General features: G+C 49.8%; 50 protein-coding genes (1 of these 50 running past the window's edge). 22 read left to right on the top strand and 28 right to left on the bottom strand.

The genetic code is table 11. The annotated features are described in order from the left end of the window. The 3 genes from secD to ACTHTJ_RS05595 all read left to right on the top strand — a co-directional run. Window positions 1–1,192 carry the 3' portion of a protein translocase subunit SecD gene (gene secD / locus ACTHTJ_RS05605; protein WP_070583607.1) on the top strand. It extends 662 nt beyond the left edge of the window, so only the last 1,192 of its 1,854 coding nucleotides appear in the window; the start codon falls outside the window, past its left edge; its stop codon occupies window positions 1,190–1,192. Between the two features lie 3 nt (window positions 1,193–1,195). Next, window positions 1,196–2,131: a protein translocase subunit SecF gene (gene secF, locus ACTHTJ_RS05600; protein ID WP_070583605.1), complete on the top strand. Its 936-nt coding sequence runs from the start codon at window positions 1,196–1,198 to the stop codon at window positions 2,129–2,131. A gap of 324 nt (window positions 2,132–2,455) precedes the next feature. Then, window positions 2,456–3,337, top strand: coding sequence for a carbohydrate kinase family protein (locus ACTHTJ_RS05595; RefSeq protein WP_070583604.1), 882 nt, complete (start codon window positions 2,456–2,458; stop codon window positions 3,335–3,337). Window positions 3,338–3,416: 79 nt separating this feature from the next. Here ACTHTJ_RS05595 and ACTHTJ_RS05590 read toward each other — a convergent pair whose 3' ends face one another. From ACTHTJ_RS05590 to rimP, 5 genes are all read right to left on the bottom strand, one after another. After that, entirely contained in the window at window positions 3,417–3,974 is a 558-nt protein-coding gene (locus ACTHTJ_RS05590; RefSeq protein ID WP_070583602.1) for a nitroreductase family protein, read from the bottom strand. Between the two features lie 110 nt (window positions 3,975–4,084). Next, entirely contained in the window at window positions 4,085–6,823 is a 2,739-nt protein-coding gene (locus ACTHTJ_RS05585; protein ID WP_070583600.1) for a calcium-binding protein, read from the bottom strand. 350 nt (window positions 6,824–7,173) lie between these two features. After that, window positions 7,174–10,068, bottom strand: a complete 2,895-nt coding sequence (gene infB, locus ACTHTJ_RS05580) for a translation initiation factor IF-2 (RefSeq protein ID WP_440360854.1) — start codon at window positions 10,066–10,068, stop codon at window positions 7,174–7,176. Window positions 10,069–10,079: 11 nt separating this feature from the next. Continuing rightward, entirely contained in the window at window positions 10,080–11,585 is a 1,506-nt protein-coding gene (nusA, locus tag ACTHTJ_RS05575) for a transcription termination factor NusA (protein WP_049330906.1), read from the bottom strand. A 27-nt stretch (window positions 11,586–11,612) separates the two neighbouring features. Further along, window positions 11,613–12,044, bottom strand: coding sequence for a ribosome maturation factor RimP (gene rimP, locus ACTHTJ_RS05570; RefSeq protein WP_003685973.1), 432 nt, complete (start codon window positions 12,042–12,044; stop codon window positions 11,613–11,615). Between the two features lie 342 nt (window positions 12,045–12,386). On the opposite strand from rimP, the gene serC reads away from it, so the two are divergent. Continuing rightward, the gene (gene serC / locus ACTHTJ_RS05565; RefSeq protein ID WP_440360855.1) at window positions 12,387–13,493 is read left to right on the top strand and encodes a phosphoserine transaminase; all 1,107 of its coding nucleotides are present in this window, start codon (window positions 12,387–12,389) and stop codon (window positions 13,491–13,493) included. Between the two features lie 62 nt (window positions 13,494–13,555). Here serC and ACTHTJ_RS05560 read toward each other — a convergent pair whose 3' ends face one another. The 4 genes from ACTHTJ_RS05560 to rnhA form a co-directional block, all read right to left on the bottom strand. Continuing rightward, window positions 13,556–14,749, bottom strand: a complete 1,194-nt coding sequence (locus ACTHTJ_RS05560; protein ID WP_070583596.1) for an LD-carboxypeptidase — start codon at window positions 14,747–14,749, stop codon at window positions 13,556–13,558. Window positions 14,750–14,822: 73 nt separating this feature from the next. Continuing rightward, the gene (locus tag ACTHTJ_RS05555) at window positions 14,823–15,221 is read right to left on the bottom strand and encodes an HIT family protein (protein ID WP_070583594.1); all 399 of its coding nucleotides are present in this window, start codon (window positions 15,219–15,221) and stop codon (window positions 14,823–14,825) included. A 141-nt stretch (window positions 15,222–15,362) separates the two neighbouring features. Further along, window positions 15,363–15,533 carry a hypothetical protein gene (locus tag ACTHTJ_RS05550; protein WP_283120561.1) on the bottom strand — a complete coding sequence of 57 codons (171 nt, stop codon included), beginning with the start codon at window positions 15,531–15,533 and terminating at the stop codon, window positions 15,363–15,365. 10 nt (window positions 15,534–15,543) lie between these two features. Beyond that, on the bottom strand, window positions 15,544–15,981 hold the full coding sequence (gene rnhA, locus ACTHTJ_RS05545) for a ribonuclease HI (RefSeq protein WP_070583592.1): 438 nt from the start codon (window positions 15,979–15,981) through the stop codon (window positions 15,544–15,546). A 141-nt stretch (window positions 15,982–16,122) separates the two neighbouring features. Between rnhA and ACTHTJ_RS05540 the strand changes: the two genes are divergently transcribed. Continuing rightward, window positions 16,123–16,512 carry a PH domain-containing protein gene (locus ACTHTJ_RS05540; RefSeq protein WP_049323867.1) on the top strand — a complete coding sequence of 130 codons (390 nt, stop codon included), beginning with the start codon at window positions 16,123–16,125 and terminating at the stop codon, window positions 16,510–16,512. 12 nt (window positions 16,513–16,524) lie between these two features. Beyond that, window positions 16,525–17,394, top strand: a complete 870-nt coding sequence (gene tehB / locus ACTHTJ_RS05535) for an SAM-dependent methyltransferase TehB (protein ID WP_070583591.1) — start codon at window positions 16,525–16,527, stop codon at window positions 17,392–17,394. A gap of 56 nt (window positions 17,395–17,450) precedes the next feature. Here the strand turns inward: tehB and ACTHTJ_RS05530 are convergent, their stop codons facing one another. Together ACTHTJ_RS05530 and ACTHTJ_RS05525 are read right to left on the bottom strand one after the other, a co-directional pair. Next, window positions 17,451–17,951, bottom strand: a complete 501-nt coding sequence (locus ACTHTJ_RS05530; protein ID WP_070583589.1) for a GNAT family N-acetyltransferase — start codon at window positions 17,949–17,951, stop codon at window positions 17,451–17,453. 13 nt (window positions 17,952–17,964) lie between these two features. Further along, complete coding sequence (locus tag ACTHTJ_RS05525; protein WP_070583587.1) at window positions 17,965–18,501, bottom strand: isochorismatase family protein; 537 nt, start codon at window positions 18,499–18,501, stop codon at window positions 17,965–17,967. 153 nt (window positions 18,502–18,654) lie between these two features. Here ACTHTJ_RS05525 and argS point away from each other — a divergent pair, with 153 nt between their 5' ends. Beyond that, complete coding sequence (gene argS / locus ACTHTJ_RS05520; protein WP_070583585.1) at window positions 18,655–20,373, top strand: arginine--tRNA ligase; 1,719 nt, start codon at window positions 18,655–18,657, stop codon at window positions 20,371–20,373. A 157-nt stretch (window positions 20,374–20,530) separates the two neighbouring features. Here argS and ACTHTJ_RS05515 read toward each other — a convergent pair whose 3' ends face one another. Further along, window positions 20,531–20,887: an STAS/SEC14 domain-containing protein gene (locus ACTHTJ_RS05515; RefSeq protein WP_003678720.1), complete on the bottom strand. Its 357-nt coding sequence runs from the start codon at window positions 20,885–20,887 to the stop codon at window positions 20,531–20,533. Window positions 20,888–20,905: 18 nt separating this feature from the next. Continuing rightward, entirely contained in the window at window positions 20,906–21,796 is an 891-nt protein-coding gene (locus ACTHTJ_RS05510; RefSeq protein WP_070583583.1) for a DMT family transporter, read from the bottom strand. A gap of 173 nt (window positions 21,797–21,969) precedes the next feature. Here ACTHTJ_RS05510 and ACTHTJ_RS05505 point away from each other — a divergent pair, with 173 nt between their 5' ends. Further along, on the top strand, window positions 21,970–22,317 hold the full coding sequence (locus ACTHTJ_RS05505) for a hypothetical protein (RefSeq protein ID WP_070583580.1): 348 nt from the start codon (window positions 21,970–21,972) through the stop codon (window positions 22,315–22,317). Window positions 22,318–22,390: 73 nt separating this feature from the next. Here the strand turns inward: ACTHTJ_RS05505 and ACTHTJ_RS05500 are convergent, their stop codons facing one another. After that, window positions 22,391–23,143 carry a CPBP family glutamic-type intramembrane protease gene (locus ACTHTJ_RS05500; protein WP_070583579.1) on the bottom strand — a complete coding sequence of 251 codons (753 nt, stop codon included), beginning with the start codon at window positions 23,141–23,143 and terminating at the stop codon, window positions 22,391–22,393. Between the two features lie 206 nt (window positions 23,144–23,349). On the opposite strand from ACTHTJ_RS05500, the gene ACTHTJ_RS05495 reads away from it, so the two are divergent. Beyond that, complete coding sequence (locus ACTHTJ_RS05495; RefSeq protein WP_210389033.1) at window positions 23,350–23,748, top strand: DUF350 domain-containing protein; 399 nt, start codon at window positions 23,350–23,352, stop codon at window positions 23,746–23,748. Window positions 23,749–23,949: 201 nt separating this feature from the next. Here ACTHTJ_RS05495 and ACTHTJ_RS05490 read toward each other — a convergent pair whose 3' ends face one another. Continuing rightward, window positions 23,950–24,792 (bottom strand): outer membrane beta-barrel protein, encoded by an 843-nt coding sequence (locus tag ACTHTJ_RS05490; RefSeq protein ID WP_070583578.1) that lies wholly within the window; start codon window positions 24,790–24,792, stop codon window positions 23,950–23,952. A gap of 406 nt (window positions 24,793–25,198) precedes the next feature. Between ACTHTJ_RS05490 and ACTHTJ_RS05485 the strand changes: the two genes are divergently transcribed. The 4 genes from ACTHTJ_RS05485 (at window position 25,199) to ACTHTJ_RS05470 (ending at window position 30,272) form a co-directional block, all read left to right on the top strand. Next, entirely contained in the window at window positions 25,199–26,212 is a 1,014-nt protein-coding gene (locus ACTHTJ_RS05485; protein WP_070583577.1) for an SPFH domain-containing protein, read from the top strand. A gap of 204 nt (window positions 26,213–26,416) precedes the next feature. Continuing rightward, window positions 26,417–28,111, top strand: a complete 1,695-nt coding sequence (locus ACTHTJ_RS05480) for a DUF4178 domain-containing protein (protein WP_070583572.1) — start codon at window positions 26,417–26,419, stop codon at window positions 28,109–28,111. Further along, window positions 28,108–28,470, top strand: a complete 363-nt coding sequence (gene speD, locus ACTHTJ_RS05475; protein WP_440360856.1) for an adenosylmethionine decarboxylase — start codon at window positions 28,108–28,110, stop codon at window positions 28,468–28,470. Before ACTHTJ_RS05480 ends, speD begins: the two co-directional genes overlap by 4 nt. A 197-nt stretch (window positions 28,471–28,667) precedes the next feature. Further along, window positions 28,668–30,272, top strand: a complete 1,605-nt coding sequence (locus tag ACTHTJ_RS05470) for an FAD-dependent oxidoreductase (RefSeq protein WP_070583568.1) — start codon at window positions 28,668–28,670, stop codon at window positions 30,270–30,272. Between the two features lie 65 nt (window positions 30,273–30,337). On the opposite strand, the gene ACTHTJ_RS05465 is transcribed toward ACTHTJ_RS05470, so the two are convergent. Both ACTHTJ_RS05465 and edd read right to left on the bottom strand, forming a co-directional pair. After that, window positions 30,338–30,976, bottom strand: a complete 639-nt coding sequence (locus ACTHTJ_RS05465) for a bifunctional 4-hydroxy-2-oxoglutarate aldolase/2-dehydro-3-deoxy-phosphogluconate aldolase (protein WP_003745733.1) — start codon at window positions 30,974–30,976, stop codon at window positions 30,338–30,340. Between the two features lie 90 nt (window positions 30,977–31,066). Then, window positions 31,067–32,902, bottom strand: coding sequence for a phosphogluconate dehydratase (gene edd / locus ACTHTJ_RS05460; RefSeq protein WP_070583567.1), 1,836 nt, complete (start codon window positions 32,900–32,902; stop codon window positions 31,067–31,069). A gap of 481 nt (window positions 32,903–33,383) precedes the next feature. Between edd and zwf the strand changes: the two genes are divergently transcribed. From zwf to pgi, 5 genes are all read left to right on the top strand, one after another. Then, window positions 33,384–34,829 (top strand): glucose-6-phosphate dehydrogenase, encoded by a 1,446-nt coding sequence (gene zwf, locus ACTHTJ_RS05455; RefSeq protein WP_070583566.1) that lies wholly within the window; start codon window positions 33,384–33,386, stop codon window positions 34,827–34,829. A gap of 63 nt (window positions 34,830–34,892) precedes the next feature. Beyond that, window positions 34,893–35,588: a 6-phosphogluconolactonase gene (gene pgl / locus ACTHTJ_RS05450; protein WP_049322098.1), complete on the top strand. Its 696-nt coding sequence runs from the start codon at window positions 34,893–34,895 to the stop codon at window positions 35,586–35,588. Then, window positions 35,569–36,549, top strand: a complete 981-nt coding sequence (locus tag ACTHTJ_RS05445; RefSeq protein ID WP_039861966.1) for a glucokinase — start codon at window positions 35,569–35,571, stop codon at window positions 36,547–36,549. Before pgl ends, ACTHTJ_RS05445 begins: the two co-directional genes overlap by 20 nt. Before the next feature lie 77 nt (window positions 36,550–36,626). Then, window positions 36,627–37,475, top strand: coding sequence for a DNA-binding transcriptional regulator HexR (gene hexR, locus ACTHTJ_RS05440; RefSeq protein WP_004519348.1), 849 nt, complete (start codon window positions 36,627–36,629; stop codon window positions 37,473–37,475). Window positions 37,476–37,618: 143 nt separating this feature from the next. Next, window positions 37,619–39,262: a glucose-6-phosphate isomerase gene (pgi, locus tag ACTHTJ_RS05435; RefSeq protein ID WP_070583565.1), complete on the top strand. Its 1,644-nt coding sequence runs from the start codon at window positions 37,619–37,621 to the stop codon at window positions 39,260–39,262. A gap of 52 nt (window positions 39,263–39,314) precedes the next feature. On the opposite strand, the gene ACTHTJ_RS05430 is transcribed toward pgi, so the two are convergent. The 7 genes from ACTHTJ_RS05430 to ACTHTJ_RS05400 form a co-directional block, all read right to left on the bottom strand. Beyond that, entirely contained in the window at window positions 39,315–40,415 is a 1,101-nt protein-coding gene (locus ACTHTJ_RS05430; protein ID WP_070583564.1) for an NnrS family protein, read from the bottom strand. A 295-nt stretch (window positions 40,416–40,710) separates the two neighbouring features. Further along, a complete protein-coding gene (locus tag ACTHTJ_RS05425; RefSeq protein ID WP_036491903.1) occupies window positions 40,711–41,325 on the bottom strand; it encodes a CadD family cadmium resistance transporter in 615 nt (204 codons plus the stop codon). A 312-nt stretch (window positions 41,326–41,637) separates the two neighbouring features. Continuing rightward, window positions 41,638–42,330, bottom strand: coding sequence for an ATP-binding cassette domain-containing protein (locus tag ACTHTJ_RS05420; RefSeq protein ID WP_210389034.1), 693 nt, complete (start codon window positions 42,328–42,330; stop codon window positions 41,638–41,640). Continuing rightward, window positions 42,330–43,127: an ABC transporter permease gene (locus ACTHTJ_RS05415; RefSeq protein WP_070583560.1), complete on the bottom strand. Its 798-nt coding sequence runs from the start codon at window positions 43,125–43,127 to the stop codon at window positions 42,330–42,332. The genes ACTHTJ_RS05420 and ACTHTJ_RS05415 overlap by 1 nt, the downstream gene beginning before the upstream one ends. A 189-nt stretch (window positions 43,128–43,316) precedes the next feature. Next, window positions 43,317–43,763: a hypothetical protein gene (locus tag ACTHTJ_RS05410; protein ID WP_070583558.1), complete on the bottom strand. Its 447-nt coding sequence runs from the start codon at window positions 43,761–43,763 to the stop codon at window positions 43,317–43,319. Window positions 43,764–44,452: 689 nt separating this feature from the next. Further along, complete coding sequence (locus ACTHTJ_RS05405) at window positions 44,453–45,430, bottom strand: ABC transporter substrate-binding protein (RefSeq protein ID WP_003675852.1); 978 nt, start codon at window positions 45,428–45,430, stop codon at window positions 44,453–44,455. 57 nt (window positions 45,431–45,487) lie between these two features. Next, window positions 45,488–47,407, bottom strand: a complete 1,920-nt coding sequence (locus ACTHTJ_RS05400; RefSeq protein WP_070583556.1) for a TonB-dependent receptor — start codon at window positions 47,405–47,407, stop codon at window positions 45,488–45,490. Between the two features lie 309 nt (window positions 47,408–47,716). Here ACTHTJ_RS05400 and fumC point away from each other — a divergent pair, with 309 nt between their 5' ends. Continuing rightward, window positions 47,717–49,105: a class II fumarate hydratase gene (gene fumC / locus ACTHTJ_RS05395; RefSeq protein ID WP_070583554.1), complete on the top strand. Its 1,389-nt coding sequence runs from the start codon at window positions 47,717–47,719 to the stop codon at window positions 49,103–49,105. A 50-nt stretch (window positions 49,106–49,155) separates the two neighbouring features. Here the strand turns inward: fumC and ACTHTJ_RS05390 are convergent, their stop codons facing one another. Together ACTHTJ_RS05390 and argH are read right to left on the bottom strand one after the other, a co-directional pair. Further along, the gene (locus ACTHTJ_RS05390; RefSeq protein ID WP_440360857.1) at window positions 49,156–49,680 is read right to left on the bottom strand and encodes a hypothetical protein; all 525 of its coding nucleotides are present in this window, start codon (window positions 49,678–49,680) and stop codon (window positions 49,156–49,158) included. A gap of 167 nt (window positions 49,681–49,847) precedes the next feature. Continuing rightward, a complete protein-coding gene (gene argH / locus ACTHTJ_RS05385; RefSeq protein ID WP_440360858.1) occupies window positions 49,848–51,227 on the bottom strand; it encodes an argininosuccinate lyase in 1,380 nt (459 codons plus the stop codon). Window positions 51,228–51,320: 93 nt separating this feature from the next. Between argH and ACTHTJ_RS05380 the strand changes: the two genes are divergently transcribed. Together ACTHTJ_RS05380 and acnB are read left to right on the top strand one after the other, a co-directional pair. Beyond that, on the top strand, window positions 51,321–52,358 hold the full coding sequence (locus tag ACTHTJ_RS05380) for a sensor histidine kinase (RefSeq protein ID WP_440360859.1): 1,038 nt from the start codon (window positions 51,321–51,323) through the stop codon (window positions 52,356–52,358). Between the two features lie 200 nt (window positions 52,359–52,558). Beyond that, entirely contained in the window at window positions 52,559–55,144 is a 2,586-nt protein-coding gene (gene acnB / locus ACTHTJ_RS05375; protein WP_315093832.1) for a bifunctional aconitate hydratase 2/2-methylisocitrate dehydratase, read from the top strand. Window positions 55,145–55,325: 181 nt separating this feature from the next. On the opposite strand, the gene ACTHTJ_RS05370 is transcribed toward acnB, so the two are convergent. Further along, a complete protein-coding gene (locus tag ACTHTJ_RS05370) occupies window positions 55,326–56,720 on the bottom strand; it encodes a DEAD/DEAH box helicase (protein ID WP_107792484.1) in 1,395 nt (464 codons plus the stop codon). 428 nt (window positions 56,721–57,148) lie between these two features. Here ACTHTJ_RS05370 and ACTHTJ_RS05365 point away from each other — a divergent pair, with 428 nt between their 5' ends. Then, window positions 57,149–57,454: a hypothetical protein gene (locus ACTHTJ_RS05365; protein ID WP_070583540.1), complete on the top strand. Its 306-nt coding sequence runs from the start codon at window positions 57,149–57,151 to the stop codon at window positions 57,452–57,454. On the opposite strand, the gene ACTHTJ_RS05360 is transcribed toward ACTHTJ_RS05365, so the two are convergent. Then, on the bottom strand, window positions 57,435–57,671 hold a 237-nt coding region (locus tag ACTHTJ_RS05360; RefSeq protein WP_440360860.1), incomplete at its 5' end, for a hypothetical protein. The genes ACTHTJ_RS05365 and ACTHTJ_RS05360 overlap by 20 nt on opposite strands.

Here is a 57,671-nt window from a genome sequence, read left to right as displayed (position 1 = left end):
TTCTGATGCGGTAAAACAAAACATCAACACTTTGCATAACCGTGTGAACGAATTGGGTGTGGCAGAACCGGTTATCCAGCAATCCGGTCTTGACCGCATTGTCGTACAGTTGCCGGGCGTGCAAGATACTGCCAAAGCCAAAGACATTATCGGCCGTACCGCGACTTTGGAAGTACGCATGGTGGAAGACGATCCGATCAAGCTGCAAGAAGCCTTAAACGGTAATGTACCGACCGGTTACGAATTGCTGTCAAGCGGTGGTGATCATCCGGAAACTATTTTGGTCAACAAACAAGTTGAACTGACCGGCGACAACATCAACGACGCGCAACCTAGCTTTGACCAAATGGGTGCGCCTGCCGTGAGCCTGAGCTTGGACAGCGCAGGTGGCAGCATTTTTGGCGAATTGACTTCGGCCAATGTGGGTAAACGTATGGCTATGGTGTTGATCGACCAAGGTAAATCCGAAGTCGTGACTGCGCCTGTCATCCGCTCCGCCATTACCGGCGGCCGCGTGGAGATTTCCGGCAGCATGACGACAGCCGAAGCCAACGATACTTCATTGTTGCTGCGCGCCGGTTCGCTGGCTGCGCCGATGCAGATTGTCGAAGAACGTACCATCGGCCCGTCTTTGGGTAAAGAAAACATTGAAAAAGGTTTCCACTCTACCTTGTGGGGCTTCGCTGCTGTTGCTGCATTCATGGTGATTTACTACCGCTTGATGGGTTTCTTCTCTACCATTGCCTTGAGTACCAATATCTTGTTCCTGGTGGGTATTTTGTCTGCCATGCAGGCAACGCTGACCTTGCCGGGTATTGCCGCCTTGGCCTTGACCTTGGGTATGGCGATTGACTCCAACGTGTTGATTAATGAACGTATCCGTGAGGAACTGCGTGCCGGTGTCGCACCGCAGCAGGCCATCAACCTCGGTTTCCAACACGCTTGGGCAACCATTGTCGACTCCAACTTGACCTCTCTGATTGCCGGTATCGCTTTGTTGGTATTCGGTTCCGGTCCGGTACGCGGTTTTGCGGTTGTACACTGTATCGGTATTCTGACTTCGATGTATTCATCCGTGGTCGTGTTCCGTGCTTTGGTCAACTTGTGGTACGGCCGCCGTCGCAAATTGCAAAATATTTCCATCGGTTCGGTATGGAAGCCGAAAGCTGAAATGGCAGAAGGCAAGGAGTAAAACATGGAATTATTTAAAATCAAACGCGATATTCCGTTTATGAGCTACGGCAAACTGACGACCTTTATTTCGTTGGTTACGTTTATCGCCGCCGTGTTCTTTTTGGTAACCAGAGGCCTGAATTTCTCCGTCGAATTTACAGGCGGTACGGTGATGGAAGTCCAATATCAGCAGGGCGTGGATGTGAATAAAACGCGCGAACGCCTCGATACGCTGAAAATGGGTGACGTACAGGTTCAGGCATTGGGTACGAACAAACACATCATGATTCGCCTGCCGAACAAAGAAGGCGTAACGTCTGCCCAGCTGTCCAACCAAGTGATGGATTTGCTGAAAAAAGACAATCCTGACGTTACCTTGCGCCAAGTCGAATTCATCGGCCCTCAAGTCGGCGAAGAATTGGTCACCAACGGTTTGATGGCATTGGGCTTCGTGGTGGCAGGTATCATTATTTACCTGTCCATGCGTTTTGAGTGGCGTTTTGCAGTATCGGCGATTATTGCGAATATGCACGATATCGTGATCATTCTCGGCTGTTTCGCCTTCTTCCAATGGGAATTCTCATTAACTGTCTTGGCAGGTATTTTGGCGGTTTTGGGTTATTCCGTGAACGAATCTGTGGTTGTGTTTGACCGTATTCGTGAAAACTTCCGTAAGCCGCATATGCGCGGCCACACTGTGCCGGAAGTCATCGACAACGCGATTACCGCGACCATGAGCCGTACCATCATTACCCACGGTTCGACCGAGGCAATGGTTGTTTCTATGCTGGTGTTTGGGGGCGCAGCCTTGCACGGTTTCTCTATGGCGCTGACCATCGGTATCGTGTTCGGTATTTACTCTTCCGTATTGGTTGCCAGTCCGCTCTTGCTGATGTTTGGCTTGAGTCGTGAGAACATTGCCAAAGAAGTGAAGAAAAAAGAGGAAGTTGTAGTCTAAACACTGCAATAATTCGATAAAGGCCGTCTGAAAATTGATTGAATCAGTTTTCAGACGGCCTTTTGTATTTAAATTTCAGAATATTTTGTTTTAATGAAATAGGAGGGGATAAATGTGAAAGAAAAAGAAAAAATAGGAACAATATAATTTTGTGATGAATCAAGTTTATTGTCTGATATGCCCTTAATTGCTTGTCAGTCCCAATATTTTAAAACATAATACTTTTGCCCCCGATGCTGGAGTTTTACTACAAGTACATGATTTGCAAAAAATCTGTCGGGAGTGCAGACCCTGCCAATCAACCTCAAAAAAGGAAGGCCAAGAATGAAAGTAACCAGTTTCGGCGAAGTGCTGTGGGACGATTTTCCAAACGGAAAGGTATTGGGTGGTGCACCCCTGAATGTTGCTGTCCGTTTGCAGTCTTTGGGTATCGATGCTGCCATCATCAGCCGTCGCGGCGATGATGCCGATGGTGAGGAATTGCTACGTCAAATTCAAAGTAAAAACGTCAATACTGATTATTTGCAGGTTTGTCACGAATGTGCGACCAGTTTGGTGAAAGTACACTTGGACAAGTCTGGCAGCGCGTCTTATGAGATTGTTTATCCTTGCGCGTGGGACAGAATTGCGAATGATAATGCGGCAATCAAACGTGTGGCAGAATCCGATGCTTTCGTTTTTGGCAGCTTGGCAACCCGCGATGAAGTTTCGCGTAAAAGCTTGGCGGTTTTGCTGAAAGAAGCCAAATTTAAAATTTTTGACGTTAATCTGCGTAAGCCTCATTACGATATTGACCGCTTGCTTGAGACCATGAAACAGTCCGATATGGTCAAACTCAATGATGATGAGTTGTATGAATTGGCTGCGGCTTATGGCTCTCCTTATCACAGCATCGAGCAAAATATCTGCTACCTCGTTGAGCTGACCGGCGTCAAAATCCTTTGCGTGACTTTGGGCAGCCATGGCGCGGTTTTGTATAAGGACGGCGAGTTGTACCGTCATTGCGGTTTCCGCGTCAAAGTGGTGGATACCGTCGGCTCCGGCGACAGCTTTCTTGGCGGTTTGACTTACAAACTGTTGAACAATGCGCCTCCTCAAGAAGCCATTGCTTTTGCTTGTGCGCTGGGTGCATTGGTTGCTTCACGTCATGGCGCGACGGCGGATATTTCTTTGGAAGAAGTTGAAGCGTTTATGAATCCTGCTTGATATTTTGACAAGAGACATAAAAAGGCCGTCTGAAAACCATTAAATCAGGTTTTTCAGACGGCCTTAGTATTTTCAGGCTTTACCAATAAGTTGTAAAACATTCTAAGTTGGTATTTTTCGGGCCGCTTCCTTCTTCGGTCGGCGAACCAATCATCATCAGGCCAATGATTTTGTCTTTGTCGGTACACTCAAATGCTTCGCGCAACAATGGGCTGTTGACCCACATGCCCGTAATCCAAACATTGTCGAAGCCTTGAGCAGAAGCAGCCAGTTGTAAAGCATAGGCGGCGCAGCCGGCAGTCAGCATTTGTTCCCATTCAGGTTTGGGTTTTGCCACTTCACGGTTTGGCGTAAATGTAACGCCGATAATCATAGGCGCCATGTTGCCGACGCGTTCGGCCTTTTTCATAGCATCCTCGCCGAAGTTGAGTTCGGTAACGGTCTTGCTCAACAGCTCGCGGAAACGTTGTAAGCCGGCCTCGCTTTGAATCACAGTAAAGCGGTAAGGGCGCATATTGCCGTGATCAGGTACTTGTGTTGCCGCTTGCAGCATTTGTTCCAGTTGCTCGGTATTGGGTGCCGGAGCAGTCAGTTTTTTGGAAGAGCGACGCGTAGTGAGGAGATTTAAGGCATCCATTTTTATTCTTTCTTGTGAATTCGAATGAGAATAATTATATAGCAGAACGATAAATAAATCAGCAAAGGACTAAGGCCGTCTGAATTAAGGTTTCAGACGGCCTTTGAGTTTTACAGGATACCGTTGTTTTGTGTATTTTCAGTCATCAGTGCTTTGCTGATTTCGTCGGCGGTATAGCTCTTACCGTTTCCGAATACAAAGCTGTCGACATTATTGTTGGCAATGTCATGGATGGTCAGGGTGTCGCCTGTATCTTTGATGGTTAAGACCCAATCATCTCCGGTTTTCAACTGTAAATCTTTCAGCGTAATCCCTTCTTTGAAAAGGACTTGGGTATCGCTGCCACCATACGGATTAAAGGTGTCGTTGCCGCTGTTTCTACCAAACATGATAACGGTGTTGTCGGCACCCAGGTCGGTAATGGTATCGTTGCCGTCGGCTGTATCGACGATGTTGATGCCTCTGCCCAAAGTAATGGTTTCATCGCTGCGGTTGCCCCTGTATTCGACAACAGAAGCGTAACGCGACAAATCTAAATCGCTGTTGTCGCTATCGGCATGGATGGTGTGGTTGAAGTTGTTGTACACATCACGGTTGAGTTCATCAACGGGTTGGCCGGTGTATTGGACGATGTTTGTGTTGCCGATCATGTGCGGGATAGACAGTTTGAAGTGGTTGATCAGCTCGCCCGTGCTGTATGAGGTATTGCCGTCAAACTGAAACTCGGAAATTGCACCATAAATACCGCTTTGGTTTTTGATGGTTAAAACATCGTCTGTGCCTTTAATGCGGATATGCCAAGTATCACCATCCAGCAGGGGATTGGTCACAAATTGAGAGCTGTCAGGCATGTTGATAATACTGGTTTTGTCGTAACCTTTTTCAATGGTAATTTCGAGGTCGTCAAGGGTAATGCCGCCGGTAAATTTCACGACGTTGGCGTTGAGTCTGTGTAGGCTTGCTTTGCTATCAAAACCGAAGTTGAAGTCAAAAATGGTGTCGTGACCGTAACCTTTGCCGAAAACATAGGTATCGTTGTGTTCGCCGCCTTCCATGTAATCATTGCCTGCGCCGCCGTCAAGCAGGTCGGCACCTACATGGGCATAGAGTTTGTCGTTACCGTTGCCGCCGTAGAGTTTATCGTCGGAATCTGGCTCAGTGCTGTAATAGGTTGCACTGTGTTCGCGCAAGATGTCATCGCCGTCGTGGCCATAGAGGGTGTCATGGCCGTCGTTGCCGCCGTCAATTTCATTGTTGCCTGCATTACCATGCAAAGTGTCATCGCCGTCAGTACCGGCAAATTTAATGGTTTCAGCTTTCACAGGTTGAAAGGCTTGTTGGAACTGAGTGGCAGTGTAAGTTTGGTCGTTAAACTGGAAGCGGTCGATAGAAATGCTGCCATCCGCACCGATTTGGTTTTGAATCAGGGCAGAACCTTGTTCGGAAGTAATTTCCCAGCTTTGGCTGCCATCATCGTTATGAATGGTCTTCAGGTTGAGCTTGGCATTGTTCAGGCCGTCTGAAAACTTGAGGGTATTGATTCCTTGGTTGTCGATAATGGTATCGTTGTCGCCGTAGATATAGGTATCGTTTCCGGCGCCGCCTTTCAGAATGTCTTTACCGTTGCCGCCCACCAAAATGTCGTTGCCTGTATCACCGTTGATGACATCGTTGCCGTTGCCGCCATCCAGATAATCATTGCCCTCGCCGCCATTGAGGTTGTCGTTGCCACCCATGCCGTAAACAGTATCATCACCGCGTCCGCTATTGAGGCGGTTGCGGCCTTCGTTACCGGTCAGGATGTTATTGCTGTTGTTGCCGGCGGCAAAAATATTGGCTGAGCCGGTCAGGGTAACATTTTCGACGTGGGTAGCGGCAGTATGGGAAATGCTGCTGAATACGGTATCTTCGCCGCCATCAGCCTGTTCAATCACCACGTCTTTTACATCATCAACGTAGTAAGTGTCATTGCCGTTCCCACCTTCCATAATGTCGGCATCGGCTTTGCCGTCGATCATATCATCGCCGGATGTGCCGATCAGGTAGTCATTGTCGTCGCTGCCATCGATGGTCTGACCGATTTCGGTATGCTCAGCCAGGGAAATATCAAAATATTTGGCAAAGTTGTTTACATCCAGTTTTTGAGTGCCAATGATGAAATGGGAGACTGCCGGTGTTGTACCGTTTTGAGTGTATTGGTTTTTGATGGTTAAAACGGCGTTGCTGTTTTTTACGGCAATCAGCCAGTCTTTACCACCGGTTTCGTTGTTTTGGACTTCAACGGTTAAATCGTTAAGGCTCAGATCAGTATGAAAGCGGATGCTGTTGTGGCCTTGATTGTCGATGATGGTGTCTTGCTCGCTTTGGGCAGAGAAAAGGTAGGTATCGTCGCCTTCGCCACCTTCAAGCACATCGTTGCCTGCTTCGCCGTTGAGGATGTCATTGCCTGTTTCGCCGAAAAGAAAGTCGTTGCCTTCGCCGCCATTGATGACATCGTCGCCACCGCCGCCGTAAACGATGTCGTCACCGCGCCCGCTGTTGAGGCGGTTGCGGCCTTCATTGCCGATGAGGATGTTGTTGCTGTTGTTGCCAGCACCGAAAATGTTGGCTGTACCGGTCAAAACAAGGTTTTCAACGTGGTTTGGAAGGGTATAGCTGACGTTGCTGCAAACTGTATCATCGTCGCTATTTGGGTTTTCAATGATTATATCGTCACTGAGGGTTACATAATAAACGTCATCTTCCGACGTGCCTATCGTTACTTGTTCAAGGAAGGAAGGTTGTAATTGCTCTAAATGTCGTAATTCAAATTGCGCATTGGGGGTGCGCATTGCTTTTTCGATTGTCATGATATTTTCTTTAGATATTGATGAGAGTAACAAGGAAGTAAACGTATCCGGCATATGGCCGGTATTGCTTAATTTGTATTGTGTTTAGGCTGTATATACTAGTGCCGAAATTTGATAAAAACAACAGAAACGTTAAGATATGACAATATATAGAGAGCGTTATTAGGCTTAGTTTGCCGTCTATTCCTTTGCTAAATGGCTTTGCCTTGTATGTCTGTTTTGTTTCTTATATACCACACATCAATTTCCATAGTTTCAAACTATGAATGGTTGTAAAAAGGCCGTCTGAAAAAAAGAAGCAGGTTTCGCATTGCAAAACCTGCTTCTGATTTTTCAGACGGCCTGTCTGATTACAGAGTACGGGCAACTTCGACGATGTCGAAACATTCGAGTTGGTCGCCTTCCATAATCTCGTTGTAGCCTTTGAGCATCAGACCGCACTCGAAGCCCATGCGGACTTCTTTGACGTCGTCTTTGTAGCGTTTCAAAGAAGACAGCTCGCCGGTATGGATAACCACGTTGTTGCGGATGAGGCGGACATGGGAATCGCGTTTGACCACGCCGTCGGTAACCATACAGCCTGCAATGTTGCCGACTTTGGAAACGGAGATAACCTGACGGATTTCGACCGTGCCGGTTACTTGCTCTTTCTCTTCCGGAGAGAGCATACCGCTCATGGCGGCTTTCACGTCGTCGATGGCATCGTAAATGATGTTGTAGTAACGGATTTCCACGTTTTCATTTTCAGCCAGTTTGCGTGCGGAAGCATCTGCACGGACGTTAAAGCCGATGATGAATGCGCCGGAAGCGATGGCCAAGTTGACATCAGATTCGGTAATGCCGCCAACGCCGCTGTGCAACACGTTCACTTTCACTTCGTCTGTGGACAGTTTTTTCAGGCTGCCCGCCAAAGCTTCGTAAGAACCTTGTACGTCTGCTTTGATGATGACGGACAAGGATTGGGCTTGGTTTTCGCCCATGTTGTTGAACATGTTTTCCAGTTTTGCGGCCTGTTGTTTGGCCAAGCGCACGTCGCGGTATTTGCCTTGACGGAAGAGGGCGATTTCGCGCGCTTTTTTCTCGTCGGCCAATACCATTACATCTTCGCCTGCGTTCGGAACGTCGGACAAGCCGAGGATTTCGACAGGGATAGACGGACCGGCTTCATTGATGGCTTTGCCGTTTTCGTCAACCATTGCACGGATTTTACCGAATGCAGTACCGGCCAGCAGCATATCGCCTTTTTTCAGCGTACCGCTTTGTACCAAGAGGGTGGCAACCGCGCCGCGGCCTTTGTCCAAACGTGCCTCTACGATGATACCTTTGGCAGGTGCATCGACTGGGGCAGTCAGTTCCAAAACTTCGGCTTCGAGCAAGACGGCTTCGAGCAATGCATCGATGTTCAGGCCTTTTTTAGCGGAAACGTCGATAAACTGTACATCGCCGCCCCATTCGTCAGGCACGACTTCGTGCGCAGTCAGCTCTTGGCGGATACGCTCAGGGTTGGCAGCTTCTTTATCGATTTTGTTGACGGCAACCACCATCGGTACGCCCGCAGCTTTAGCGTGGGCAATCGCCTCGATGGTTTGCGGCATTACGCCGTCGTCGGCTGCAACCACAAGAATCACGATATCGGTTGCTTTTGCACCGCGCGCACGCATGGCGGTAAACGCTTCGTGACCCGGAGTATCCAAGAAGGTAATTACGCCGCGAGGGGTTTCAACGTGGTATGCACCGATGTGTTGGGTAATGCCGCCCGCTTCGCCTTGTACCACTTTGGCGCGGCGGATGTAGTCCAGCAGGGAAGTTTTACCGTGGTCAACGTGACCCATCACGGTAACAACCGGAGGACGCGGCAATGCTTCGGCTTCTACTGCTTCAACGCCTTCATCCAAGAATGCTTCAGGGTCGTCGGCGGCGGCAGGTTTACCGATGTGGCCGAGTTCTTCCACCACAATCAGGGCAGTGTCTTGGTCGATAGATTGGTTGATGGTTACCATCATGCCCATTTTCATCAGGGCTTTAACCACTTCGACGCCTTTAACGGCCATTTTGTGTGCCAAGTCGGCAACGGTAATGGTTTCAGGCACCAAAACTTCGTGTACGACAGGCTCGGTCGGTGCTTGGAAGGCGTGTTGGTTTGGCTCAAGTTTGAGTTTTTTGCCTTTTTTGCCGCCGCGTACGCGCTCATCGTCGCCAGTGCGTGTATTGTTGCGGTCGCGACCACCTTTGCCGCCTTTGCCTTTGGCGTTACGGCCTTGAGTGTCTTCATCACGCTCACGACGGTCTTCTTTTTTACCGCGCGCGTTGTGTTCGGATTTGCCTTCGCCGGATGCTGCTTTGGCTTTCTCGGCAGGTTTGTTGCGCTCGCCTGATTTGGCTTCTTTAGTAGGTTTTGAGTCTTTCTCGGCCTGTTGTTTTATGGCTTCACGGCGTGCTTGACGCTCTTGTTTTTCTTTCAACAAGGCTTCTTGATGCGCACGCAGGGCGGCGGCACGACGGGCTTCTTCATCGCGCTGAGCCTGTTCTTCCACGCTGACGACAGGTTGCGGTACGGCAGGAGCGGCAGGTTTGGCTGCTTTTTTCGCTTCTTTGCCTTTGCCGCCTTTGTCTTGTTTGGCTTTGGCAGGTTTCTTAGCTTCGGCTGGTTTTTCAGCTTCAACGGATTTTTCAGACGGCTTGTTGTCTGTTTTAGCTTCAACTTTTGCTTCGGTCTTAGCTTCTACGGTTTCAACCGGTTTGGCTTCTTCTTTTTTGGCTTCGGCAGGTTTGCCTTCTGCTTTTGGTGCGGCTTTGGCTGCTTTCAGTCTGGCTGCTTCGGCCTCTGCTTTGGCACGGGCTTCGGCTTTTGCGGCAGCTTCTGCTTCAGCTTTGGCTTTTTCTTCGGCAGCTTGGGCAGCTGCTTTTTCTGCTTCGGCTTTTTGGTTTTCCGCTGCTACTTTGGCTTTGGCTTCCGCTGCCAATTCTTCGGAAGAAGGAATGGTAACGGCACGGCTGCGGCGGCGTGTTTCCACTTTTACGCCGTCAACGGTGCTGACTTCGGTTTTTTTGCGGCGGATGCTGATGGTGCCGCTGTTGCTGCCGTTTTTCTTTTGCAGGTAAGCAGTCAACAGTTGTTTGTCGTCAGTGGTTATGCTGTCATTACCGCTGTTTTTATTGACCCCGGCTTCTTTCAATTGTTTAAGCAAATCATCGACGGGGCGGTTTAGTTCGGCGGCAAATTGCGCTACGGTTGTATTACTCATTCAGTACCCCCTTAGTTGTTTTCTTCAGTAAACCAGTGTTCGCGTGCAGCCAAAATCACTTTTTTGGCTTCTTCTTCGTCAACACCGGTAATTTCGACCAATTCGTCAACAGACAATTCGGCCAGATCATCGCGTTGGGTAACGCCGGCTTCGGCCAGTTTGCGCAACATATCGGAATCTACGCCGTCTAAATTGCGCATGTCTTCAGACACTTCACCCAGTTTTTCTTCTGCGGCGATGGTAATGGTCAGGATAGCGTCGCGTGCGCGGTTGCGCAGGGTTTCAACGATTTCTTCGTCAAAGCCGTCAATGGCGAGCAATTCTGCCGCTGGAACGTAAGCAACTTCTTCCAAAGTGGCAAAGCCTTCTTCCACCAAGATATCGGCAGTTTCGTCGTCGATGTTCAAGTGGGTGGTGAAGAGGTTGCGGATAACGGCGTCTTCGGCGGCATTGCGCTCGTCGGCTTCTTCAACGGTCATGATGTTCAGCTGCCAGCCGGTTAGGATGGAAGCCAGACGGACGTTTTGACCGCCACGGCCGATGGCCAGCGCCAGTTGGTTTTCATCAACAATCACATCAACAGCGTGTTTGTCTTCATCAATCACGATGCGGCTCACTTCGGCAGGAGACAGCGCATTCATCACGAATTGGGCTGGCTCAGGAGACCACAATACGATGTCGATGCGTTCGCCGGACAATTCGTTGCTCACGGCGTTAACACGGGAACCGCGTACGCCGATACAAGTACCTTGCGGGTCGATGCGTTGGTCGTTGGCTTTAACGGCAACTTTGGCGCGTTGGCCGGGATCGCGTGCTACCTCGCGGATTTCCAACAGGCCGTCTGCAATTTCAGGCACTTCGTTGGCGTAGAGTTTGGCCAAGAAGTCGCCGCTGGTGCGGCTTAAAATGACTTGTTTGCGACCGGTATTGCCGATTTCGTCCACACGCAGGAAGAGGGCGCGGATGCGGTCGCCGCTGCGGAAGTTTTCGCGCGGAATCATTTCTTCGCGCGGAATCAGTGCGTCAAGTTTGCCTGCTACGACTTCAACGATGATGCCGTGGCGCTCGACGCGTTTTACCGTACCGGAAACGATGTCTTCTTTAGAAGCGAGGAACTCGTTCAGGTTTTGCTCGCGCTCCGCATCACGGATGCGTTGCAGAATGATTTGTTTGGCAGTTTGAGCTGCTTGGCGGCCGAAGCCTTCGTTTGGCAGCTGCTCTTCGTAGTATTCGCCGATTTGGATGGTTGTGCCGGGAATTTCTTCTTGGATTTCCTCGATGGTTTTTTCTACGTCGGGGTAGGTGTAGTCTTCATCGGCAACAATCAGCCAGCGGCGGAAGGTTTGGTATTCGCCGGTATCGCGGTCGATTTCGACGCGCACGTCCATGTGCTCGCGGTCGGCTTTTTTCTTGGCAGCAGTAGAGAGGGCGAATTCAAGGGCTTTGAATACGACTTCCGTTTCAACGTTTTTTTCACTTGCCAGCGCTTCGGCCAGCTGTAACATTTCGCGACTCATTTTCTAGAATCTCCAAGTAATCGGTTTTTAAAATTTAAATTCGGGGCGCAAACGGGCTTTGTCGATGTTGCTCAATTCGATTTGGGCAGTTTTGCCGTCGAAAGAGACGGTAACAATGTCGTTTTCGCAAGATTCGATGCGGCCGATGAAGTTTTTCTGACCATCAATCGGCAGGCGTGTTTTGATTTTGGCGTTCTGGCCGGCAAAGCGCACGAAGTCGGCGGCTTTTTTCAGCGGACGGTCAAGGCCCGGGCTGGAGATTTCCAAACGTTTGTAGTCGATGTCTTCAACCATAAACACGCGGCTCAGATGGTTGCTGACAGTGGCGCAGTCTTCGACGGTGATGCCGCCTTCTTTATCGATGAAAACGCGCAAATCGCCTTGTGCGGTCAGTTCGAAATCGACCAGTTCGTAGCCCAAGCCGGGCAGGGTTTTATCAAGAATGCTTTGAATATCCATGCTTCTCCAGAAGTACATAAACAAAAAATGGCCGCGCGGCCATTTTTCGTGTGATTTGAAAAATTGGCCTATTATAACTGTTTTCAAGATAAAAGAAAAGTGTTGATTTGGCGTGGATTTTTTGAAGTGATTGCTTAAATGTAAAGGGTGGGGTCGAGGCCGTCTGAAAAGGGAATTGTTGACAAGTTTTGATATGGCGTTTCTGAAATTATTTTGAAAAACAAAGAATTGGTATTGCTTTGTGTTCAGACGGTCTTGTATTTCCTGATTTTTCGTGCTTGCACAATGTGCAAGGCGGTTCTACAATTTCTTCATACCCACCGAATAAGAAAGAAGGCCGCCATGTCCGCACACCCGATTTATAATTTTTCCGCAGGTCCTGCCGTATTGCCGGAAGCGGTATTGCGTACCGCGCAACAGGAAATGCTCGACTACAACGGTACGGGTTTCCCCGTGATGGCGATGAGCCACCGTTCGGATATGTTTTTGAGTATTCTGCATCATGCCGAACAAGACTTGCGCCAGCTTTTGAATATTCCGTCCAACTATAAAATCCTGTTTTTACAGGGTGGCGCGACCACGCAATTCAATATGGCGGCCATGAATTTGGCGCATGGTTTTGCGACTGCCGACGCGGTGGTAACGGGCAACTGGAGCCGTATTGCCTATGAACAGATGAGCCGTTTGAGCAATGCCAAAATCCGTTTGGCTGCGCATGGCGGCGAGCAATATGCCTATAAAAACCTGCCTGCGGTGGAGGATTGGGATGTCAACCCGAATTCCGCGTTTGTTCATTTTGCGATTAATGAAACCGTAAACGGCTTGCAGTATCAAAACGTCCCCAAACTTTCAGACGGCCTGCCGCCGCTGGTGTGCGATATGTCGAGCGAGATTTTGTCTCGTGAGTTTAATGTGTCCGATTACGGCTTGATTTATGCCGGCGCGCAAAAAAATATCGGCCCTGCCGGTGCGACAGTGGTCATTATCCGCGAGGATTTACTGGAGCGTTGTCCGAACGATATTCCCGATGTGTTCAACTACCGTTCGCACATCAACCGCGACGGTATGTACAACACGCCTTCCACTTATGCGATTTATATGTCGGGCTTGGTGTTCCGCTGGCTGCAAACGCAGGGCGGTGTGAAAAAAATTGAAGCGGTCAATCGAATAAAGGCGCAAACCTTGTATGAGACGATAGACGGCAGCGGCAGTTTTTACATCAACGATATCCATCCTGATGCACGTTCCCAAATGAACGTGGTCTTCAAAACCGCAAGCGAAGATTTGGACCACCGTTTTGTGTTGGAAGCTGAGTTGCAGGGCTTGTGCCTGCTCAAAGGCTATAAAACCGTCGGCGGTATGCGTGCCAGTATTTACAATGCGATGCCGCTCGAAGGTGTGAACGCGTTGGCCGACTTTATGAAAGATTTCCAACGACGTTATGGTTAAGACTTAAGATCAAAAGGCCGTCTGAAACTGGGTTTCAGACGGCCTTTTGATTTGAACAAGCCTTATTCGGTGACTTCTTCAGTGATGCTGTCGCGGTAGATAGTGCTGTCGTAAGTCGGAACAGGAGGCGGCAGCAGGCTGTCGAGCGTTAGCGCGGACGGGTTCAGCGTAGGATAGCCGCTGAAGGTGACGGAATAACTGCCGTTGCCGGTATTGCGGACTTTGGCATGCGCGCCCAACGGGAAAGTGGTTTTGTTGGTGATGTGGCCGAATGGGAAGCCGGTCAACACAGGAATCTTGGCGGTGCGCGAAATGTGGTTGACGACGGCGGAGAAATCGTAGCTGGAGTCGTACACGTCGCGGATGGTGCCCATGCGGAAATCGCCGAAGATGATGGCGCGTTGTTTTTGCAAAACACCTGACAGATAAAGCGTATTGAGCATGCGCTCGATGCGGTAGGGTTGCTCGCTGACGTCTTCGATAAAGAGGATGCCGCCTTGAATGTCGGGCATGTAGGGCGTGCCGGCGAGGGAGGCGAGAACGCTGAGGTTGCCGCCCCACAATGTGCCTTCTACGTTGACATCGGCGCGTTGGATGGTCGGAACATCAACGATGTTGACGTTGTTGGTTGTGCCGCGGATGAAAGAATCCATGGTAAAGACGCTGGGGTCTGCTTTGCCGAATTCGCTGTACACCATCGGGCCTGCAAAGCTCATCATATTGCCTTTGGCCAACAGGGCGAGTTGGACGGCGCATACGTCGCTGAAACCGAAGAACAATGTGCCGCGTTCGCGCATTCTAGCGCCGAGTGAGGCAAAATCGATTTGCGGCAGGATGCGTGCCGCGCCGTAGCCGCCGCGCAGGCCCATCAAGACTTTAGGCGTTTCGACGCGGCCGCTGGCAACTTCTTGGAAGTCGGAGGCACGTTGGGCGTCGCTGCCGGCAAAGCGTTGGTAACGGCGGCTACCTGCCTGTTGGTTGGTCACGGTAAAGCCTGCGTTGTAGAGGCGGGTCAGGCCGGTGGTCACGCGGTTGGGGTCTTCGGCGAAGCCTGACGGCGCAACAACGCGCAGGAGGTTGTCGCCGGAACGTGGCGGATGGGGTTGCTTAGGTTGCACGGTTTTGGCTTTCGCGGTGGTAGAAGTGGTTTTGGTTTGCGGCGTGGTGGTCGTGCCTGTGCCGCAGGCTTGCAACAATCCTGCACCTGCCGCGGCAGAGCAGGTACGCAAGAAATGGCGGCGCGTGGTGGAAGTCATTGAGGTTTTCCTTTCGTTATATGTTCAGACGGCCTGAACTTGGCGTGTCGGACCTTACAGGCCGTCTGAAAGTTTAAGCGATTAAGTTTTTGATTTGTTCCGGCCAATTTTCAGGCAAGGTCATACCGTGTTCGCGTACGGGCGCGGCCCAAATCGGCGCAGGAAAGTTGGCGTCGTTTTCAAAGCGGGCGATGACGTGCCAATGCAGATGGGGCACAACATTGCCGAGGCTGGCCAGATTGATTTTGGCCGGGCTGAAGACTTGGCGCATTGCAGCTTCAACCTGATACACCATTTCCATGATTTCGTTGCGCTCGGCAGGGGAAAGGTCGGTCATCTCGGAAACATGGTTATTCCAAATCACGCGGCAGAATGCCGGTGCACCGGCTTCGTTGTGGACAGCGATAACGCGCAGGTTTGGCGTTTGCAGCAAAATATCTTCGTTGTCGGCAGTGCAGATGGGGCAGGTCATGGTTTTTTCTTTCTCAGTCTGAATAGGAATCGGATGATTGCCATCAAGGATTTTTAGAATGAGGTAAATAGCAGTCAGTGTGATGAATGCGAAAAGCCACGGTTCAGGTATAAACCACCACAATAAATAGGCGGGCGTGATTCAGTCGGCACATTCTTCGGCACTCTTAACGTGATCACACAAGCCAAAGCGAAAAAAATCATTGACATCATGAAAGGGCGAATAGGCGAATATCAGCGCTATGGGCATCACACAAATCAATGCCATGACGGCAATCCAAAACAACGGCTTGAGATGTTTGAGTGCAGTCATGGACGCAGTGTTATGCAAATTTTGCCGCCCCTTGATTGGCAAGCTCGTCGGCTTTTTCGTTTTCAAGGTGTCCGGCATGGCCTTTTACCCACGTCCAGCGGACATCGTGCTGTTGAACCAGGCTATCCAGTTCTTTCCATAAATCGTCGTTTTTGACCGGTTTTTTGGCGGCGGTTTTCCAGCCGTTTTTTTTCCAGCCGTGTATCCAGCTTTCCATGCCGTTTTTGACGTATTGCGAGTCGGTGCAGATGACGACTTGGCAGCGGCGTTTTAAGGATTTCAGGCCTTTGATGACGGCGGTCAGCTCCATGCGGTTGTTGGTGGTTTCGGCTTCGCCGCCGAACAGTTCTTTTTCGTGTGTGCCGTAGCGCATAAATACCCCCCAGCCGCCTGCGCCGGGGTTGCCTTTGCATGCGCCGTCTGTGTAGAGGTAAACGGGTTTATCCATGGGCATGTCTTTGTCGAATAAGGCGGTATCATAACATAAGGCCGTCTGAAATATCGGCAAATGCCGTCTGAAATATCGGCAAATACGGTTTGCGCGTGTAAAATACCCTGCACTTATCACTCGTATAGAAAGCAGGCAGATATGGGATTGTTCAGCGGCCTTTTGGGCAATGCTTCGCAAAAAGACGCCGATGCGGTGGAACGCGATTTGGCGAATATCCTGATTGATGGCGAACAGGTAAAAATGGCATTCAGCCTGGTGCGCGATTTGATTGTGTTTACCGAATATCGGCTGGTGTTGGTGGACAAGCAGGGTTTGACCGGCAAGAAAGTGTCTTACCGTTCGATTCCGTATCGTTCCGTATCGCGCTTTTCGGTGGAAACCTCGGGTCATTTCGATTTGGATGCCGAGCTGAAGATTTGGGTTTCTTCCAGCGAAGTGCCGACTGAAACCTTGCAGTTTAAAAGCGACAAGAGCGTGATTGCCATTCAAAAAGCCTTGGCAGAAGCTGTGTTGAAACCGTCAAAATAGAAAGGAAATATGATGAGCGAACAGCAAGAATTGTTTTGTTACAAACAGATGCCGGTGTGGACGGCGGACGAGATTCCCGAAGCTTTGTTGTCCAAACACAATACCGCCGCCGGTACTTGGGGCTGCCTCAATGTCCTCCAAGGCTGTCTGAACTTCAATGAAGTGGACGAAGCGGGCAATATTACGGCCACGCACGAGCTGACGCCTGAAAGCGATGATTGGATTATCCATCCGCAAGCGTGGCACTTTATCGCGCCACAAACGCAAGACATGGAAATCCAACTGTCGTTTTACTGCGAGGCAGCAGACTATTTCAATAAGAAATACGGCATGAGCGCGACACATTCGGCCGTCCGTGCCGCCGAAGGCATCGTGCCCGTCGGCAAGGTTTTGGATATGGGCTGCGGTCAGGGCCGCAATGCGCTGTATCTGGGTTTGAAAGGTTTTGACGTTACCGCTGTCGATAATAATCCGAACGCGGTTCAAAACGTGGAAGAGCTGGCGCGTATCGAAGAGTTGAATGTCCGCGCGTTTGAATACGACCTCAACGCCGCCAATATTCAGGAAAACTTCGATTATATGGTGGCGACCGTGGTGTTTATGTTCCTGATGCCGCGTTACGTTCCAGACGTGATTGCCAATATGAAGGAACACACCAACCCCGGCGGCTACAACCTGATCGTGTCTGCGATGGATACGGAAGATTTCCCTTGCCCGATGCCGTTCCCGTTCAAGTTTGGCGAGGGCGAGTTGCGCGAATACTATAAGGATTGGGAATTGGTGGAATACAAGGAAGAGCTGGGATCGATGCACGCGAAAGACGAATTCGGCAATCCGATTCAGTTTAAATTCGTCACCATGCTGGCGAAGAAACCGCAATAAAGGTTTTGCCGTCAAAAGGCCGTCTGAATTCAGTTTTCAGACGGCCTTTGTCGTCATCAATCGACAATCCTTTTGCCCAAAATCACGACGTCTGCCAACATGGTGTCCAAATCGCAGACTTGCGGCAGCCGCCCCCATTCTTCAAATCCGAAACGGTGAAACAGGTTCAGGCTCGGATAGTTGTGGCCGAACACAAGCGCGATGACGTTGTGGATGCCTAAGGACGGCGCGCGTTCGAGCATATGCTGCAACAGGATTTTGCCCACGCCTGCGCCGCGCATATCGTGGCGGACATAAACGCTGACTTCCGCACTGATGTGGTAGGCGTAGCGCGGATGGTAGTCGCTGAAACTGCCCCAGGCCAATACGGTGCCGTCGGTGTCGTAAAGGGCGTAGATCGGGCGTTTGTCCGTGTGTGCGGCAAACCATATTTCGCGTTCGGCAACCGTGGTCGGCGACAAATCGGCCGTGGATTGGCGCGTGGCCACAGTGCTGTTGTAAATATCGACGATGGCGGGCAAGTCTTGGCGCAGGGCTGGGCGGATGGTGTATTGCATTTCAGACGGCCTGTTATTGAATCAGTTTGGAGATAGTCTTAAAGGCCGGATGTTTGGCATCACCGAGCAGTTGGAACAAAATACTTTCGACATTGGAAATGATAATGCCCTGACGGCTCATTTGCGCCAAACCATTGTCGCGGTTGGCTGTTGTGCGCGAGACGATGCATTCGAAAGGCAGGGATACGGCGTAACCTTGCGCCTTCAAATCCAAGGCCGTCTGAAGCATACAGATATGCGCTTCCGCTCCAACTAAAATAACGTTTTTGATGTCGTTTTTGCGTAATATTTCCTGAATTTCGGGCAAAAACGCCGAAAATTGGGTTTTCTCGACAATGGGCGTGCCTTCGGACAACAGCAGCGATACGGCGGATACGGTGCTGCCCAAACCTTTCGGATATTGTTCGGTTACGGCAAAGGGTACGCCCAAAGCCGTCAAGCCTTGAATCAGCAGGCGGCAGCGTTCCAACATTTCGTCCGCGCCGGAGAGTGCGGGCAGCAGGCGTTCTTGAATATCGACAATCAGACAAAGCGTATTTTTTGGGTTCATGGCTTTTCCTTTCAGACGGCCTTTACAGCAAAATCGTTGAATCAGAATGCAATCATATAACAAGCCGCTAGAAAAGTATTGCAGCTTGCCCTGTTTTAAAGCCCGAAATTCTTTTAAAATACCGCCTGATTTGAATTGATAGAGACCGACAACATGAATTTATACCAAACCGTCGAACGTGAAGCCCAAGCAGCCTTTGCCGCCGCAGGCATTGCCGACAGCTCCGTTGTTTTGCAGCCGACCAAGAATGCCGAACACGGCGATTTCCAAATCAACGGCGTGATGGGTGCGGCGAAAAAAGCCAAACAAAATCCGCGCGAGTTGGCGCAAAAAGTGGCCGAGGCATTGGCGGACAACGCTGTGATTGAAAGTGCGGAAGTAGCCGGCCCGGGCTTTATCAACCTGCGCCTGCGTCCTGAGTTCCTCGCCCAAAACATTCAGACGGCCTTGAGCGACGCGCGTTTCGGCGTAGCGAAAACCGACAAACCTCAAACCGTCGTTATCGACTATTCCTCTCCTAATCTTGCCAAAGAAATGCACGTCGGCCATCTGCGTTCCAGCATCATCGGCGACAGCATTTCGCGCGTGTTGGAATTTATGGGCAACACCGTTATCCGTCAAAACCACGTCGGCGACTGGGGTACGCAGTTCGGCATGTTGGTCGCTTATTTGGTTGAGCAGCAAAAAGACAATGCCGCGTTTGAGCTGGCGGATTTGGAGCAGTTTTACCGCGCCGCCAAAGTGCGCTTTGACGAAGATCCTGCCTTCGCCGACACCGCACGCGAATACGTTGTGAAGCTGCAAGGCGGCGATGAAACCGTTTTGGCATTGTGGAAACAGTTTGTCGATATTTCACTCTCGCACGCCCAAGCCGTTTATGACACGCTGGGCTTGAAACTGCGTCCTGAAGACGTGGCAGGCGAATCGAAATACAACGACGATTTGCAACCCGTAGTCGATGATTTGGTCGAAAAAGGTTTGGCAGTCGAAGACGACGGCGCGAAAGTCGTGTTCTTGGACGAGTTCAAAAACAAAGACGGCGAACCTGCCGCATTTATCGTGCAAAAACAAGGCGGCGGCTTCCTTTATGCTTCCACCGACTTGGCATGTTTGCGCTACCGTGTCGGCACGCTTCATGCAGACCGCTTGCTGTACGTCGTCGACCACCGCCAAGCCCTGCACTTTGAGCAACTCTTTACCACTTCCCGCAAAGCAGGCTATCTGCCGGAAGATGTAAAAGCCGAGTTTATCGGCTTCGGCACCATGATGGGCAAAGACGGTAAACCGTTCAAAACGCGCAGCGGCGACACCGTAAAACTGGTTGACCTGCTGACCGAAGCTGTTGAGCGTGCCACCGCTTTGGTGAAAGAGAAAAACCCTGAATTGGGCACAGACGAAGCAGGTAAAATTGGTAAAACCGTCGGCATCGGTGCAGTCAAATACGCCGACTTGAGCAAAAACCGCACCAGCGATTATGTGTTCGACTGGGACGCCATGCTTTCGTTTGAAGGCAATACCGCCCCCTACCTGCAATACGCCTACACACGCGTACAAAGCGTATTCCGCAAAGCCGGCGAATGGGACGCAACTGCGCCAACCGTTTTGACCGAACCTTTGGAAAAACAACTGGCTGCCGAGCTGTTGAAATTTGAAGACGTACTGCAAAGCGTGGCAGATACCGCTTATCCGCACTACCTCGCCGCTTACCTCTACCAAATCGCCACCCTGTTCAGCCGCTTCTACGAAGCCTGCCCGATTTTGAAATCAGAAGGTGCAACCCGCAACAGCCGCCTGCAACTGGCGAAGCTGACCGGCGACACGCTGAAACAAGGCTTGGAGTTGTTGGGCATTGATGTGTTGGATGTCATGTAAGTTTTTGAATAAAAACGATGAAAGGCCGTCTGAAACTTTGCAGGTTGCGAGGTTTCAGACGGCCTTTTTTATGCTTTGAAAAATATTGTGATACCGTTGATTTTGAACCTAAGCGGTTTTGAATTTGCTCAGGTAATGCGGTCAGACAGCCTTATCTTTATTTCAAATTGCTTGCCAACAGCCAAGCCTGTGCTTCGGCAGCATCGCTGAAATATTTGGGATGTTGGTTGGTCAAGAGGCTGGAAAGGCGCGCGCCGAGTTTGATCCAGATGTCGTCGGTAATGACGGCAACGCGGCCGAAGTCGGTTTCATGTTGGTTGAGGAATTTGATTTGCTCGACCGCCATATCGATGGTGAAGTCTTTCAGCATGGATAAATCCAACAGGATGTCGGGCAGATGAACTTTTTGTTTTGCGGCCAACAAGGCTTCTTCCAATTGGCGGAAATCGTCCAAAGTGAACTCGTTGTACAGCGCTACGTTTAAGCCGTAAGATTGTTCGCGGATGGAAATCATGGTGTTCTCCTTGTTAAATTATTGCTTCATCAGAAATTTTTTGATTGAGGCCGGAGTAAAACTGCTGAACACGCCGCCTGCAACAATGATAACCATGCCGGCGGCTTCCTGCCAAGTGATTTTATCGCCGAAAAGCAGTACGCCGGACAGGGCGGAGAAAACGACAGCCAGGTAGGAAAGCGAGGCAACGGTAAATTTCTTGCCGACCTTATAGGCTCGGGTCATGGCAAGTTGGGCAATCATGGCGGAGATGCCGATGCCGGCCAGATAGGGCAGGGAAGACACGGTCAGCGGATGCCAGCCGGTAAAGCAACTCCAAATGGCAGACATAATCAGGCCGGTAAGCGACAGATAAAACACCACGCGCCAGCCCGGCTCGCCCAAAAGCGAGAGTTCGCGCACCTTCAAATACGCCCAGCCCGACATGGCGCCGCCTGCTAAGCTGACCAGCGCGGCAAATTCCTGTCCGCCTTGAAAAGATGGGTTGAGCAACAGGATAACGCCGATAAAGCCCATAACCAAAATGGCTTGGGTATAAAGTGTAATTCGTTCTTTTAAAATGAAAAATGAAAAAATGGCAAGCCAGATGGAGGACGTGTAGTTGAGCGTGACGCCTGTTGCCAGCGGCAGATGTATGACGGAATAAAGCGTGCACATCATGGCAAGCGTGCCGATGACGCTGCGGTTGAGATGGGTTTTCCAATGCGGCGTGGAAAATGTGTTGCCTTGCGCTTTGGCCATGATGCCTAAGAACAGGGTGGAGACCAGCATGCGCCAAAAGACCAGCTCGCCGCTGGAAAAGCCGAAATGTGTAGAGGCGGCTTTGACGGAGAGGTTCATGACGGTAAAGCCGAGCGCGGCAATAACCACCCATGCCGAGCCGAGCGGATCTTTTCTGATGGTTTCCATTTGATGGGTATGTAAAGCGATTTTATTAATAAGAAAATATTATACAGGTCAATCAGGCCGTCTGAAAAATATCGTTGGGCTTCAACGGCCTTTTATTAGAAAATGAGAATTATTATTGAACAATGAAGTGGGTTTTTATAGAATGGGGGTTCTGTTTTTAAGAAAGGCTTGCCATGAAAGTATCCAATATTTCTGCCGTATTGCTGTCCGCTTTGTTTTCCGTTGCCGTTTCTGCCGCGCCTTTGGGGGAGGTTTCTTCCGAAAACGGTAAGATTTTCAGCGGCGAAAATTACATGGTCGTTAAGAAAGACATGAAGAAAGGGGAGCAGATTAAGCCGCACGATCATCCGGGTTTTAAAACGTTGATTTTTGCCGTTGGAAAAGGAAGCTTTGACGTGACGCTGAATCAGACTGAAAAACATACGGTCGGCGCAGGCTCGATTTTGCGGTTTGGCGGCGATGCAGTGATTGAGGCAGTTGCAACCGAAGATGCTGATGTGGCAATTACTTTGATTAAGTAAACCGATAGATAATAAAAGGCCGTCTGAAAAATGATGTTTCAGACGGCCTTGTTTATTCATACAACCGTTGCCATTAAGCGCAAATCAAATAGATGAAGCCGGAGCCGAAGATATCTGCCAAGGCGTGAATCAGGAAAAACGGCAGCAGGTTTTTGACTTTGTATTTGTAGAAGAAGTAGTACATCAAGCCGAAAACAACGCCGATAACGGTCGCCCAAAGCATGCCTTGGTAAGTATGGAAGGAGACGCGAACCAAGGTCGAATAGGCCAATGCTTGCCATTTGTATTTGTCTTCCACGCAGGTTAAAAGGCCGAGGAAACAGAATTCTTCGTAAAAGCCGTTTAAAAGGCCGTAGAGGATGGCCATCGGCGCAAGGGCGGCGAATTTGTCGAAGATGGATAATGGTTTGATGTATTGGAATATTTCAGTGGTAAAGTAATTGTAGCCGCCGCTTAACGAAGTCACCGCATCGGCGGTCAGACCCATCAGGATAAAAATCACAGGCGTCCAAAACAATACGCCTAAATTAAAGCGAATCGGCAATTGTTTGAAGTCGAAACGGCGAATAATGAGGTAAATCAGAGCAATAGCAAGCAGCGTCAACTGCAGGCTCATGTTTTCCGAATAAGCCACGCCGGTTACCGCAGTATCGCGCACTTCTTCGGTAGCAGCAGCTGTTTCCACTTGCGGCATCAGGCTGGCGATATAAAGTTGGGTAGAACGGTAGGCAAATTGACCGAACAGGATGGCGGTAACAATCAGCATGTCAAACCAGCGCAGATGGCGCAAAGGCTCTTTAGGGCGGATAGCGGCGAGCATGCTCATAATTCTCCTCTTTACTCTAATTAAATGGCAGTGCGCAATAGTTACATAAACATACAAAAATCGTCAACAATTATCGTAATAAAACATGAATTAAAAATCAGGCTGTTTCAGACGGCCTGAAGCGCTTCTAAAATGCCGTATTTTCAGAAGGGTTTATCTTCAAAAATATGGCATAATCACTTTATTGCAAACTAAGGAATCTTATCGTGAGTATTTCTCTGTCCCAATATCTGCTGTACCTGCAATATATGTTGGCAGGTATCGCCATGACTGTAGTTTTCGGTGCCGTATATCTGCGGATTACCCCCGCCGAAGAATTGCGCCTGATTAAAAACGGCAACCTTGCCTGCGCCTTATCGTTTGGCGGCGCGTTGGTCGGTTTCTGTCTGACGCTTGCCTCAAGCATTGCACACAGCGTCAGCTTCATCGATTTTATCCTGTGGGGACTTGCCGCAGCAGTGATTCAGATTTTTGTCTATTTCGCTGCAACAATGATGATTAAAGACGCTACCCCAGAACTTATCGGCAACAATGTCGCCGTCGGCGCGCTGTTTGGTGCAGTGTCCATCTCGATCGGCATTTTGAATGCGGCTTGCTTGACTTGATTTTGATGGTCGGTTGGATAGCAAAAGATGTGCTGATCCTGACTCCTGCCTGGAGAAATTATCGGTAGATTTTTTTGACTGATAATGGCTTATGCCTGATGGTATTGGCGTTATAGTGAAATTCTGAAAGTATCAAAAAATTCAGACGGCCTGTTATATACAAGGCCGTCTGAAACGTTTTAACTACTTAAACTCATCAAATTAGAAAGAGTATTGCAATCTTATGCCCGCTTCGTGGGTGTGGTTTTTAGGTTCTATAGATCCCAATCCATATGAGTCATACTCTTCCGTAACGGTAAGGTTCGATTCTTTAACTTTCCAGCCGCGATAGAATGGAGTGAGGCTGATTTTGGAGCCGTTAGCGAATTTTTTAGATATAGGCACTTCAACCTCAATCCCTTGTCCGCCGCCTTGTTTCATTCGGGTTTCTACCTGGTCGGGTTCGTAAGAATATTGGCGGCCTTTTACGGCACGATTGTAGGCAATGCGGGGAGATATCTCAAAGTTTGCAGGAAGGGCGATATTTACTCCGGTATTGATTTGCGCATATGTGGTTCGGTTTTTGCGGTCATAATCATTAGGATCAATGCGGCTACTTAAGTCTCTCAGAACACGGTGTCCCAAGCCGGCTCCGGCAGTAATGCTAAAGCGATCATTAATCGGGAGTGTATATTCGTATAAGGCACGGATATCGTATGCGCGGCGTGGTGCATTTTTGAGTGTAGCTGAGCCATAACTTGCTGAATCGTCGATATAATCCTCAGTTATATATTGTACGCTTCCTGTGTAATCTGTTTTACCGCGCGAATAACGGCCTTCTAATTTTGCCGCATGGCGATCGTTGAAGCGGTATTTTACGCCGGCATTAATAGACCATAAGTTGCCTTTTTGCTGCATTAAGCGACTACCATCTTTTTCGTATTCGCGATAGGTCTCGTTGTAATATTCGCTACCAACGGTAAATTCAACAGGGCGGGCAGCCTGTGTACTTACGGCAGCAGAGAGTACTAACACAGCAAAACAGAAATGAGCAGAATTTTTCATATAAATTCCTTTTACTTTATGAAAGCCAATGTGATAATTTGAAAATACAGCATGATGAATTTCTAGGATTTGGTAAATATTAACAGGTGTAGTGAACGCTTGGTATGGTGTTTAATGATTTTCTACCTGTATTTGTCTTTTTTATGATATAGCGCAGGTAAAAGCAGAAAAATAGTGTAAAACAGAGTCTGCATGAATTTTAATGATATATTAATGTTTCTGGGTCGGTTAGTGGGTTTAACACTAAAAATAGATACAGCCACTCACTCTATTCCCATGCATAAAGACATTTTGAATGTTAATATCGTATGACATTCTATTTATATAAAATAAGAGATATAACCAACCAGGCAAATTGACCTGACTGCCCATAAGTTATCCCTTCTTCTTCAAATAAGGAACTGCGATGTTCAACTTTATCAAGAAACAGTTTATCGACGTCATTCAATGGCCGAATCCCGATGACAGCCTGCTGATGTGGCGTTTTCCGATTGCCGATGAGGAGATCCAAAACGGTGCAAGCCTGACTGTGCGTGAGGCGCAGATGGCGATGTTTGTCGATGAAGGCGTAACCGCCGATGTGTTCGGGCCGGGACGTTATACGCTCAATACGCAAACGCTGCCAGTGCTGACCAACTTGAAAAACTGGGACAAGCTTTTTGAGTCTCCGTTTAAATCGGATGTTTACTTTTTCAATACCAAACAACAGCTCGCACGAAAATGGGGGACGTCCCAACCAGTTACCGTGCGCGATGCCGAGTTTGGCGCGGTGCAACTGCGTTCGTTCGGTATGTATTCTTACCGCATCAGCGACCCGGCAAAATTCTTTAAAGAAGTCAGCGGTGTGGCGGCGCAATACAGCGGCGTAGATTTGGAAAACCAACTGCGCAATATTGCAGTCACCCAATTGTCGGCCGCGTTTGGCAGCTCCGGTATCCCATTCTTGGATATGGCGGCGAACCAAGTTTTGCTGTCGCAAAAAATCGGCGAATTGCTTGGCGCGGAATTTGCCAAGCTGGGTTTGGCACTGGAAAACTTCACTGTTGAGAGCATTACCTTGCCTGCGTCTATTCAGGCTGCGTTGGATAAGAAAATTTCGATGGGCGTTATCGGCGATTTGGGACGCTATACCCAATATCAAACCGCCGAATCCATCCCGCTTGCGGCACAAAATGAAGGCGGACTTGCTGGAATCGGTGCAGGTTTGGGCGTAGGTGCCGGTATTGGTCAGGCGATGGCGGGTGCCATGGCGGGCATGATGCAGCCGAATACGCAACAGGCTCAGCAAAATGTTCAGCCGGCTACCGAAGATCCGCAGGCGAAATTGGTGAAACTCAAGTCTTTGCTGGATGGCGGTTTGATTTCGCAAGAAGATTTTGATAAAGCCAAGGCTGAAGTGTTGAAGCAGCTGATTGGTTAATCAATTGAAGGCCGTCTGAAAAATATCATTCAAAAGAAGCGTTGAGCTGCTTCTGTGAAAAGGTTTCAGACGGCCTTTTGAATCATTTGATTGAGTCCGTTCGGCGATTTGGTTTGTTTCTAATCTGAAATCATTGATAAAACCAGTTGATATAAACGCTAAGGCCGTCTGAAACACTCCAACCCATTCTGGAAAAGCAAATCCATGTCTCACACTCCTTTCTTCAAAACCGACTGCCCAAGCTGCGGCGCACCGGTCGAAGCGCATTCTGCTTCTGCCGTGACGCTGGTGTGCGGCTATTGCAACAGCATGCTGGTGCGGCAAGATAACGGCGTTGTCGACTCCGGCCACGATTCCGCATTGCTGGAAGATTTTAGTCCGCTGCAAATTGGAACCAGCGGCACATTTGTCGCACAACGCTTTACCTTGGTCGGACGGCTTCAGGTGCAATACGACGATGGCGCGTGGAATGAATGGTATGCGCTGTTTGACGACGGCAGGGCAGGTTGGCTTTCAGAGGCGGGCGATTTGTATGTGATGACCATGCCGGTCGAAATCGATAATCCGCCGAAATTTGAAGACACGCGAGCCGGATTTAGCGAGCTAACTTTTCAAGATAAGCACTATATTGCCTCCGATGTCCGCGAAATCAGCTTGAAACGCGCGGCTGCGCAGGGCGAATTGCCGTTTGTTTTGAAAGAGGATACAGAAAATCGAGTTTCCGACTGGCGTTGCGAAAACCTTTTCATCACGCTCGATTACAGCAACAAAACACCCGAAGCCTTCTTCGGGCGGATGGTAAACCTAGATGATTTGAAGCTGGAAAACACGCGCCACGAAGATGAGATTAAAGAAAGCGCAGGCCGTCTGAAAGGCAGTATTACCTCTGAAAACTGTCCTAACTGCGGCTCATCCATTCATTGGGTAAACGGGCTGACTTCCCATCTGAACTGTCAAAGTTGCGGCAGCGAATTGGCAGTCGGCAGGGATAAAGCGGAGCTTATTACCGCCAATAATCTGCGTTTGTCGCAAAATACGATGTTTACTTTGCCTGTCGGCTCGACAGGCCGTCTGAAAAATAAAGAGTTTCATGTTATCGGCGCAATTAGATATTTAGAAACAGATGCGCAGGAAACATTTGATAACTTGTTCAAAGGTGCCAAACATACATTGGCACCAGAAGGGCAGTGGACAGAGTATCTGCTTTACAACCCAACTCAGGGTTTCTTATGGCTGGTTGAAGCTGATGAAGGTTGGAATATTTCCGAAACCTTGAACGATTGGCCGCGCCTCGACCGCAACCGCCAACCGCAAGGCTATGGCAAACTTTATGACTATGGCGGACGGGTCAGGATTGCCAGCGGAGCGTTTTATTGGCGTGTCCGAAACGGTGATTTGAACTATTACAGCGATTACCGAGACGGACAAAGCCGTAAGATTGGCTCCGAACTAAACAGTCACGAAATGGCATGGACTAGAAGTGCCCCAATTGCTTATCGGGAAATTGCAGATGCATTTGAATTGACCAATAAAATATCATCTTACACCGTGAAAATGAGTGCAGATGATATCGATGAAAAATTACGACTTCTGATGATTGCTATTTTGGTTATCGTCAATATTCCGTCATTGTTTATGAATGGCTTCGATGCACTGTTCGATATATTTCTTATCGGTTGGGGTGTCTATGCTCTTTTTATAGTCGGACGGAAGAGAGATGAAAATGGCGAACAGAGTATCTCTCGAGTGGGATATGTTATTTGCGCAATGGCTTTGATTGTTTTTGTTACGATGATGAATTATGCAGATTTGTCTGATTTGGATGATGACGGTAGCCGAGTTCATTCAGGAGGAAGCTACGGAGGCTATTCAAGCGGCTATTCCGGAGGCCATAAATGACCCATGTGCCCGGTAATCATGGCCTATTGGATTTATATGGCTGCGATGAAGCCATCTTAAAAGATGAAGGCCGTCTGAAAACCGCTTTGATGGCTGCCGCACAGGCAACAGAAGCGACTATATTAACCGAACATTTCCACACCTTCGGCGGCGCAGGCGGCGTAACCGGCGTTTTGCTGCTTACCGAGTCCCATATCAGTATCCATACTTGGCCGGAACACCGTTTTGCTGCTATAGACGCATTTATTTGCGGCGGTATGAAATTGGAAAAAGTGAAGGAAATCTTGTGCAGGGAATTGGCGGCGGAACGGGTGGATTGGACGGTTGTAAATAGAGGCAGTGATTTGACTTTATTTTAGTTTTATCAATATTGGCAAGAGGGGCAAAAGTTCAACGCCAAGCATACGACATTTGATATTTTAGGAGATGTTAATTTATTGCTGGTTAAGTGTTATCGGTTCTATAACATGAAGGCATTTGGAAATAATGGGTATCTTACAGAGAAAAGGGTGTACGACTTGCTTTTCTAAAAAATACTGAAAAGCAATAATTTATTATGCTAACCCGCCGTCAATTTCTCAGCTATACTGCCGCGCTTGGCGCTGCCTCTGCTTTTTCTTGGCAAACTTACAAATACCTCAACCGCAAACCGTCGGTCTCTATTAACCGTGTCGGCTTGCCGTTGGGGCATTTGTTGCGTGACGGGGAATTGCTCAGTTCGCCGGCTCGTCGTTATGAATGCAATACGTTGATACTCGGCGGGGGTACGGCTGGGTTGGGGGCGTTGTGGTATTTGGCGAAGCATAATCACTGCGATGTATTGTTGGCAGAAGGGTTTGAACGTAATGGCAACAATGCCGCCTATACGTCTTCAGACGGCCTGAAAGCGCCGAGCGGTGCGCATTATTTGGCTTTGCCGTCGAAAGAAAGCGTGTATGTGCGCGAGATGCTGGCAGATTTCGGTATTTTGCAGCCGGACGGCAGCTTTAGGGAAACCGACTTGGTCTATGCGCCCGAATCGCGCCTCTTATATCAGGATAAATGGGTGGAACATTTATTGCCGAAAGAAGATGCGGATTCCAAACGGTTTTTTGATTTGATAGGCCATCTGAAACAGGCTTACGGCGATGACGGTAAGAAAATTTTTGCCATTCCGATTGCGTTGTCATCGGCAGATGAGACATGGCGCAAACTCGATAATCTGACGTTTCAACAATGGCTTGAGCAAGAAGGTTATAACTCGCCCGAGCTTTTATGGTATCTCGATTATTGTTGCCGCGACGATTACGGACAAGGCATCGGGCAAGTGTCTGCCTTTGCCGGATTGCATTATTTTGCCGCCCGCAACAATGCAGAAACCGTCCTCACTTGGCCCGAAGGTTTGGCACATCTTTCTGAAAACCTGCGCCGTCATGCCGGTTTGCAGGAAGGCTGGCAATGGCCGTCTGAAAACCGTATCCGTTTGGAGAAGCCTGCTTCGGTTAATGCTTCCGCCGTCAAAATCAAGCCGCTTTCAGACGGCCGTATTGAAGTGTGGCTGCGTGATAATGCAAAAGGGGAAACCGTTGCCGTCACCGCGCAGCACGTTATCTCCGCCATGCCGCTGATGGTTGCCGTCCGCATTATTGAATCTCCCGAACAATTTGGTCTGGACATCCCAGAATACGCGCCATGGCTGGTTTCCAATTTTGAACTGCACAGTTTCCCGAAAGAAAAAAACAACAGCGAACTTGCGTGGGACAATGTGGTTTACGGCAGCCAAGGGCTGGGTTATGTTGTTGCGACCAACCAGTTTATTCGGGTTGCCTGTCCTGAACGCACGATTTTTACCGCCTACGCCGCGCTCAACCACGATACGCCACAAGCCGTCCGTCGCCAGCTACTCGAGGCAAGTGATGAGGAGCTGCTCCAGCTTGCCGCCCAAGATCTGCTTACCGCTTACGGCGAAGGCTTTTGGCGGCATGTTTCCCATGTTGACATTACCGTGCGCGGGCATGGTATGAGCGTGCCGAAACCCGGCTATTTAAGCGATGAGGCTTTATTAAAAATCAGAAATCGAAATGACGGATTGTTGTTTGCACACAGTGACTTAAGCAGCTATTCGGTATTTGAAGAGGCTTTGTATTGGGGTGTGGAAGCGGCACGGAAAGTGTTGGCTTAATTGATATAAAAAAGCCGTCTGAAATCATATTCAGACGGCCTTTTCTTTTTTAACCTATAACCTGATTAGGCTTTTGGTTTCAAAGCGGCAGCTTCGCGAGCCAGACGGGTGATGGTATCCCAGTCTTTGTTTTTGATGGCTTCTTTCGGAGTCAGCCATGAGCCGCCGACGCACAAGACATTAGGCAGCGCCAAGTACTCGGGAGCGGTTGCTAGGCTGATGCCGCCGGTTGGACAGAAGCGCACGTCGGCGTAAGGGCCGTACAGGGCTTTGAGCATGGCTTTGCCGCCAACGACTTCAGCAGGGAAGAGTTTGAGGGTGTCGATGCCGTGTTCCAAAGCCAGCTGGACTTCACCCGGAGTGGCAACGCCGGGAATCAGGGGAATGCCGCTGTTGTGGCTGGCTTTGGCGAGGGATTCGTGCAAACCCGGGCTGATGGCGAAAACCGCACCTGCGTCTTCGACGGCTTTGAGCTGTTCGGGATTGGTTACCGTACCCGCGCCGACGATGGCATTGGGCACTTCTTTGGCAATCAGGCGGATGGCGTCGAGGCCGACAGGGGTGCGCAGGGTGATTTCGAGGGTGGGGATGCCGCCTTCGACAAGGGCATGGGATAAATCGACGGCAGTGCTCAAGTCGTCAATCGCCATCACAGGCACAACTGCGCCGGCAGTCAGAATTTCACGAGGGGTCAGTTTGGACATTTTAGGTCTCCGTTGGGGACTGTATCGTAATAGGGTCGTTAACATGGTTTCAGACGGCCTGATTGTTTTAAAAGGCCGTCTGAAAAGGGTTTAGGCAAATTCGCCGCCGAAGCTCATGGCACCGGTTTCTGCGCTACTGGTTATGCTGCGGAAGTTGGCGAAGAGTTCGCGGCCGCAGCCTTGTTGGTTTGCGCTCAAATCGATACGTTCGACTTCGCGAGCGTTCCATTCGGCTTCGTTGATCAGGACGTTGAGTTCGCCGGTAACGGAGTCGAAGCGGATCAGGTCGCCGGTACGGATTTTGGCGATATTGCCGCCCATCAAGGCTTCAGGCGTCATGTGGATGGAAGCCGGAACTTTGCCAGACGCGCCGGACATACGGCCGTCGGTCAGCAGCGCCACTTTGAAGCCGCGGTCTTGCAGAATGCCCAAAGGCGGGGTCAGTTTGTGTAATTCGGGCATACCGTTGGCGCGCGGGCCTTGGTAGCGGACAACGCAGACGAAATCACGTTCCAACTCGCCGCGTTCAAATGCGGCCAATACTTCGCGTTGGTCGTTGAACACGATGGCGGGTGCTTCAATGATGCGGCAACCTTCGCGCACGGCGGATACTTTAATTACGCCGCGTCCGATGTTGCCTTTCATCAGGCGCAGACCGCCGTCTGGGGAGAACGGGTTGTCGGCTTTGCGCAGGATGTCGTCGTTGCCGCTGGTTTCGGGGGCTTCTCGCCATTCGAGTTTGCCGTCGATGAGGAAAGGCTCTTTGGTGTAGTGGCGCATACCGTGTCCGACAACGGTATCGACATCGTCGTGCAACAGGCCTGCGTCCAGCAATTCGCGGATAACGAAAGGCAGGCCGCCGGCAGCGGTAAAGTGGTTCACGTCGGCTTTGCCGTTTGGATACACACGAATCAGCAATGGGATGATGGAAGAAATTTCGTCGAAGTCGTCCCAGTTCAAAATCACGCCTGCGGCACGCGCCATGGCGACGAGGTGCATGGTGTGGTTAGTCGAGCCGCCGGTTGCCATCAGGCCGATCAGGGCGTTGATGAAGGATTTTTCGGTCAACATTTCGCCCAATGGTTTGATGGTGCCGTTTTTAATGCCGCGTGCGAGGTGTCCGGCAGCGTAGCGGGTCAGGGCTTCGCGCAGGTCGGTATATGGGTGGACAAAGGCGGCGGCAGGCAGGTGCACGCCCATCATTTCCATCATCATCTGGTTGGAGTTGGCGGTACCGTAGAAGGTACAAGTACCCGGGCTGTGGTAAGAGCCCATTTCGCTTTCAAGCAAGGCGTCGCGGCCGACTTTACCTTCGGCGAAAAGCTGGCGGGTACGGGCTTTTTCTTTATTGCCGATACCGCTGGACATCGGGCCTGCCGGAACGAAGATGCCTGGAATATGACCGAAAGACAAAGCGCCGATCATCAAGCCGGGAACGATTTTGTCGCACACACCCATAAACAGGCTGCCGTCGAACATTTGGTGCGACAGGCCGATGGCGGTACTCATGGCAATCACATCACGGGAAAACAGCGACAATTCCATACCGGCATAGCCTTGCGTGATGCCGTCGCACATGGCGGGCGTACCGCCGGCAACTTGCGCGGTCGCGCCGTTTTTCTGCGCTTCGTCTTTAATTTGATCAGGGAAGTCTTTAAACGGCTGGTGTGCGGAAACCATGTCATTGTAGGCAGTGATGATGCCTAAGTTGGGGACGGTTTCCTGAAGCATTTCGATTTTGATGCTCTTAGGCATGGAGGCATAGCCGTGTGCCAAGTTGCTGCAGCCGAGCTGGTTGCGCTCTAAGCGTCCCATCTGTTTGGCGCTGCGGATTTTCGCCAGATACTTTTCACGCGTCGGGCGGCTGCGCTCGATGATGCGCTCGGTAATTTCGGCGAGTTTCGGGTGAATAGGAGTGGGGTTCATGTGCGGTCTCCTGGCTAAACGATATGATAGGGATTTTGTTTGCGCGTTTCTGATTTTTGTATTGGGTATGTTTCAGACGGCCTTGAGCTGTGGGAATGAATAATATGGGCCGTCTGAATATTTGAAGATTTCTCTTCGAAGCGTCTGCGTATTATAGTACAAAATCTGTAATTTTGTTACAAAATAATTTACTAAGTGGAAGAAATTTGATTTAAATCGAGGTATGGTCAATTCGTAAAACGATGGGCTGTAAAAGTCATCAAACTTTTATGTTAAATCAAACAATTTGTAAAAATGAGAATAGACAAAATCTGTAGCCATGTGTAGTATTACTACTCATTAGCCCGCTTGTTTGAAATTTTGGTGCAGGCGATTGGTTTTTTACTGCTTATTGCTTAAAGGCTTTTGATTTTAATCGATTTTTATAGATGACGACAGTCCAAAAGTTTTGAAGCAAGCTTCCTCAACGAGAGATGAAACGATGAGTACACAGACAAATTTTGATTTGGTGTTGTTTGGCGCGACCGGCGATTTGGCAATGCGTAAACTTTTGCCTTGCCTGTATCAGGCGCATGTAGCCGGTTTGCTTCATCCCGAAGGTCGTATTTTGGGCGTAAGCCGCAGCGAATTGGATACCGCCGGCTTTTTGGCCAAAGTGGAAACGAATTCTAAAATCCATGTCAAACAAAACTTCTCAGAAGAAGCGTGGGCATCGTTTATCCAACGTCTTGAGTATTTGAAAGTCGATGTGACAAAGAAAGAGGACTTCATTGCTTTGGGCGACTTGGTAAAAGCGCGCAAGAATACTGAAAATGTCGTGATCTACCTCTCAACTGCACCGAAATTTTTTGCGCAAGCCTGTGAAAACCTTGCTGAAATCGGTTTGAATGCCGATAACGTGCGCGTGGTTTTGGAAAAACCGTTGGGTACGGACTTGGCTTCTTCCCAGCAAATCAATACCGATGTGGCCCGTTATTTCAAAGAAGAGCAAATCTACCGTATTGACCATTATTTAGGTAAAGAAAGCCTGCAAAACCTGCTGGCCTTGCGTTTTGCCAATGTGATGTTCGAGCCTTTGTGGAACAACAAATATATTGAAAGCGTACAGCTGACCATCGCCGAGCAGTTGGGCGTGGAAGAACGCGGCGAGTTTTACGACATTACCGGCGCATTGCGCGATATGGTGCAAAACCACTTGATGCAAATGCTTTGTATGACTGCGATGGAAGCGCCGGCAAGCTTGGATGCCGATGCCGTACGCGACGAGAAAGTGAAAGTCATCAAATCGCTGAAACCCCTGACCATCGAATCCGTCAACGAAAATGTTATTCGCGGCCAATATGTTGCAGCAAAAGGCATGAACGGCTATCTAGAAGAAGTCGATGTACCGAAAGACAGTTTCACTGAAACCTATGTCGCCATCAAAGCCGAAATCGAAAACGAACGTTGGAAAGGCGTACCTTTCTACCTGCGTACCGGCAAACGCATGGCAGGCAAAGTGGCGGAAATCGTGTTGAACTTCCGTCCGCTGCAAAACCATATTTTCGACAACAGCCAAGCCGCGCCGAATCGTTTGGTTATTGAACTACAACCGACCGAATCCGTCCGCCTTTACACTCAAGTAAAAACCCCGGGTGCAGGCAACAAAGTCGAAGTGACACCGATTGGCGTGGACTTGGGCACAGCCGTAGAGGGTCGCCGCGCTGAGGCTTATGAGCGTCTGCTGCTGGACGTGATTAACGGCAAACTCGCTTTGTTCAACCGTCGCGATGAACTCGAAGCCGCTTGGGAATATGTGATGCCGATTTTGGAAAACTGGGCGAACAATACAACGCCTCCACATGCTTACGAAGCCCATTCTTGGGGTCCTGAAGCTGCGCGCGTGCTGTTGGCCCGTGACGGTAACAAGTGGCACGAAGAGCAATAATATTTCTTTCAGACGGCCTTGTTTTCTAACAAAAGGCCGTCTGAAACCATGAAAGGACGAAACATGTTTGTTTGGCACGAACAAGAAAACGCTGCAACTGCCGCGCAAGCTCTCGCCGATGCCGTTGCCGCTGCATTGCAAGCCGCGTTGAATGAGAAAGGCCATGCAGTTTTGGCCGTTTCCGGTGGTCGTTCGCCGATTGCGTTTTTCGAGGCTTTGTCGCAAAAAGATTTAAATTGGCAAAATGTCGGCATCACATTGGTGGACGAGCGTATCGTTCCGACCACGCATGCCGACAGCAATACAGGCTTGGTACGCGAATATCTGCTCAAAAATAACGCGGCCGTTGCTACATGGATTCCTGTTGTTGAAGATGGAAAGTCTGAAACTGAATTACAACCTGAAGTTGTCGTTGCTTACGCATTGAAACATTACAAGCAACCTGACGTGCTGGTGTTGGGCATGGGTTCAGACGGGCATACGGCGTCGTTGTTCCCTCAAGCGCCTCAATTACAGGCAGCAATCAATGAAGCCGATGACCCGACATTGATTCATACTACGCCGGTTACCGCGCCGCATGAGCGCGTAAGCATGACTTTGGGTGCGATTGCCAAAACGCCGAATGTGTTTTTGGCTATTCAAGGCGCAGAGAAAAAAGCAGTATTTGATAAAGCCGCCGCAAGGGCCGATACCGAATATCCGACCAGTCTGATTCTCAATCACCAAGGAATTAACTGCCATGTCTACTATGCACACTGAAGCTTATCCTCGTTTGGTTGCCGATATCGGCGGTACGAATGCCCGTTTTGCACTTGAAACTGCACCACAGGTCATTGAAAAGGCTGAAGTCTTGCCTTGCCAGGATTACGACACCATTGTCGATGCCGCCAAAACTTATTTGGAACGCGCAGGCAGTCCGAAAGTCTTGCACGCCGCCTTTGCGATTGCCAATCCGATTTTGGGCGACTGGGTGCAGATGACCAACCACCACTGGGCATTCTCCATCGAAACCACCCGCCAGGCTTTGGGTTTTGAAACGTTGATTCTGTTGAACGACTTTACCGCCCAGGCTTTGGCGGTAACAAAAACCGATAAGAAAGACTTGATACAAATCGGCGGTCAAAAACCAATCGAATTTGCGCCTAAAGCCGTTATCGGTCCGGGTACCGGTTTGGGTGTCAGCGGTTTGGTGCACAGCGCTGCCGGCTGGGTAGCGTTGGCAGGCGAGGGCGGCCATACCAGCTTCCCGCCGTTTGACGATATGGAAGTATTGATTTGGCAATACGCTAAAAACAAATACGGCCATGTTTCTGCCGAGCGTTTCTTGAGCGGCGCAGGTTTGAGCCTGATTTACGAAGCATTGGCTAAACGCGACAATATCAAACAATGCCGTCTGAAGCCTTCTGAAATCACCGATAAGACATTGAGCGGAACATCGCCGATTTGCCGTCAGACTTTGGATATTTTCTGCGCCATGCTGGGTACGGTTGCTTCCAATTTGGCTTTGTCATTGGGTGCGCGCGGCGGCGTGTATTTGTGCGGCGGGATTATCCCGCGCGTGTTGGATTACTTTAAAACGTCTCCATTCCGCAGCCGCTTTGAAAACAAAGGCCGCTTTGAAGCTTATCTTGCCGCTATTCCCGTGTATGTCGTATTGAGCGAATTTCCGGGCATCGTCGGCGCGGCGGTCGCATTAGACAATCATTTAAATAACGTTTAAACACACAAACGGCGGTGCAGGGCAGGGGGTGGAAAAAACCCTTGTCCTGAACGTCAAAAAATCAAAGGGTAGAGTATATGTTAAGCAAAATCAGCGAATCATTGTCCAACCTCTCCGGCGCAGAACGCAAAGTTGCCGAATCTGCGCTGGCCGAGCCGAAATGGTTCGTTCATGCCGCTGTGGCGGAAATCGCCGAGCGTGCATCCGTCAGTCAGCCGACTGTAATCCGTTTCTGCCGCAGCTTGGGTTACAAAGGCTTGCCTGAGTTCAAACTCGCTTTGTCTGCCAGCATCGGCCACGAAGGCATGCCTTACGTTCATGAAGAATTAAACGCCGATGACAACATGGGCAGCGTGGTCGAAAAAGTATTGGGCAATGCCGCAGCCTCCCTTTTGGGCGAGCGCCGCTTCCTGAAAGAATCCGAGCTTGAAAACGCGATTGCCATTCTGATGCACGCGCGACGCGTTGAGTTTTATGGTGTCGGCAACTCCGGCATCGTTGCCCAAGATGCGCAACACAAATTCTTCCGCTTCGGTATGTCCACCGTTGCCTATGTCGATACGCATACCCAGCTGATGGCGGCTTCCGTATTGACTGAGCAGGATGTATTGGTGGCGATTTCCAATACCGGCTCATCTATCGAATTATTGGACGCGGCCAGTATCGCCAAAGAAAACGGTGCAGCCGTTATCGCGCTGACCCGCAATGATTCGCCGTTGGCTCAAATGGCCGACTGCGTATTGAGCATTGCCACTCAGGAAAATGCCGAGCTTTATACGCCTATGGTGTCCCGCCTTCTGCAGCTGGCCGTTATCGACATTCTTGCCATCGGCTTGGCCTTGCGCTTGGGCGACACTGCCAGCACGCAACTGCAAAAAAGTAAAAAAAGCATACATAACAAGCACATCGAATACGATAAAGATTGATTCTTCACTGATATCTTCAGACGGCCCCAACCCACATCAAGGCCGTCTGAAACCTCAAAAAACGGAAACCACCCCGTTCCCGTTTCAGACGACCTCACGGCCGTTTTCTCAACAAAACTGTCCACTATCTAGGAGAGCATCCGATGAAACACCTTCACGATTTACCAGCTTGGTCAAAATTATGGATACATTTTGACGAAACCAAAGAACAACACATGCGCGAAATGTTCGAGCAGGATCCCGAACGTGCCGAGCGCTACTGGCTGCAGGTTGGCGGCCTGACTTTGGATTATTCTAAAAACCGTATCAACGACGAAACCATGTCGCTTTTGTTCGAGTTGGCTCGTGAAGCAGGCGTGCCGGAACGGATGCAGCAAATGTTCCACGGTGAAAAAATCAATACGACAGAAAACCGCGCCGTACTCCACGTTGCCCTGCGCAACCGCACCAACGCCCCTATCGTCGTGGATGGCGAAGATGTGATGCCTAAGGTCAACCATGTCCTGCAACGCATGGGCGAGTTCGCGCATGAAGTTCGCAGCGGCAGCTGGTTGGGCTATACCAATCAAGTCATTACCGACGTCGTCAACATCGGTATCGGCGGCTCTGACCTCGGCCCTCTGATGATGTGTACCGCGCTCAAGCCTTTCGGTCATCCGCGTTTGAACATGCACTTCGTCTCCAACGTGGACGGCTCCCAACTGCGCGATGTATTGTCCAAAGTCCACCCTGAAACCACGCTGTTCATCATCGCCTCCAAAACCTTTACCACCCAAGAAACCCTGACCAACGCCCTGACCGCGCGTAAATGGTTCTTGGATCATGCAGGCGATGAAAGCGCCGTGGCCAAACACTTCGTTGCCGTATCGACCAACCAAAAAGCCGTTGCCGAATTCGGTATCGATACCGCCAATATGTTTGAATTTTGGGACTGGGTCGGCGGACGATACAGCCTGTGGTCAGCCATCGGCCTGCCGATTATGCTGTATCTCGGCGAAGAAAACTTCATCGAAATGCTCAACGGCGCGCACCTGATGGACCAACACTTCATCAACACGCCGCTGGAGCGCAACCTGCCGGTTATCCTTGCCCTTATCGGCGTTTGGTACATCAACTACTACGGCGGCGGCAGCCATGTTATCGCGCCTTACGACCAACATCTCCACCGTCTGCCTAAATTCATCCAGCAGCTCGATATGGAGAGCAACGGCAAACAAGTTACCCTTGACGGTAAACCGGTCGGTTACGAAACTTCGCCGATTATTTGGGGCGAAACCGGTATCAACGGCCAGCACGCCTTCTTCCAACTGCTGCACCAAGGTACGCACATCACACCGATTGACCTCATTGCCTCTCTTGAAAAACGCAGCAATTTGCAAGGCCATCACGAAATCCTGTTGGCGAACGTTTTTGCCCAAGCCGAAGCCTTTATGCGCGGCAAAACGCCGGACGAAGTCCGCGCCGAACTCAAAGCCCAAGGCATGGACGAAGCGCGTATCGAAGAGCTGGTTCCGCACAAAACCTTCTCCGGCAACCGTCCGACCAACCTCATCCTCATGGACAAAATCAACCCGCGCAATATGGGCAGCCTGATTGCCATGTACGAACACAAAACCTTCGTTCAAGGCATTATTTGGGGCATCAACAGCTTTGACCAATGGGGCGTAGAGCTCGGCAAACAATTGGCCAAAACCATTCTTGCCGAATTGAACGGCGAGACTGAAGTGCAAAAACACGACAGCTCGACTACACGCCTGATTAATCTTTATTTGAACGCCAACAAATAAAGCATTTAGTTAAATGCCAAGGCCGTCTGAAAGTTTCAGACGGCCTTTTGTGTTATTCCGGATCATCCGTAAACGCATTATCCCGAAATATCGGTACAAATGTGAAAAGATAGAGTACGAATACGGCAGCGGTCAGAATCGCGGGGACAGTGATGAAGAAGATTGGGTTTACGTTCATCAAGAAAGCGCGCGAGACGGCGGCCATAAAGAGCAGGGGAACGGCAATGCGGCAGAGTTTCGGGTAGTCGAGTTTGGTAAAGCCGCTATGCCACAGTCCGGCGGTCAGCCACACCATCATCACGCCGCCCATCATGCCGCCGAGGGTAATCAGGTGTAATGGGGCGGAGGCGGGCAGATTTTGCAGTTTCGCCGCGCCTGTCCACAGATAGCCTGCAGCGGCAAAGAGTTGGAGCAGGTAATAAGTGCGGACGTAGTGTTTGCGCAGGAGTTCGTGATGGTGAAGTTCGCGCAGCTTGGCGAGCAGGATGAAGCCGACAGCGAGCGCGGTAAAACCGGCGGTCTGCGCGGGCAGCCAAAGTTCGGCGGCGGCGTGCAGCAGCAGGAAAGTAATGGCAATGTTTTTATAAACGATATTTGGAATAAAAACAGGGTCTTTCAGACGGCATTCTTTCAGGGCTTCCGCACCCAAAAGGACGCTGACGCGGACGGATACAAACATCACCGCCGCCATGTTCAGATGTACTTGCGCGCGCAACAGGTTTAATAAATCGCCAGTCGCGGCATAGGCCGTCTGAAAAACGGTAAACGCGGCAAGCAGCATTAAGAGGGCGAAGTTGTCAGTGTTGCGGTCGAGCCAAATCAGCCAGGCGCAGAACAGCAGCAACACCAGCCAATAGGCGGCAACGAAAAACGAGGCAGTTTGCGGCGAAAAGGGCAGTATGGCGGATGCGGCGAGCAATAATGCCGCCATCAAAGTAGCGACAGGTTTCAGACGGCCTTGATAGCCCGTCCATTCAAGCATAGCGGCAGTCAGAAAACCGCCGTATGCCGCAGGCAGCATGAGTTCTAAGAAAATTTGGCGGTGCAAAATGACGGCACTAGGGCTGATGAAAAACACCAACGCGCCGAGTATGGCAAGCACCGCCGCACCGACGAAAAACGGCCGCATAGGGTGGGTGAAAAATTTATTCATGGCTTGGCTTGATTCTGCATGAAGATGCTTTCGGATATGGATTTATTGGGCGGACAGGGTTGTATTTTTCGCCAAAGAGGCAGGCCTAAGGCTTGCTTACCCTCTCCCTGGCCCTCTCCCACGGGGAGAGGGGATTAAGCTGTCGAGCCCGAACATTTTCAGGTTTACCTGCCATCTGATTCCCAATCCTGCGCCCTCTGATTTTCAGAAACCTGATTCCCTCTCCCCGTGGGAGAGGGTTAGGGAGAGGGCAACGAACCGCAAGGTTTGTCAGATACTCAAATGCCCGTATCATTCATATTATTGATATTATTGTTTGAATTGTATTATTTTCAATAATAATAAATAACCCTAAACCAATATAAATAACAGCCATTATCCAACGACTAAACTTCTCTACAATTTCACCAACACCTGAAATATTAGCCAATCTTTGTGCTGTATATACTAAAACAAAAATCAATATTAAAAATACAAGAAGAGTAACTAATAAGTCGACAAGATCTAAAGTCACAAAGTAAGGAACAAAAAGTCCAATATTATCTGCACCACAACTAGCAACTGTAACCAAAGCAACAATACCGACTAATTTTGACAACCCTTTTTCATCCAATTCTTTTTTAGCTCTTTTTTCGCCCTCACAATCGTCGTAAATAGCAACTTTAATACCTAAGTAAATCGGTATTAAACCTAATAAACCCAACACCCATTTTTCCGGAACATAATGCAAAACAAAAGCTAGAAATAAACTAACTAATATTAAAATTACAGAACCTAAATATTGTCCGATATAAATATCTCGATATTCTTTTCTAGTATTTGCTCTAGCAAAAAATATTAATAGTATTACCAACAAATCTACTGCTGTAGCAATATATAAAACAGCAGCAGTAATCACAGTCGAAAACATAAAGCACCTCATAATGAATCCTCTGCCCCCTTGGCACCACGGCTTTTTCAAAAACCGAATCGCGTTCGGATAACAGATTCGTATCTTTCGCTAAAGAGGCAAGCCTGCGGCTTGCTTACCCTCTCCCTAGCCCTCTCCCACGGGGAGAGGGAATTGGGCTGTCGAGCCTGAACATTTTCAGGTTTACCTGACATCTGATTCCCAATTCTACGGCTCTCTGATTTTGAGAAACCTGATCCCCTTTCCCCGTGGGAGAGGGTTAGGGAGAGGGCAACGAACCGCAAGGTTCGTCAGATATTCAAATTTCCCTCATCACTCATAATAATGAATCCCCTGGAACTCCCTTGCCACAACGGCTTCTTCAAAAGCCGAATCGCGTTCGGACAGCGGCGTAGGCAGGGTAATCACGTTTTGCACGTTCATGCCCTTAGCGGAAAGCAGCATAATTTCATGGCTCAGGCGCGCGGCTTCGAAGCGGTCATGCGTTACCAGCATACACGCCATGCCCTGCTGCTCGATTTTTTCCACCAACATGGCAACCAAAATATCGCGCAAATCGCGGTCCAAACCGACAAACGGCTCGTCCAGCAAGGCAAGGTCGCAGCCGCACAGCAGCAGGCGCAGAAACGCCACCCGTTTCGCCATGCCGCCGGACAACTCGGTCGGATATTTGTTCAAATCGCCCGCCGTCAGCCCGACTTTCGCCGCCAACTCGATGATTTCGCCTTCATCGGGTTTGTCCATAAAAATAGCGATATTCTGCATCGCGGTCAAGTTTTCCGGCAGGCGGTTTTCCTGAAACAGAAACCCCGTTTTGCGGAAAGTATTGCGTATCGAGCCCGATTTCGGCGTTTCCAAGCCCGCAATCAACCGCAAAACCGTCGTCTTGCCACAGCCGCTCGGCCCGAACAAGGCTTTCACTTCGCCATGTTGCAGGTTCAAACTGAAATCGCGCACGATGGGGTCGCGGAGAATTTCAAAACGCACGTTTTCAAGACAGAGCATCATCTTCTCCACGGCATAAACAAAATTTCCAAAGGCTTGGTAATCAGGTATTCAAACAGCGACACAAACACGATGACCAACACCACATAAGCCATCACCGTCGAAGTCTCCAGCATCGCCCTCGCGTCCGCAATCCGCGCGCCCACGCCTTCGCTCGCGCCCAAGAGTTCCGCCATAATCACCACCTTCACCCCCATCGCCACCGCCACGCCGACACTGGAAATCACATAGCCCGTCAGATGCGGGATATACAGATAACGGATTTTTTTCAGACGGCCTAATTTATAAGCGTCAAACAATTCCTCATGCTGCTTGTTCACGCTCGCCATCCCGACCGCCGCACTCGCAAACGTCAGCGGCGCAACCAACACAATGATGGTAAACAACACGCTCGGATTGCCGAAACCGAACCAAAACAGAGCCATTACCACCCAAATAATCGGCGGCATCGCCAACAAAATCGTAATCACAGGCTTAAGCAACGCCATCGCCGTCTTAAAACTGCCTGCCACCAGCCCCGCCGCCAATCCCGCTACCAACGCAACCGAAATACCCACCACCGACCGCCACAGCGAAATCCCGATTTCGTTTTCCTGAAAATGTTTCAATAAATCCAATGATTTTTGAAACACCTCTACCGGCGCAGGCAGCATAAATTCGCCGAACACGGCGCTGCCCCACGCCCACAACGCCACCACCACCATCGCCACGCCCAGACCGGCAAAGCCGCTCCAAAGGTAGTCGATGATGTAAAACAGCGCAGGCTGAGGTTTGCGGATTTTATCGGTTTTAATCATGGTTTGGGTGTTGGTTGATGGGAATGGTTTGGGGACGATAGGTTGTCTGAAAAAGAGTTGATTGGGTTAGATGGAACGCCGTAAACCAACAAAACGGTTTGGTTTCCACAAATATTGTTTTTCAGACGACCTTGGTTTGAGATTTCGGGGGTTTCGTCGGGTTACGACTGCTGCTAAGCCAACCTTTAGTTACTGATAATTATTATTAGGAATAAAAATACGTTCGCTGGGATTTTCAGTTGTAATAAACCCATTTTCCTCTAAAATGTTAAATACTTTGTCCCTATCATCTTCATTGGTGTTTTTTACAACCGCAAAAATCTTTAAATCTTCCTTGTACTCGTTTTGAAGGAATTGTTTTAGTATTTTTTTAAATTTTACATTTTCATCATTTGTTAATTTACCAAATATAATTTCATAAAAATAATTATCCTCAATCTCCTCATCCGTTTTAAAACAATGCACTAATATGATAAAAGCTACTAAATTTTCTTTGAAATAGCATTCATATATTTCATATGCTTCGCCAAACACAACATCATTATCTCCAAAATTATAAGACTCCTTTTTTTGAAGCATAAATTCTGTAATTACTTCACTAATGATATGTCCAATATTTTTAAATTTAAAATCCATTTTTAAATCTCCAATAATAGCAGTTGATAACTAAGCGTAGATTGGACTCATACCCTAACATTTTAGGTAATTCGACGGTTTTTTTGGGGTTGACAACCCAACCTTACTTACTGATTAATAGGAATACTAAACCACAGTTCATATGAAGCTGAACCAATCCAGTTAATATTTGCATGTTCATCTGACCGAATGGTTTGTCCGGAGCTGAACTCTCCCGTTTTAAACAAAAGGGGTTCCAAGAAATATGATTTGAAATTACAGCTCATCTTCAGATTATCAATCTGCATGCACAACTTCCGTATGAACGGGCTTTGAACAAAAGATTTCGTTGTAATCTTTTGTATCTTTTTATCGAATGCCGAATACCTGCCGCCCAACAAAGTATTTTCCTTAAGCAAGCGTAGGTTGGGTCATGACCCAACATTTCAGACAGTTCAACGGTTTTGTCGGATTTGACAGCTTAACCTACGGTTACTACCCGCCGTCATTCCCGCGTAGGCGGGAATCCAGAGGTTTGACGTTGCTGCAATTTTAAAACATTCCTGCAATATCAGAGACTGGATTCCCGCCGGCGCGGGGAATGACGGCTTTTTGTGTACTGTTCTAATTATTATCTGACAGGCCGTCTGAAAAGGGTATATTGAATTCCCCAATATTATTTCTCCCCTTTCAGACGACCTCTCCTCCTTTTAAGCCAAGAAGAACCCGTTATCAGGCAACTTGCCGCCCAAAAGTTTCGGGTTGAACTGCATCAGGATTTCGTAAAACTTCAAAATCTCGTTCTTCACTTCGCTGCCTTTGGTTACCGTCAGCCGCGCGCCGTCCAAGCCCATGACTAGGGCAGGTTCGGGGGCGGGGAGGTAGTTTTTGCCGATTTTCGCGGCGCTTTGGCGGTTGGCGAGTATCCAGTTGAGCGCGTTTTTCAAATCCTGATGGAAGATGTCGAACTGCGCTTTGTGAGCGTGGAAATATTCTTCGTTGGCGATGATGCCTGCCATCGGAATCAGCGGTTTGGTGTCAAACGCCTGTCCCCATGCTTTCACCAAGTCAAATCCACGCACGACGTTTACGCCCATGGTTTTGCCTTTAAGTAGGCTGGCGGTTGCCATCGGTTCGGGCAGGATGGCGGCGTGGTAGTCCTTGCTTAAAAACAGTCCGACTGCTTCGGGCGGCGTGGCGGTATAGGTGATGCCGACTTTGTGCGCATCGATTTTCAGTTTTTTCAACAAGGCTTGCAGCACGATGTCGGGCATATCGTTTTTAAACGGTACGAGGATTTTTTTGCCGACCAAATCCTGCGGTGAGGTAATCGCGCTGCCTTTGCACATCAGCTGCGTGATGCCGTTGGTCAAAATATTCACCATGCCGACTTTCTGCCCTTGGTTGCGCAGGTTTACGCCGACATTGCTCGGACTCATCATCACTTTAAATTGTCCACTCGCTACACCTGCGCGAAGCTGGTCGGGCGAACGCCAGATTTTTAGCGACACGTCCGCCTGTTTCGCCAGCTTGCCTTGCAACGCCGCTACGGCAATGGTAACGCTGGGCATTGCCGGCGCGCCGTATACGGTAAATTGCTCTTTACCGGCTGCCAACAATGAAGGCGAAACGCCTGCCGCTGCCAGCGCGGCGGTCATTTTTAAGAAATCACGTCTTTTCATATCCATTTTTTATCTCCTAATTCTTAATAAGCCAGTGTAGGCATTCTTTCAGACGGCCTGATTTTAAAAAGCCGCATGCAAACTCAACCAATACGTTCTGCCCGGTGCATACACTACGCTGGGGGATAGGGCGAGGACGTGGTCGCCGCTGATGTATTCGGCGTATTTTTTGTTGAACACGTTGTTTACGCCCAAGCGCAAGCCGTATTTGTCTTTAATGTTTACGCCTGCGTAAAGGTCGGCAACGGTAAAGCCTTTGGCGGTTTCGCGTTTGTCTATGCCCAGACCGCTTGCCGCGTCAAAATCGCCGCGCGTTTGTTTGGCGACAAAGCGTGTTGCGGCGCCGATGTTGTAGCTGCCGTGGGCAAAGTAGTTTTTGTAGTCGGCTTGGACGGCGGCTTCAAACGGACGGATTTGATAGAGCGGCCTGCCGTCGGTTTCGTTGTGTCCGTAGTTGTAGGCGGCTTTGATGCCTGCCGCCCAATGCGGATTGAAGTTGTAACGCGCGTAGGCCTGAGCGGTAAACAATCGCGCGTCCACATTGCGTGTGATGATGCCGCCGCCTTTGGAAACCGTGCCGCTTTGTCCGCGTGCGCGGTCAAAAATAATCAGGTCTTTGACTTTGTCTGCTACAAGCGTGCCGCCCACGTTCCAGCCTGCGCCTGCCAACGAGTTCATATAGCCGTTGTAGTAGTCGTTGCGGCTGTCGGCGGTGAGCTTGATGCGGTTGTGTTTTTCGGTTTTCAGCAGGGGATTGCCTGCGATGGCGGCGGCTGGGGTTTGGTTCATCAACGCGCCGTTCATGCGGTTTTGCACGATGGCGGCAAGCGAGTTGAAGCGTTCGGTGTTGTCGCCGATGCGTTCTAAGTGAGCAAGGGAAACGCTGTATTTTTGCGTTTCAGACGGTGTGAAATCGTATTTGAGTTCACCGGAGAAGGCATGACGGCGTACTTTGCCGTTGAAGTCGTAGCCGTAATGAGTTTTCCAGATTTGCTGCGCCGAGGCGAAGGCGAGATTGCGGTTCATCGGATGGGCGGGCTGTGCCGTATTTTTGCGAATGTCCGCTTCGTTGAGTTCGTAGCTTAAGCCCAAGCCCAGTTTGTGTTGGTCGTTGAACTTGTAAGACAGGGTATCGGCAATGCGCCAGCGGTCGATGTGCACATCGGCGAAACGGTAGCCGTTGAGGAAATCGCGCATGGCAGTGTGGGCGTTGCGCTCGCCGTTTTGGCTGTCGTTGCGATAGCTGACGGCGGCGGTGTTGTGGAATTTACCGAAGTCCGCATCGTGTTTGAGCGAGAAGTCGTACACTTTGCGGTCAAGCTCTACGAATACTTGCTGCGGCGTGTTGTTTGGGCGCAGGGAGTAATTGTCGGCATGGCGTTTGAGTTTGATGATGCCTGCTTCCGCGCTGACCGTATTGCTTAAATCGGCATTGCCCCAACGCGCGTTGAGTTTAGCGATGTGGCGTTCGGTGTCCAATGCGTCGTTGACGAACTGCGGTTGGCGGTCGTTGTTGATGTCGTCGTGCAGATAAGTAAGGCGGTATTCCTGATTTTCAGACGGCACGAAACCGAGTACCAAAGCTTGATTGAAACGGCTGTATTTCCAATCGGTCTGGTTGCCGTCGCCGTCTTTATAGCCGTTGGCCTTGGTGTGATTGAGGTTGGCTACGCCGTACACCTTTGCCCCGCGCGCTTGCGCGGTAACGGAATTGTAAAAGCTTTTGCCGTAAAAGCCGCTGTTTGCTTTCAGCGGACGGAAGGCTTGGTCTATGTTTTCAGTAACAAAGTAATGATCGCTGCGGTCGGTGCGGTCGAATTGGTTTTCGGGGAAATAGCCTTGTGCGGCGGTCGGTGCAATCGGTTTGGGAGGGGAGAAGGTTTTGACAGGCTGGATTTCATCAGGGTCTGCCAAGGTTTCGGCAAAGCCGTTTGCAGCGGCAAAACTGCTCATTAACAAGCAAATCAAATGGTTTTGTTTCATGATCTATATCCTGATAATCATTTTTATTTATTATGCTCTTAGAGAGAAGCAAAGTAAAGAAACGATAAGGTATTTATTGTCGATAAACACTTAGCGTAGAACACAAATCGGCAAGGAGGAAAATTTTTAGAAGAGGGGAGCGGCGGCGCAGGTTGTATTTGCTCCGAAATCGGGTTTTATCTTCTATTAGTATTTCAGGTTAATAAAGCAAAAGGCCGTCTGAAAACCTCTCTCTTTTCAGACGGCCTTTTGCTGGGTATAATAAATTTACGAATCATTATTATTTCTATTTAAATGTAGGAGAAACGCATGAGTACCCGTACCGAACACGACACTATGGGCAATGTCGAAGTCCCATCCGAAGCCTATTGGGGCGCGCAGACCCAGCGCAGCCGCAACAATTTCAAAATCGGCGGAGAAACCCTGCCGCAGCCTTTGATTTATGCTTTGGCGCTGGTGAAAAAAGCCGCCGCAGCAACCAATGTTTCCCTCGGCAGGATTAAGCCCGAACAGGCAGATTTGATTACGCAGGCGGCGGATGATGTGTTGAACGGCAAGCTCGACGGGCAGTTCCCATTGGTGGTGTGGCAGACCGGCTCCGGCACGCAGTCCAATATGAACATGAACGAAGTGCTGGCAAACCGCGCCAACGAAATCGCCGGTACGGGTTTGGCGGCGTATCAGCCTGTCCATCCCAACGACCATGTGAACCACGCGCAATCGACCAATGATGCGTTCCCAACCGCCATCCACGTCGCCGCCGCGATTGAAATCAACCGCCACCTCATTCCTGCCGTCCAAGCCTTGCGTGATACATTGGATAAAAAAGCCAAAGAATTCGCCCCCATCGTCAAAATCGGCCGCACCCACTTGCAAGATGCGACGCCGCTGACTTTGGGACAAGAGTTTTCCGGCTATGTTTCCCAGCTTGATCACGGCTTAGGCCGTCTGAACGATGTGCTTAAAGATTTGTATGAACTCGCCTTGGGCGGCACGGCGGTCGGCACGGGTTTGAACAGCCATCCCGAATACGCCGAAAAAGCCGCCGCCAAACTCGCCGAATTGTCCGGCTTGCCGTTTGTCAGCGCGCCGAACAAGTTTGAAGCATTGGGCGGACGCGATGCCGCCGTTGCCGCTTCGGGTGCATTGAAAACGCTGGCGGCAAGCCTGAACAAAATCGCCAACGACATCCGCTGGCTGGCAAGCGGCCCGCGTTGCGGTTTGGGCGAAATCAAAATCCCTGAAAACGAGCCGGGTTCGTCCATCATGCCGGGCAAAGTTAACCCAACCCAATGCGAAGCAATGACCATGGTGTGCTGCCAAGTGTTCGGCAACGACGTTACCATCGGCATGGCGGGCGCATCGGGCAACTTTGAGCTGAACGTCTATATGCCCGTTATCGCCTACAACCTCTTGCAATCCATCCGCCTGTTGGGCGATGCGTGCAACAGCTTCAATGAACACTGCGCCGTCGGCATCGAGCCCGTACCGGAAAAAATCGACTATTTCCTGCACCATTCCCTGATGCTGGTTACTGCGTTAAACCGTAAAATCGGCTATGAAAACGCCGCCAAAGTCGCCAAAACCGCCTACAAAAACGACAAATCGTTGCGCGAAACCGCCATCGAATTGGGCTTGCTGACAGGTGAAGAGTTTGACGAATTGGTCGTTCCTGCCGATATGGTTCATCCGAGTTAAGCTTTAATAATGAAACATGCCGTCTGAAAATGTTTTCAGACGGCATGTTTTTATGCTGCGCTTGTCTTTTCTTCGAATAGGGCAAAAATCATTGGCGTCAGATTGACGACCATTAGAAATATTATTGAGCTCAAAAATGTACGCCAGGCGTAATGCCACGCTTCCGTTCTGTCTGCTTGGGGGAGGAGCGATGCAGTATAGCGGTTGTGTAGGGTTTTTGCGGTGTCATTGTTTTCCAAATAGTCCAACGAAAGTACCAATAATTTGCCCGTGTCTTTGTGTTGTAAGAATTTGGCATGTTCAACCCAGATTCCTGGCTTGGCTTGTTCGCATAAAGATTCAATGCCGACGCAAGAGGCTAAGCTGTTTTGGTTGTTTTGCAAAATCGACAGCTCGTTTTTTTCAGCCTGCATGGTGGCGGCGGAGGTTTGATGAAGGTATGCGCTCATGCCGTTGCTCTCTATTGCTTGAAAATCATGGAGCTGGCTGAATCCGCCATTTTCCCAGGCGACGAATACGGCATAGCATCCGCAGCATAGGTAGATCATGATCAATTTTAAGACAATGTTTTTCATCCTTGCTCCTTTTGTATGAAGATGGCGGCAAAGTCAGGAGGCGTGTTTTCTCGTTTGGAGGTAAGTTTAGGTTTGTCTGTTTTTATTGTGAGGTTGAGTGTAACACAGGTAATCAAAAGGCCGTCTGAAAATTTTCAGACGGCCTTTTAGTATGTGTTTAGATGGGTTTAAGCCAATAATTCACGCCAGCGTTTCACTTGGAAACGGACTTGTTCAGGCGCAGTGCCGCCCAAGTGGTTGCGCGCGTTTAAGCTGCCTTCGGGTGTCAGCACGCTGTAAACGTCGTCGGCAATCAAACCGCTGAAACCTTGCAGGACTTCAAGCGGCAATTCGCTCAAATCAACGCCAGCTTCATCGGCATGGCGCACGGCTTGGGCAACGACTTCATGACTGTCACGGAAGGGCATGCCTTTTTTCACCAAGTAATCCGCCAAGTCGGTAGCCGTTGCAAAACCCTGCATTACGGCGGCGCGCATATTGTCGGGTTTGACGGTCACGCCGCGCATCATGTCGGCGTAAATACGCAGGGTGTCGATAAGCGAGTCGGCAGTGTCAAACAAAGGCTCTTTGTCTTCCTGATTGTCTTTGTTGTATGCCAAAGGCTGCGATTTCATCAGGGTAACCAGGCCGATCAGGTGGCCAATCACGCGACCGGATTTGCCGCGCACGAGTTCGGGTACGTCGGGGTTTTTCTTTTGCGGCATGATGGACGAGCCGGTGCAGAAACGGTCGGCAATGTCGATAAAGCCGAAACGCGGGCTCATCCACAAAATCAATTCTTCGGAAAGGCGGCTCAGGTGAACCATAATCAGAGAAGCAGCGGCTGTGAACTCAATGGCAAAATCGCGGTCAGATACGGCATCGAGCGAGTTTCGGCAGATTTGTTCAAAGCCTAACAGCTCGGCGGTAATTTCGCGTTGAATCGGGTAGGTGGTACCGGCAAGGGCTGCGGCGCCGAGCGGCATACGGTTGACGCGTTTGCGGCAGTCGGCCATGCGCTCGAAATCGCGGCCGAGCATTTCAACATAGGCGAGCATGTGATGCCCGAAGCTGACCGGCTGGGCAACTTGCAGGTGGGTAAAGCCGGGCATGACGGTTTCCACATTTTGCTCCGCCAAATCAACCAAGGCCGTCTGAAGGTTTTGAATCAAGCTTTGGATAACGGTAATTTGATCGCGCAGCCACAGGCGGATGTCGGTAGCGACTTGGTCGTTGCGGCTGCGGCCGGTGTGCAGGCGTTTGCCGGCGTCGCCGATTTTGTCGGTGAGGCGGCGTTCGATGTTCATGTGGACATCTTCCAAATCCAGCGACCAGGAAATAGTTCCTTCCTTGATTTCTGCTATAATCTCGGCCATGCCCTGACGGATGGCGGAGAGGTCGTCTTCGCTCAAAACGCCCGACTGTGTCAGCATTTGCGCGTGTGCCAGCGAGCCTTGGATGTCCCATTCTGCCAGCCGTTTGTCAAAATCAATCGAGCCGGTATATTTTTTGACCAGCTCGGAAACAGGTTCGTTAAAACGGCCTGACCAGGTTTTGTCCTTGCTCATATCAGCATCCTTAAAATATAAATAAAAAAACAGGGTCTACGTCTTCAATATAGCAGACCCGTCTATACATTATGAAAGAAAACGGTTGAAATCATGTCTATTATACGTCAAATAAACCAGAATTTCGCAGTGCCGGATTTGCGCAATTCCGCAACTTTGGTGCGCCTGCTTATTGTTTTGTTAATCAGTTTGTTTATCTTTCCGTTGATGACGGTATCGGGCGTGCCTTATCCGGAACAGATTTTCCAACATTTTTCATGGGCTTGCCCCGTCATCCTCTTAATTTTACTTAAGGTCTATTTTTTACAGGCATTTGCGCCGGCCCTACTTCGCTCGCAGTACAGCGTCGTGATTTCCTACGTCTCCAACCTGCTGATTTTCTTGTTTGTCGATGTAGTGATTTTGAAGACGGAGATGTGGCCGCTGATTCAACATTTCTTCTTGCTGACCTTTTTTTGTTTCAGTTTCATGTACATCGAAGCCGCCCGCCGCAACAGCCTCGAGCCTTCGATTTCCGAAGCCAGGCTGAGCGCGTTGACGGCGCGTATCCGTCCGCATTTCTTGTTTAACAGCCTAAATGCCGCCATCAGCTTAATCCGTCTGCGCCCGTATGATGCGGAAACTTTGCTGGAAAATCTGGCCAACCTGTTCCGCGCACAGTTGCGTGACGGCAGTCAAAACAGTACCTTGGGGCAGGAAATCGAATGGGCGCAGGAATATATTGCCATCGAGCAAATCCGCATGGGGCATATGCGCGTACAGGTTATGTGGCAACACCATGCGCCCGACGATGCGGAAACGCCGCATCTGCTGCTGCAGCCGCTTTTGGAAAATGCTGTCTTTCATGGTGTCGAATCCACCCATCGTCCAGGGATAATTACGGTATTAACAAAATTGGAAAAATCCTCTATTTTCATCAGTATCGAGAATCCGTGCGGAACGGAACCTAATGAAAATACCAAGCCGCATAAAGGCAATTCTATGGCCTTACACAACCTGAAAGAGCGCCTGACTTTGATGTATGACACCGATGCGAAAATCAGAAGCATCCAATCAGACGGCCTGTTCCGCGTTGAAATCATCTTGCCGTACCGTAAAAAATCAGCCGAAGTTTCCCGTCTGTTTGGCTAAAACATACAAGAGAGGGCGGCGTTAGATAGATTAAACTATTAATACATTAAATAAAATAGTTTAAATTTATTACATTCAGTAACATAACTGTTCCCATTTTTTGAAAACTGGTCTATGATGCTTAAAAGGATTGTTTACAATCTTTAACTGCAAATCATTTGCAACTGCCCAGAAGAAAAAACAGAAAAAGGAACAAAGAGATGTTAGAAGCCTATCGTAAAGCCGCCGCCGAGCGCGCTGCCCTTGGTATTCCCGCCCTTCCTCTGACTGCTCAGCAAACCGCTGATTTGGTTGAGCTGCTGAAAAATCCGCCTGCCGGTGAAGGTGAATTCTTGGTTGAGCTGTTGGCTCACCGCGTACCGCCCGGTGTGGACGATGCCGCCAAAGTCAAAGCTTCATTTTTGGCTGCCATTGCCGAAGGCAGCGCATCCAGCCCGTTGATTTCCCCTGAGTACGCTACCGAACTGTTGGGTACCATGCTCGGCGGTTACAACATTCATGCACTCATCGAACTCTTAGACAACGACAAACTTGCGCCTATCGCTGCAAATGGTCTGAAACACACTCTGCTGATGTTCGACTCTTTCCACGATGTTCAAGAAAAAGCTGAAAAAGGCAACAAATACGCGCAAGAAGTATTGCAATCTTGGGCGGATGCCGAATGGTTTACTTCTCGTGCCAAAGTTCCTGAAAAAATTACTGTTACCGTCTTTAAAGTCGACGGCGAAACCAATACAGACGACCTCTCTCCCGCGCCCGACGCATGGAGCCGTCCCGATATTCCGCTGCACGCGCTGGCGATGCTGAAAAACCCGCGCGACGGCATCACGCCTGACAAACCGGGCGAAGTCGGTCCGATTAAATTGTTGGAAGAACTCAAAGCCAAAGGTCATCCGGTTGCCTACGTCGGCGACGTAGTCGGTACTGGTTCTTCACGCAAATCCGCGACCAACTCTGTTATTTGGCATACCGGCGAAGACATTCCGTTCGTTCCGAACAAACGCTTCGGCGGCGTATGCTTGGGTGGCAAAATCGCACCGATTTTCTTCAATACTCAAGAAGACTCCGGTGCGCTGCCGATTGAAGTCGATGTTTCCGCACTGAAAATGGGCGATGTCGTCGATATTCTGCCTTATGAAGGCAAAATCGTGAAAAATGGCGAAACCGTTGCCGAATTCAGCCTGAAATCTCAAGTATTGCTGGACGAAGTGCAAGCGGGCGGCCGTATCAACCTGATTATCGGCCGCGGTCTGACCGCCAAAGCGCGCGAAGCCCTGAAACTGCCTGCCTCTACCGAATTCCGCCTGCCTCAAGCGCCTGCCGAAAGCAAAGCCGGTTTCACCTTGGCGCAAAAAATGGTCGGTCGCGCCTGCGGTCTGCCAGAAGGACAAGGCGTACGTCCGGGTACTTATTGCGAACCGCGCATGACGACTGTCGGCTCGCAAGACACTACCGGCCCGATGACCCGCGACGAGTTGAAAGACTTGGCTTGTTTGGGCTTCTCCGCCGATATGGTGATGCAGTCTTTCTGTCACACCGCTGCTTATCCGAAACCTGTCGATGTGAAAACCCATAAAGAGCTGCCCGCCTTTATTTCTACCCGTGGCGGTGTGGCTCTGCGTCCGGGCGACGGCGTGATTCACTCATGGCTCAACCGTCTGCTGCTGCCTGATACAGTCGGTACCGGCGGCGACAGCCACACTCGTTTCCCTATCGGTATTTCCTTCCCTGCCGGCTCCGGCTTGGTTGCTTTCGCAGCAGCGACCGGCGTAATGCCGCTCGATATGCCTGAATCCGTATTGGTACGCTTCAGCGGCAAACTGCAACCGGGCGTAACCCTGCGCGATTTGGTGAACGCCATTCCGCTTTACGCGATTAAACAAGGTTTGCTCACCGTTGCCAAAGCAGGCAAGAAAAACATCTTCTCCGGCCGCATCCTCGAAATCGAAGGCCTGCCTGATTTGAAAGTGGAACAAGCCTTTGAATTGACCGATGCGTCTGCCGAACGCTCCGCTGCCGGCTGTACCGTGAAGCTCAACAAAGAGCCGATTATCGAGTACATGAAATCCAACGTCGTGTTGATGAAAAACATGATTGCCGACGGCTATCAAGACCCACGCACTTTGGAACGCCGCATCAAAGCCATGGAAAAATGGTTGGCAAATCCTGAGCTGCTCGAAGCGGATAAAGATGCCGAATACGCTGCCGTGATTGAAATCAACATGGACGACATCAAAGAGCCGATTATCGCCTGCCCGAACGACCCGGATGACGTGTGCTTCATGTCCGAACGTTCCGGCACCAAAATCGACGAAGTGTTCATTGGTTCTTGTATGACCAACATCGGCCACTTCCGCGCTGCCTCCAAACTTTTGGAAGGTAAGTCCGACATCCCCGTCCGCCTGTGGATGGCGCCGCCGACCAAAATGGACGCGAAAGAGTTGTCCGACGAAGGTCACTACGGCGTACTCGGCCGTGCAGGTGCGCGTATGGAAATGCCGGGTTGCTCATTGTGTATGGGTAACCAAGCACAAGTACACGAAGGCGCAACCGTCATGTCCACTTCCACCCGCAACTTCCCGAACCGCTTGGGTAAAAACACCTTCGTTTACCTCGGCTCGGCAGAGTTGGCGGCGATTTGCTCCAAACTGGGCAAAATCCCGACCGTTGAAGAATACCAAGCTAACATCGGCATCATCAACGAACAGGGCGACCAAATCTACCGCTACATGAACTTCAACGAAATCGACAGTTACAACGAAGTAGCCGAGACCGTGAATGTTTAATGTAACAAGGTAAACCGATTTTCAGACGGCCTAAAATAATAAAGGCCGTTTGAAACGGAAAAAAAGGACGTGTTCATCACGTCCTTTTTATTTTTAGTTTAATAAAAGGCCGCCTGAAAGATAAGTTTCAGACGGCATTTGTTAAGGATAAATAATCAGAAAACCGATTAATCAGCGTTGTTTACTTTACGCCAAAACCAGGTTGGAGCAGGGCGCAAGGCTGACGCTCGTGACGGCTGCGGCGTGTTCTGCCGGCAATTTTGCCGCAGACAATACCCGGATCGTTTTTCTCTTCTGCTTTTTTCGAGCTTTTGTCTGACTTGCTCGCGTATTCGTTGCGTTTGTTTCTATCATCGCGGCGAGAGCGGCTGTCGTTGTGTTGAACCGGTTGCGCTTCGGCTTCATCTTGATTGTCGTTGCCCCACCAATGCGGCTCAAAGCCTTCGATGCGCTCCACATTCAAATCGCTGCCGATCAGCTCTTTAATGGATTCAAACATTTTCTGTTCGGTTTTATCCATCAAGGAAATGGCAACGCCGTCGGCACCGGCCCGGCCGGTACGTCCGATGCGGTGAACGTAGTCTTCAGGTTGGGTTGGCAGCTCGTAGTTGATGACGAAAGGCAACTCGGCAATATCCAAGCCGCGCGCTGCAACGTCGGTGGCAACCAAAACGCGTAATGTGCCTTCTTTAAAGGCATTGAGGGTTTCCAGTCGGCTTTGTTGGGATTTGTCGCCGTGGATGGATTGGGCGGCAATGTTGCGGCGGACGAGGTCGCGGGTAACTTGATCGACGCTTTGTTTGGTTTTGCAGAATACAATGACTTGATTCATGTGTAAATCAACAATCAGACGTTCGAGCAGGTTGCGTTTTTTAAGCGCATCAACGGCAATGATGTGTTGCTCGACATTGGCGTTGGTGGTATTTTGCGCAGCCACTTCAACCATTTCGGGCGTGTGCATAAAATCTTGCGCAAGCTTGCGGATAGGCGGTGAGAAAGTGGCGGAGAAAAGCAGGGTTTGCCGCTGTTTGGGCAGCATCTGCATGATTTTGCGGATATCGTCGATGAAACCCATATCAAGCATACGGTCGGCTTCGTCGAGTACAACGATTTCAACTTTGTTTAAATTGATGTTTTTTTGTTTGACGTGGTCGAGCAGTCGGCCAACCGTAGCGACAACGATTTCGCAACCGGCGCGCAAGTCGGCAGTTTGTTTGTCCATATTGACGCCGCCAAAGAGGACGGTATGGCGTAAAGGAAGATTCTTAATGTATGCCTGCACGTTTTGATCGATTTGATCGGCCAGTTCGCGGGTCGGGGTCAATACCAACATACGGACAGGGTGCATGGCAGGGGAGGTGCTGGATGTGGCGTAGCGTTTCAAGCGTTCTAGGCTGGGCAGCATAAAGGCTGCGGTTTTACCTGTGCCGGTTTGTGCTGCGGCCAAAAGGTCATGTCCTGCTAAGGCTTTAGGAATCGCTGCTGCTTGGATAGGTGTCGGGTTTTCATAACCCTGATCGGTCAGGGCAGAGACTAATTCGCTGCCTAAACCGAGTGAAGAGAAAGGATTCATGATGGTGGCTTTCTGTTCAGACGGCCTTTTGAATGATAGGCCGTCTGAAAAATCTGATTCTGAAATGGACAAACCGCAGTATGATGTTGATTCTGCGGTTTGAAAAAATGGGGAGCGGAATAATCCGTCAAGTAGTCCATTATGCCATAAAAAGAGGGACTCCCCAAATGATGGTTGCGATTAGCAACAGCCACGTTTTGATATTTTTACAGTGAAAAAACAGAAAAAATGACTGGTCTGCAAGATTTTGAGTTTATTGAGGATTAAGCATTTGTCTTAACTTCAATAGAATTAATTTATCAAAAACTTACAGGTTGAAATGAAACTAAATTGCACTCATGTACTCAATATTGAGGTACAGAGCTTGTTTTGTAGCCTGTATCTCCCGTTTAACGGTAAACCATAAAATCAAAATTTAGGAATATATAATTATGAAAACTTTATTAATCGCTCTTGCCACCGGTAGCCTGATGTTGGCAGCTTGTTCTTCTTCCAAACCTGAAGAAGCGGCAGCGCCACGCATTACTGTTGAAGAAGCAATGACTCAATGCCATCAAGCATCTGGTGAAAATGCTGACCGCGCTGTGTTTGATGCTTGCATGAAAGGCAAAGGCTATCAACGAACGGCTGAATCAGCTGCCTCCGAGCCAGAAGCTGCTCCTGAAGCTGCAGCTTCTGAGCCTGCTGCCAAAGCTGCTCCTGCTAAAAAAGCAGCTGTTAAGAAAGCAAAAAAATAAACTTCATAAAATTCAAGGAAGTCACTCTCATCAATACTCCGGATGAAGGCAGACTTAGAGCAACTTGAAAACAAAGGCCGTCTGAATATGTTTCAGACGGCCTGAGACCTTTGCAAAATCCCCTAAAATCCCCTAAATTCCTACTAAGACATTTAGGGGATTTTCCATGAGCACCTTCTTTCAGCAAACCGCCCAAGCCATGATCGCCAAACACATC

The sequence above is a fragment of the Neisseria sp. P0018.S001 genome (assembly GCF_051957355.1).
Lineage (GTDB): Bacteria > Pseudomonadota > Gammaproteobacteria > Burkholderiales > Neisseriaceae > Neisseria > Neisseria subflava_A.
This window is presented reverse-complemented; position numbering and strand designations above follow the sequence as displayed.

What these genes read in the sequence shown, in the direction of transcription:
- ACTHTJ_RS05415 (WP_070583560.1), bottom strand. Translation starts at nt 43,127, where the DNA reads ATGATTAAAACCGATAAAATCCGCAAACCTCAGCCTGCGCTGTTTTAC.
- ACTHTJ_RS05465 (WP_003745733.1), bottom strand. Translation starts at nt 30,976, where the DNA reads ATGTCCAAACTGACCCCTCGTGAAATTCTGACTGCCGGCGCAGTTGTG.
- ACTHTJ_RS05380 (WP_440360859.1), top strand. Translation starts at nt 51,321, where the DNA reads ATGTCTATTATACGTCAAATAAACCAGAATTTCGCAGTGCCGGATTTG.
- pgi (WP_070583565.1), top strand. Translation starts at nt 37,619, where the DNA reads ATGAAACACCTTCACGATTTACCAGCTTGGTCAAAATTATGGATACAT.
- ACTHTJ_RS05445 (WP_039861966.1), top strand. Translation starts at nt 35,569, where the DNA reads ATGTCTACTATGCACACTGAAGCTTATCCTCGTTTGGTTGCCGATATC.
- serC (WP_440360855.1), top strand. Translation starts at nt 12,387, where the DNA reads ATGTCCGCACACCCGATTTATAATTTTTCCGCAGGTCCTGCCGTATTG.
- ACTHTJ_RS05405 (WP_003675852.1), bottom strand. Translation starts at nt 45,430, where the DNA reads ATGGATATGAAAAGACGTGATTTCTTAAAAATGACCGCCGCGCTGGCA.
- ACTHTJ_RS05500 (WP_070583579.1), bottom strand. Translation starts at nt 23,143, where the DNA reads ATGAGCATGCTCGCCGCTATCCGCCCTAAAGAGCCTTTGCGCCATCTG.
- speD (WP_440360856.1), top strand. Translation starts at nt 28,108, where the DNA reads ATGACCCATGTGCCCGGTAATCATGGCCTATTGGATTTATATGGCTGC.
- ACTHTJ_RS05515 (WP_003678720.1), bottom strand. Translation starts at nt 20,887, where the DNA reads ATGATTTCCATCCGCGAACAATCTTACGGCTTAAACGTAGCGCTGTAC.
- ACTHTJ_RS05525 (WP_070583587.1), bottom strand. Translation starts at nt 18,501, where the DNA reads ATGAACCCAAAAAATACGCTTTGTCTGATTGTCGATATTCAAGAACGC.
- ACTHTJ_RS05510 (WP_070583583.1), bottom strand. Translation starts at nt 21,796, where the DNA reads ATGGAAACCATCAGAAAAGATCCGCTCGGCTCGGCATGGGTGGTTATT.
- ACTHTJ_RS05550 (WP_283120561.1), bottom strand. Translation starts at nt 15,533, where the DNA reads ATGACTGCACTCAAACATCTCAAGCCGTTGTTTTGGATTGCCGTCATG.
- ACTHTJ_RS05490 (WP_070583578.1), bottom strand. Translation starts at nt 24,792, where the DNA reads ATGAAAAATTCTGCTCATTTCTGTTTTGCTGTGTTAGTACTCTCTGCT.
- ACTHTJ_RS05485 (WP_070583577.1), top strand. Translation starts at nt 25,199, where the DNA reads ATGTTCAACTTTATCAAGAAACAGTTTATCGACGTCATTCAATGGCCG.
- ACTHTJ_RS05585 (WP_070583600.1), bottom strand. Translation starts at nt 6,823, where the DNA reads ATGACAATCGAAAAAGCAATGCGCACCCCCAATGCGCAATTTGAATTA.
- tehB (WP_070583591.1), top strand. Translation starts at nt 16,525, where the DNA reads ATGAGCGAACAGCAAGAATTGTTTTGTTACAAACAGATGCCGGTGTGG.
- pgl (WP_049322098.1), top strand. Translation starts at nt 34,893, where the DNA reads ATGTTTGTTTGGCACGAACAAGAAAACGCTGCAACTGCCGCGCAAGCT.
- argH (WP_440360858.1), bottom strand. Translation starts at nt 51,227, where the DNA reads ATGAGCAAGGACAAAACCTGGTCAGGCCGTTTTAACGAACCTGTTTCC.
- ACTHTJ_RS05540 (WP_049323867.1), top strand. Translation starts at nt 16,123, where the DNA reads ATGGGATTGTTCAGCGGCCTTTTGGGCAATGCTTCGCAAAAAGACGCC.
- zwf (WP_070583566.1), top strand. Translation starts at nt 33,384, where the DNA reads ATGAGTACACAGACAAATTTTGATTTGGTGTTGTTTGGCGCGACCGGC.
- ACTHTJ_RS05595 (WP_070583604.1), top strand. Translation starts at nt 2,456, where the DNA reads ATGAAAGTAACCAGTTTCGGCGAAGTGCTGTGGGACGATTTTCCAAAC.
- argS (WP_070583585.1), top strand. Translation starts at nt 18,655, where the DNA reads ATGAATTTATACCAAACCGTCGAACGTGAAGCCCAAGCAGCCTTTGCC.
- acnB (WP_315093832.1), top strand. Translation starts at nt 52,559, where the DNA reads ATGTTAGAAGCCTATCGTAAAGCCGCCGCCGAGCGCGCTGCCCTTGGT.
- ACTHTJ_RS05400 (WP_070583556.1), bottom strand. Translation starts at nt 47,407, where the DNA reads ATGAAACAAAACCATTTGATTTGCTTGTTAATGAGCAGTTTTGCCGCT.
- ACTHTJ_RS05425 (WP_036491903.1), bottom strand. Translation starts at nt 41,325, where the DNA reads ATGTTTTCGACTGTGATTACTGCTGCTGTTTTATATATTGCTACAGCA.
- hexR (WP_004519348.1), top strand. Translation starts at nt 36,627, where the DNA reads ATGTTAAGCAAAATCAGCGAATCATTGTCCAACCTCTCCGGCGCAGAA.
- ACTHTJ_RS05470 (WP_070583568.1), top strand. Translation starts at nt 28,668, where the DNA reads ATGCTAACCCGCCGTCAATTTCTCAGCTATACTGCCGCGCTTGGCGCT.
- nusA (WP_049330906.1), bottom strand. Translation starts at nt 11,585, where the DNA reads ATGAGTCGCGAAATGTTACAGCTGGCCGAAGCGCTGGCAAGTGAAAAA.
- ACTHTJ_RS05555 (WP_070583594.1), bottom strand. Translation starts at nt 15,221, where the DNA reads ATGACCTGCCCCATCTGCACTGCCGACAACGAAGATATTTTGCTGCAA.
- ACTHTJ_RS05365 (WP_070583540.1), top strand. Translation starts at nt 57,149, where the DNA reads ATGAAAACTTTATTAATCGCTCTTGCCACCGGTAGCCTGATGTTGGCA.
- ACTHTJ_RS05410 (WP_070583558.1), bottom strand. Translation starts at nt 43,763, where the DNA reads ATGGATTTTAAATTTAAAAATATTGGACATATCATTAGTGAAGTAATT.
- ACTHTJ_RS05590 (WP_070583602.1), bottom strand. Translation starts at nt 3,974, where the DNA reads ATGGATGCCTTAAATCTCCTCACTACGCGTCGCTCTTCCAAAAAACTG.
- ACTHTJ_RS05505 (WP_070583580.1), top strand. Translation starts at nt 21,970, where the DNA reads ATGAAAGTATCCAATATTTCTGCCGTATTGCTGTCCGCTTTGTTTTCC.
- edd (WP_070583567.1), bottom strand. Translation starts at nt 32,902, where the DNA reads ATGAACCCCACTCCTATTCACCCGAAACTCGCCGAAATTACCGAGCGC.
- secF (WP_070583605.1), top strand. Translation starts at nt 1,196, where the DNA reads ATGGAATTATTTAAAATCAAACGCGATATTCCGTTTATGAGCTACGGC.
- rimP (WP_003685973.1), bottom strand. Translation starts at nt 12,044, where the DNA reads ATGGATATTCAAAGCATTCTTGATAAAACCCTGCCCGGCTTGGGCTAC.
- ACTHTJ_RS05530 (WP_070583589.1), bottom strand. Translation starts at nt 17,951, where the DNA reads ATGCAATACACCATCCGCCCAGCCCTGCGCCAAGACTTGCCCGCCATC.
- ACTHTJ_RS05420 (WP_210389034.1), bottom strand. Translation starts at nt 42,330, where the DNA reads ATGCTCTGTCTTGAAAACGTGCGTTTTGAAATTCTCCGCGACCCCATC.
- ACTHTJ_RS05480 (WP_070583572.1), top strand. Translation starts at nt 26,417, where the DNA reads ATGTCTCACACTCCTTTCTTCAAAACCGACTGCCCAAGCTGCGGCGCA.
- fumC (WP_070583554.1), top strand. Translation starts at nt 47,717, where the DNA reads ATGAGTACCCGTACCGAACACGACACTATGGGCAATGTCGAAGTCCCA.
- ACTHTJ_RS05430 (WP_070583564.1), bottom strand. Translation starts at nt 40,415, where the DNA reads ATGAATAAATTTTTCACCCACCCTATGCGGCCGTTTTTCGTCGGTGCG.
- ACTHTJ_RS05390 (WP_440360857.1), bottom strand. Translation starts at nt 49,680, where the DNA reads ATGAAAAACATTGTCTTAAAATTGATCATGATCTACCTATGCTGCGGA.
- rnhA (WP_070583592.1), bottom strand. Translation starts at nt 15,981, where the DNA reads ATGGATAAACCCGTTTACCTCTACACAGACGGCGCATGCAAAGGCAAC.
- infB (WP_440360854.1), bottom strand. Translation starts at nt 10,068, where the DNA reads ATGAGTAATACAACCGTAGCGCAATTTGCCGCCGAACTAAACCGCCCC.
- ACTHTJ_RS05560 (WP_070583596.1), bottom strand. Translation starts at nt 14,749, where the DNA reads ATGACTTCCACCACGCGCCGCCATTTCTTGCGTACCTGCTCTGCCGCG.